The organism is Chryseobacterium sp. FG46, assembly GCF_057809135.1.
In genome coordinates this window covers 115343-172810 of the sequence record NZ_JBMDJJ010000003.1, presented here as the reverse complement: position 1 = coordinate 172810, position 57468 = coordinate 115343, and the positions used below count along the sequence as shown (strand labels likewise).

The 57468-nt window shown below is 36.2% G+C and carries 61 protein-coding genes (2 of these 61 only partly in view); 25 read left to right on the top strand and 36 right to left on the bottom strand.

Features of this window, described 5'->3' with window-relative positions; genetic code table 11:
- From ACODR7_RS03680 to ACODR7_RS03635, 10 genes are all read left to right on the top strand, one after another.
- Positions 1 to 292, top strand: partial view of a DUF1801 domain-containing protein gene (locus tag ACODR7_RS03680; protein WP_488837366.1) — the 3' portion only. The gene continues 128 nt to the left of window position 1, outside the view; only the last 292 of its 420 coding nucleotides appear in the window; the start codon falls outside the window, past its left edge; its stop codon occupies positions 290 to 292.
- Between the two features lie 47 nt (positions 293 to 339).
- Positions 340 to 723, top strand: coding sequence for a tetratricopeptide repeat protein (locus ACODR7_RS03675; RefSeq protein ID WP_488837364.1), 384 nt, complete (start codon positions 340 to 342; stop codon positions 721 to 723).
- A 27-nt stretch (positions 724 to 750) separates the two neighbouring features.
- Complete coding sequence (locus ACODR7_RS03670) at positions 751 to 951, top strand: YqaE/Pmp3 family membrane protein (RefSeq protein WP_488837362.1); 201 nt, start codon at positions 751 to 753, stop codon at positions 949 to 951.
- 163 nt (positions 952 to 1114) lie between these two features.
- Positions 1115 to 1441, top strand: a complete 327-nt coding sequence (locus tag ACODR7_RS03665; protein ID WP_488837360.1) for an ArsR/SmtB family transcription factor — start codon at positions 1115 to 1117, stop codon at positions 1439 to 1441.
- 28 nt (positions 1442 to 1469) lie between these two features.
- Positions 1470 to 1973 carry an SRPBCC family protein gene (locus tag ACODR7_RS03660; protein WP_488837358.1) on the top strand — a complete coding sequence of 168 codons (504 nt, stop codon included), beginning with the start codon at positions 1470 to 1472 and terminating at the stop codon, positions 1971 to 1973.
- A 3-nt stretch (positions 1974 to 1976) separates the two neighbouring features.
- Positions 1977 to 2390, top strand: a complete 414-nt coding sequence (locus ACODR7_RS03655) for an SRPBCC family protein (protein WP_488837357.1) — start codon at positions 1977 to 1979, stop codon at positions 2388 to 2390.
- A 153-nt stretch (positions 2391 to 2543) separates the two neighbouring features.
- Positions 2544 to 3275: a class I SAM-dependent methyltransferase gene (locus tag ACODR7_RS03650; RefSeq protein WP_488837356.1), complete on the top strand. Its 732-nt coding sequence runs from the start codon at positions 2544 to 2546 to the stop codon at positions 3273 to 3275.
- A 101-nt stretch (positions 3276 to 3376) separates the two neighbouring features.
- On the top strand, positions 3377 to 4480 hold the full coding sequence (locus ACODR7_RS03645; RefSeq protein WP_488837354.1) for a serine hydrolase domain-containing protein: 1104 nt from the start codon (positions 3377 to 3379) through the stop codon (positions 4478 to 4480).
- A gap of 98 nt (positions 4481 to 4578) precedes the next feature.
- Positions 4579 to 5046 (top strand): VOC family protein, encoded by a 468-nt coding sequence (locus tag ACODR7_RS03640; RefSeq protein WP_488837352.1) that lies wholly within the window; start codon positions 4579 to 4581, stop codon positions 5044 to 5046.
- A 93-nt stretch (positions 5047 to 5139) separates the two neighbouring features.
- Positions 5140 to 5763, top strand: a complete 624-nt coding sequence (locus ACODR7_RS03635; RefSeq protein WP_488837351.1) for a hypothetical protein — start codon at positions 5140 to 5142, stop codon at positions 5761 to 5763.
- 11 nt (positions 5764 to 5774) lie between these two features.
- Here ACODR7_RS03635 and ACODR7_RS03630 read toward each other — a convergent pair whose 3' ends face one another.
- Both ACODR7_RS03630 and ACODR7_RS03625 read right to left on the bottom strand, forming a co-directional pair.
- Positions 5775 to 6794, bottom strand: coding sequence for an NAD-dependent epimerase/dehydratase family protein (locus ACODR7_RS03630; protein ID WP_488837350.1), 1020 nt, complete (start codon positions 6792 to 6794; stop codon positions 5775 to 5777).
- A gap of 59 nt (positions 6795 to 6853) precedes the next feature.
- Entirely contained in the window at positions 6854 to 7429 is a 576-nt protein-coding gene (locus tag ACODR7_RS03625; protein WP_488837348.1) for a Crp/Fnr family transcriptional regulator, read from the bottom strand.
- Between the two features lie 482 nt (positions 7430 to 7911).
- Here ACODR7_RS03625 and ACODR7_RS03620 point away from each other — a divergent pair, with 482 nt between their 5' ends.
- The 4 genes from ACODR7_RS03620 (at position 7912) to ACODR7_RS03605 (ending at position 12002) form a co-directional block, all read left to right on the top strand.
- Positions 7912 to 8730 carry a helix-turn-helix domain-containing protein gene (locus ACODR7_RS03620; RefSeq protein ID WP_488837347.1) on the top strand — a complete coding sequence of 273 codons (819 nt, stop codon included), beginning with the start codon at positions 7912 to 7914 and terminating at the stop codon, positions 8728 to 8730.
- 75 nt (positions 8731 to 8805) lie between these two features.
- Positions 8806 to 9396 carry an NAD(P)H-dependent oxidoreductase gene (locus tag ACODR7_RS03615; RefSeq protein WP_488837345.1) on the top strand — a complete coding sequence of 197 codons (591 nt, stop codon included), beginning with the start codon at positions 8806 to 8808 and terminating at the stop codon, positions 9394 to 9396.
- Positions 9397 to 9872: 476 nt separating this feature from the next.
- Positions 9873 to 11072: a tyrosine--tRNA ligase gene (gene tyrS / locus ACODR7_RS03610; protein ID WP_488837343.1), complete on the top strand. Its 1200-nt coding sequence runs from the start codon at positions 9873 to 9875 to the stop codon at positions 11070 to 11072.
- Between the two features lie 489 nt (positions 11073 to 11561).
- A complete protein-coding gene (locus ACODR7_RS03605) occupies positions 11562 to 12002 on the top strand; it encodes a GNAT family N-acetyltransferase (protein WP_488837341.1) in 441 nt (146 codons plus the stop codon).
- A gap of 211 nt (positions 12003 to 12213) precedes the next feature.
- On the opposite strand, the gene ACODR7_RS03600 is transcribed toward ACODR7_RS03605, so the two are convergent.
- The 8 genes from ACODR7_RS03600 to panD all read right to left on the bottom strand — a co-directional run bounded on the left by ACODR7_RS03600 (position 12214) and on the right by panD (position 19687).
- Positions 12214 to 13725 (bottom strand): helix-hairpin-helix domain-containing protein, encoded by a 1512-nt coding sequence (locus ACODR7_RS03600; protein WP_488837339.1) that lies wholly within the window; start codon positions 13723 to 13725, stop codon positions 12214 to 12216.
- 4 nt (positions 13726 to 13729) lie between these two features.
- The gene (locus tag ACODR7_RS03595; protein WP_488837338.1) at positions 13730 to 14956 is read right to left on the bottom strand and encodes a PP2C family serine/threonine-protein phosphatase; all 1227 of its coding nucleotides are present in this window, start codon (positions 14954 to 14956) and stop codon (positions 13730 to 13732) included.
- A 50-nt stretch (positions 14957 to 15006) separates the two neighbouring features.
- On the bottom strand, positions 15007 to 16050 hold the full coding sequence (locus ACODR7_RS03590; RefSeq protein WP_488837336.1) for a TerY-C metal binding domain-containing protein: 1044 nt from the start codon (positions 16048 to 16050) through the stop codon (positions 15007 to 15009).
- A 17-nt stretch (positions 16051 to 16067) separates the two neighbouring features.
- Entirely contained in the window at positions 16068 to 16706 is a 639-nt protein-coding gene (locus ACODR7_RS03585) for a vWA domain-containing protein (RefSeq protein ID WP_488837334.1), read from the bottom strand.
- A gap of 85 nt (positions 16707 to 16791) precedes the next feature.
- A complete protein-coding gene (locus tag ACODR7_RS03580) occupies positions 16792 to 17469 on the bottom strand; it encodes a TerD family protein (protein ID WP_488837332.1) in 678 nt (225 codons plus the stop codon).
- Positions 17470 to 17496: 27 nt separating this feature from the next.
- Positions 17497 to 18072, bottom strand: a complete 576-nt coding sequence (locus tag ACODR7_RS03575; RefSeq protein WP_488837330.1) for a TerD family protein — start codon at positions 18070 to 18072, stop codon at positions 17497 to 17499.
- A 178-nt stretch (positions 18073 to 18250) separates the two neighbouring features.
- Positions 18251 to 19333: a lysylphosphatidylglycerol synthase transmembrane domain-containing protein gene (locus ACODR7_RS03570; RefSeq protein ID WP_488837328.1), complete on the bottom strand. Its 1083-nt coding sequence runs from the start codon at positions 19331 to 19333 to the stop codon at positions 18251 to 18253.
- 3 nt (positions 19334 to 19336) lie between these two features.
- Positions 19337 to 19687 carry an aspartate 1-decarboxylase gene (gene panD, locus ACODR7_RS03565; RefSeq protein ID WP_002976902.1) on the bottom strand — a complete coding sequence of 117 codons (351 nt, stop codon included), beginning with the start codon at positions 19685 to 19687 and terminating at the stop codon, positions 19337 to 19339.
- Between the two features lie 399 nt (positions 19688 to 20086).
- On the opposite strand from panD, the gene ACODR7_RS03560 reads away from it, so the two are divergent.
- The gene (locus ACODR7_RS03560) at positions 20087 to 20377 is read left to right on the top strand and encodes an HU family DNA-binding protein (RefSeq protein ID WP_002976900.1); all 291 of its coding nucleotides are present in this window, start codon (positions 20087 to 20089) and stop codon (positions 20375 to 20377) included.
- Positions 20378 to 20620: 243 nt separating this feature from the next.
- Here ACODR7_RS03560 and pdxH read toward each other — a convergent pair whose 3' ends face one another.
- Positions 20621 to 21262 carry a pyridoxamine 5'-phosphate oxidase gene (gene pdxH, locus ACODR7_RS03555; protein ID WP_488837326.1) on the bottom strand — a complete coding sequence of 214 codons (642 nt, stop codon included), beginning with the start codon at positions 21260 to 21262 and terminating at the stop codon, positions 20621 to 20623.
- Positions 21263 to 21286: 24 nt separating this feature from the next.
- Here pdxH and ACODR7_RS03550 point away from each other — a divergent pair, with 24 nt between their 5' ends.
- Together ACODR7_RS03550 and ACODR7_RS03545 are read left to right on the top strand one after the other, a co-directional pair.
- A complete protein-coding gene (locus ACODR7_RS03550) occupies positions 21287 to 21835 on the top strand; it encodes a YqgE/AlgH family protein (RefSeq protein ID WP_488837325.1) in 549 nt (182 codons plus the stop codon).
- A gap of 103 nt (positions 21836 to 21938) precedes the next feature.
- Positions 21939 to 22520, top strand: a complete 582-nt coding sequence (locus ACODR7_RS03545; protein WP_488837323.1) for an N-acetylmuramoyl-L-alanine amidase family protein — start codon at positions 21939 to 21941, stop codon at positions 22518 to 22520.
- Positions 22521 to 22604: 84 nt separating this feature from the next.
- Here ACODR7_RS03545 and ACODR7_RS03540 read toward each other — a convergent pair whose 3' ends face one another.
- The 9 genes from ACODR7_RS03540 to ACODR7_RS03500 all read right to left on the bottom strand — a co-directional run bounded on the left by ACODR7_RS03540 (position 22605) and on the right by ACODR7_RS03500 (position 33504).
- Positions 22605 to 23420, bottom strand: coding sequence for an aminotransferase class IV (locus ACODR7_RS03540; protein ID WP_488837321.1), 816 nt, complete (start codon positions 23418 to 23420; stop codon positions 22605 to 22607).
- Positions 23421 to 23498: 78 nt separating this feature from the next.
- Complete coding sequence (locus ACODR7_RS03535) at positions 23499 to 23885, bottom strand: START-like domain-containing protein (protein WP_034696870.1); 387 nt, start codon at positions 23883 to 23885, stop codon at positions 23499 to 23501.
- Positions 23886 to 24072: 187 nt separating this feature from the next.
- Complete coding sequence (locus ACODR7_RS03530; RefSeq protein ID WP_488837537.1) at positions 24073 to 25248, bottom strand: aspartate aminotransferase family protein; 1176 nt, start codon at positions 25246 to 25248, stop codon at positions 24073 to 24075.
- 97 nt (positions 25249 to 25345) lie between these two features.
- Entirely contained in the window at positions 25346 to 27085 is a 1740-nt protein-coding gene (locus tag ACODR7_RS03525; RefSeq protein WP_488837319.1) for an OstA-like protein, read from the bottom strand.
- A gap of 3 nt (positions 27086 to 27088) precedes the next feature.
- Positions 27089 to 27562: a Fur family transcriptional regulator gene (locus ACODR7_RS03520; protein WP_027374694.1), complete on the bottom strand. Its 474-nt coding sequence runs from the start codon at positions 27560 to 27562 to the stop codon at positions 27089 to 27091.
- A gap of 65 nt (positions 27563 to 27627) precedes the next feature.
- Positions 27628 to 29622, bottom strand: coding sequence for a KUP/HAK/KT family potassium transporter (locus tag ACODR7_RS03515; RefSeq protein ID WP_488837316.1), 1995 nt, complete (start codon positions 29620 to 29622; stop codon positions 27628 to 27630).
- Between the two features lie 114 nt (positions 29623 to 29736).
- Entirely contained in the window at positions 29737 to 30717 is a 981-nt protein-coding gene (locus ACODR7_RS03510; protein ID WP_306595047.1) for a pyruvate dehydrogenase complex E1 component subunit beta, read from the bottom strand.
- Between the two features lie 244 nt (positions 30718 to 30961).
- Entirely contained in the window at positions 30962 to 31378 is a 417-nt protein-coding gene (locus ACODR7_RS03505; RefSeq protein WP_488837313.1) for a DUF2147 domain-containing protein, read from the bottom strand.
- Between the two features lie 197 nt (positions 31379 to 31575).
- Entirely contained in the window at positions 31576 to 33504 is a 1929-nt protein-coding gene (locus ACODR7_RS03500) for an LTA synthase family protein (RefSeq protein ID WP_488837311.1), read from the bottom strand.
- 89 nt (positions 33505 to 33593) lie between these two features.
- Here ACODR7_RS03500 and ACODR7_RS03495 point away from each other — a divergent pair, with 89 nt between their 5' ends.
- The 5 genes from ACODR7_RS03495 to ACODR7_RS03475 all read left to right on the top strand — a co-directional run bounded on the left by ACODR7_RS03495 (position 33594) and on the right by ACODR7_RS03475 (position 36711).
- Positions 33594 to 34307 (top strand): CDP-alcohol phosphatidyltransferase family protein, encoded by a 714-nt coding sequence (locus tag ACODR7_RS03495; RefSeq protein WP_488837309.1) that lies wholly within the window; start codon positions 33594 to 33596, stop codon positions 34305 to 34307.
- A 42-nt stretch (positions 34308 to 34349) separates the two neighbouring features.
- Positions 34350 to 35114: an exonuclease domain-containing protein gene (locus ACODR7_RS03490; RefSeq protein ID WP_488837307.1), complete on the top strand. Its 765-nt coding sequence runs from the start codon at positions 34350 to 34352 to the stop codon at positions 35112 to 35114.
- A 2-nt stretch (positions 35115 to 35116) separates the two neighbouring features.
- The gene (locus ACODR7_RS03485; RefSeq protein WP_488837305.1) at positions 35117 to 35515 is read left to right on the top strand and encodes a putative signal transducing protein; all 399 of its coding nucleotides are present in this window, start codon (positions 35117 to 35119) and stop codon (positions 35513 to 35515) included.
- 93 nt (positions 35516 to 35608) lie between these two features.
- A complete protein-coding gene (locus ACODR7_RS03480) occupies positions 35609 to 36214 on the top strand; it encodes a fumarylacetoacetate hydrolase family protein (RefSeq protein WP_488837303.1) in 606 nt (201 codons plus the stop codon).
- Between the two features lie 59 nt (positions 36215 to 36273).
- A complete protein-coding gene (locus ACODR7_RS03475; protein ID WP_488837301.1) occupies positions 36274 to 36711 on the top strand; it encodes a universal stress protein in 438 nt (145 codons plus the stop codon).
- Between the two features lie 82 nt (positions 36712 to 36793).
- Here the strand turns inward: ACODR7_RS03475 and ACODR7_RS03470 are convergent, their stop codons facing one another.
- Positions 36794 to 37027 (bottom strand): DUF6341 family protein, encoded by a 234-nt coding sequence (locus ACODR7_RS03470; RefSeq protein ID WP_047434770.1) that lies wholly within the window; start codon positions 37025 to 37027, stop codon positions 36794 to 36796.
- Between the two features lie 42 nt (positions 37028 to 37069).
- Here ACODR7_RS03470 and ACODR7_RS03465 point away from each other — a divergent pair, with 42 nt between their 5' ends.
- Positions 37070 to 37975 carry a DUF6427 family protein gene (locus tag ACODR7_RS03465; protein WP_076596365.1) on the top strand — a complete coding sequence of 302 codons (906 nt, stop codon included), beginning with the start codon at positions 37070 to 37072 and terminating at the stop codon, positions 37973 to 37975.
- A 6-nt stretch (positions 37976 to 37981) separates the two neighbouring features.
- A complete protein-coding gene (locus ACODR7_RS03460) occupies positions 37982 to 38566 on the top strand; it encodes a DUF3109 family protein (RefSeq protein ID WP_136522083.1) in 585 nt (194 codons plus the stop codon).
- 90 nt (positions 38567 to 38656) lie between these two features.
- On the opposite strand, the gene ACODR7_RS03455 is transcribed toward ACODR7_RS03460, so the two are convergent.
- The 13 genes from ACODR7_RS03455 to ACODR7_RS03395 all read right to left on the bottom strand — a co-directional run bounded on the left by ACODR7_RS03455 (position 38657) and on the right by ACODR7_RS03395 (position 55197).
- The gene (locus ACODR7_RS03455) at positions 38657 to 41491 is read right to left on the bottom strand and encodes a M16 family metallopeptidase (RefSeq protein ID WP_488837298.1); all 2835 of its coding nucleotides are present in this window, start codon (positions 41489 to 41491) and stop codon (positions 38657 to 38659) included.
- 425 nt (positions 41492 to 41916) lie between these two features.
- Positions 41917 to 42603 (bottom strand): hypothetical protein, encoded by a 687-nt coding sequence (locus ACODR7_RS03450; RefSeq protein ID WP_076596368.1) that lies wholly within the window; start codon positions 42601 to 42603, stop codon positions 41917 to 41919.
- A 198-nt stretch (positions 42604 to 42801) separates the two neighbouring features.
- Complete coding sequence (locus tag ACODR7_RS03445) at positions 42802 to 44136, bottom strand: trigger factor (RefSeq protein WP_488837296.1); 1335 nt, start codon at positions 44134 to 44136, stop codon at positions 42802 to 42804.
- A gap of 138 nt (positions 44137 to 44274) precedes the next feature.
- Complete coding sequence (locus ACODR7_RS03440; RefSeq protein WP_488837294.1) at positions 44275 to 44862, bottom strand: hypothetical protein; 588 nt, start codon at positions 44860 to 44862, stop codon at positions 44275 to 44277.
- An 18-nt stretch (positions 44863 to 44880) separates the two neighbouring features.
- On the bottom strand, positions 44881 to 47274 hold the full coding sequence (locus tag ACODR7_RS03435; RefSeq protein ID WP_488837292.1) for a TonB-dependent receptor: 2394 nt from the start codon (positions 47272 to 47274) through the stop codon (positions 44881 to 44883).
- A 262-nt stretch (positions 47275 to 47536) separates the two neighbouring features.
- Entirely contained in the window at positions 47537 to 47893 is a 357-nt protein-coding gene (locus ACODR7_RS03430; protein WP_076596372.1) for a hypothetical protein, read from the bottom strand.
- Positions 47894 to 48041: 148 nt separating this feature from the next.
- Positions 48042 to 49970 (bottom strand): ABC-F family ATP-binding cassette domain-containing protein, encoded by a 1929-nt coding sequence (locus ACODR7_RS03425; RefSeq protein WP_488837290.1) that lies wholly within the window; start codon positions 49968 to 49970, stop codon positions 48042 to 48044.
- Positions 49971 to 50162: 192 nt separating this feature from the next.
- A complete protein-coding gene (locus ACODR7_RS03420; protein ID WP_488837289.1) occupies positions 50163 to 51518 on the bottom strand; it encodes a T6SS phospholipase effector Tle1-like catalytic domain-containing protein in 1356 nt (451 codons plus the stop codon).
- A gap of 149 nt (positions 51519 to 51667) precedes the next feature.
- Positions 51668 to 52345 (bottom strand): response regulator transcription factor, encoded by a 678-nt coding sequence (locus ACODR7_RS03415; RefSeq protein ID WP_488837287.1) that lies wholly within the window; start codon positions 52343 to 52345, stop codon positions 51668 to 51670.
- The gene (locus ACODR7_RS03410) at positions 52314 to 53030 is read right to left on the bottom strand and encodes a sensor histidine kinase (protein WP_488837286.1); all 717 of its coding nucleotides are present in this window, start codon (positions 53028 to 53030) and stop codon (positions 52314 to 52316) included. Before ACODR7_RS03410 ends, ACODR7_RS03415 begins: the two co-directional genes overlap by 32 nt.
- Before the next feature lie 65 nt (positions 53031 to 53095).
- On the bottom strand, positions 53096 to 53719 hold the full coding sequence (locus ACODR7_RS03405) for a hypothetical protein (protein ID WP_488837284.1): 624 nt from the start codon (positions 53717 to 53719) through the stop codon (positions 53096 to 53098).
- Positions 53720 to 53734: 15 nt separating this feature from the next.
- Complete coding sequence (locus tag ACODR7_RS03400; protein WP_488837283.1) at positions 53735 to 54514, bottom strand: hypothetical protein; 780 nt, start codon at positions 54512 to 54514, stop codon at positions 53735 to 53737.
- Positions 54515 to 54576: 62 nt separating this feature from the next.
- The gene (locus ACODR7_RS03395; RefSeq protein WP_488837281.1) at positions 54577 to 55197 is read right to left on the bottom strand and encodes a DUF5715 family protein; all 621 of its coding nucleotides are present in this window, start codon (positions 55195 to 55197) and stop codon (positions 54577 to 54579) included.
- 217 nt (positions 55198 to 55414) lie between these two features.
- On the opposite strand from ACODR7_RS03395, the gene aqpZ reads away from it, so the two are divergent.
- On the top strand, positions 55415 to 56131 hold the full coding sequence (aqpZ, locus tag ACODR7_RS03390; RefSeq protein WP_488837535.1) for an aquaporin Z: 717 nt from the start codon (positions 55415 to 55417) through the stop codon (positions 56129 to 56131).
- A gap of 49 nt (positions 56132 to 56180) precedes the next feature.
- On the opposite strand, the gene ACODR7_RS03385 is transcribed toward aqpZ, so the two are convergent.
- Together ACODR7_RS03385 and ACODR7_RS03380 are read right to left on the bottom strand one after the other, a co-directional pair.
- Positions 56181 to 56726, bottom strand: coding sequence for a hypothetical protein (locus ACODR7_RS03385; protein ID WP_488837279.1), 546 nt, complete (start codon positions 56724 to 56726; stop codon positions 56181 to 56183).
- 232 nt (positions 56727 to 56958) lie between these two features.
- Positions 56959 to 57468 carry the 3' portion of a LuxE/PaaK family acyltransferase gene (locus ACODR7_RS03380; protein ID WP_488837278.1) on the bottom strand. Its footprint extends 480 nt past the window's final position, so only the last 510 of its 990 coding nucleotides appear in the window; its start codon lies beyond the right edge, outside the window; it ends in the stop codon at positions 56959 to 56961.

Sequence of the window (57468 nt, the reverse complement as noted above, 5' to 3'; positions counted from 1 at the left end):
TAAAAACAGTGAAAATAAAACCGTTTCCAATCCCAATATTGGATATGGATCATATACCATGCTGTATGCAGGTGGAAAAACCAGGGACTTTTATCAGATTGGAATGAGCGCCAATACAACAGGTATTTCCCTTTATATTATGAATATCAGTGATAAAACCTATTTATCTAAAACCTATGGAGAAAAAATAGGTAAAGCCAGCGTCACTGGATATTGTATTAAGTTCAAAGCATTGAAAGATATCAATATTGAAATCCTGAAAGCTGCCATACTGGATGGACTTAAAGAGTAAAAAGCTAAATTTGCATCTTATAAGCATTCATTCTGTAATTTTAAATAATGAGCACAATAACAACAAGATTAGAAAACGTAAAAAAACTTCAGGCTAAAAGGAGGGAAAATGAAGACCATTGGGATACTTTAAACGATCTGTTAGTGAAAGAATTAGATGAAATTTTATTGATTGAACCTGAAAATACTGCGGCTTTAATCAATATTGGTGCAGTTTACTCTGATATGGGAGAAAACGAAATGGCTCTGGAGTATTTAAAAAAGGCATTACATTTGGGTTCTAAGGACAAAAATCTTTTTGTAAATCTTGCCATTGTGCTTGTTTATATGGAGAAACATCAGGAAGAGTATTTGGAATATCTTGAAGAAGCGGAGCATAAAACGGAAGACCCTCTCACTTTTAAAGCCTATTTCGATCCACAGTCCCGTTAAAAATCAATTCATTAAAAACGAAAAATCATGTTACTAGCCATATTACTCCCATTCTTATCTTTCATGGTCCGTGGAAAAGTTCTCACCGGAATCGTATGTCTGATTTTACAGATCACTCTGATCGGATGGCTTCCTGCTGCTATCTGGGCCGTACTTTCTTTAAACAACGAAAGAGCTGACAAAAGAAATGACAGATTGATCAAAGCTATGCGGGAAAACAAAAGGTAAAGCCTACTCAAAAACAACACAAACAACTGATTTAAAATCAATTAACAAACACCATCTATTATTTTCTAGTTTTTGATTTATAATTTTTATCATAAAAACTTGCGAAACCGAAAAGTTGCATATATATTTGCAACCATATGGTTTCGTTTAAAAATCATCATCTATGAGAAGAGATATTTTCCAGGCAATAGCAGATCCCACACGCAGGGCTATTATTGCGCTGATCGCAGTACAGGCTATGACACCCAATGCCATTGCAGAGCATTTTGATACCACAAGACAGGCTATTTCAAAACACCTTAAAATATTGACGGAATGTGAATTGGTGACTCAAAATCACCAGGGAAGGGAAATTTATTACTTGTTAGAAATTGATAAGATGAAAGAAATAGATCATTGGCTGGAACAATTCAGAAAAATCTGGGAAAGCCGTTTCGGGCAGCTTGATACTTTACTGGCCACATTAAAAAGCCAGCAGAATAAAATTTAATACAACTACCAAACTATAAAATAGTATTATGAAACATCATCTTCAGTTCGATTTTCTTGCAGACAAAGAAAAGAACACCTTAACGATCAGACGTGAGTTTATGGCCAACCGACAATTGGTATGGGACTGTTACACAAAAAGTGAACTTCTGGACCGCTGGTTTGCCCCGAAACCACTGACCACAAAAACAAAATCAATGGAATTCCGTGAAGGCGGACACTGGCATTATGCAATGGTAGAACCTAGCGGAACCGAATACTGGGGCTGGGTAGGCTACCACAGAATCAACCCGATTGATTCTTATACTTCCAGCGATGCATTCTGTAATGAAAAAGGAGAAATCAACACAGACCTTCCTCAGGCAGAATGGGTAGTCACTTTCACGGATAAAAATGAAAACACCCTTGTAGAAACTATTGTCACCTATCAATCCTTAACTGATCTGGAAACCATTATCGAAATGGGTATGGAACAGGGAATGATAGCTACATTGGAAAAACTTGACGAATTATTACTCACATTAAACCCATAAAAAATGAGCCAAAAAATCACAGTTTCTGCTACCATTAATGCAGATGCAAAAAAAGTATGGAATTATTACACAAATCCCGAGCACATCACCCAATGGAACTTTGCTGATCCTTCATGGCAGTGTCCTTCTGCTTCCAATGATATGAAAGTAGGTGGGAAATATGCGGCAAGAATGGAAGCTAAAGATGGAAGCTTCGGTTTCGACTTTGAGGCTGTATATGACGAAATAAAAGATGGGGAAAGCTTTAAGTACACTATGACGGACGGAAGACAGGTTCAAGTTGATTTTAAAGAAAAAGAGGGTCAGACTCATGTAGATGTAGCTTTCGATCCGGAAAACCAGAATCCTGAAGAAATGCAGAAAGGAGGCTGGCAGGCCATTCTCGATAATTTCAAAATATACACAGAATCGAATTAAAAAATTCTCCCATGAGGATTGATATAAAGCTGAATCTTTTAGATTCAGCTTTTACTTTTTCAGTGATTAGAAAACCCTGAATTTCAATAATGTTGTACATTTACTTTTCAAAGTCTGAATGGCTGAGTTTAGAGAACCTCAATTTTTGAAGCTATGAAAGAAAATAAATACGATAATCCATCTTTTTTTGACCAATACGAAAAAATGCTCCGTTCTCAAATAGGACTGGAAGGAGCCGGAGAATGGCACACACTGAAAAATATGCTGCCGGATTTTGAAGCAAAAACTGTTCTTGACCTCGGCTGTGGCTTCGGATGGCACTGCCGCTATGCTATGGAAAATGGAGCAAAATCTGTGATCGGAATTGATCTTTCAGAAAAAATGTTATCAAAAGCTAAGGAAATCAACAATTTTGAAGGAATTCATTATGAAAGAAACGCTCTGGAAGATGTTGATTATCCTGCGGAAAAATTTGATGTAATACTCAGCTCACTCACATTACATTATGTAGAATCATTCGATGCTATTGCTCAGCACATCTACACATGGCTTACTCCCGGCGGAAGTTTTGTATTTTCAGTGGAACATCCTGTATTTACTGCGGAAGGCGGTCAGGACTGGACATATGATACAAATGGTGAAAAAATCAGCTGGCCCGTAGACCGATATTTTATAGAAGGAAAAAGAAACACTACTTTTTTGGGTGAAAATGTGATCAAATACCACCGTACTCTAACTTCTTATCTAAATACATTATTAAAGTATGGTTTCAAAATAAAAGAAGTCATCGAGCCAAAGCCAAGCCCGGACATGTTGAAAGAAATTCCTGAGATGAAAGAAGAACTCCGCAGACCCATGATGTTACTCATTTCTGTTTCCAAATAATTTTATAGAATATCAACATTTTGAATTAAAAAACAAATAGCTATATTGTATAACATAGTAATAAAAATATTTTATATCTTTGTATAACAAATTACATCAATATGATTATTAAAAAACTGATAACCACTTTTGTTTTGCTTCCATTTTTAAACAATACGATGGATGCTCAGCTACAGTCAAAAGGATATGAAAAGAAAATTGACAGTATTATTCAAACTGAATTCGGAAATAAAAATGAACCTGGCGGTGTATTTCTGATCACTCAAAATGGAAAAAATCTATACCGGAAAGCATTTGGGAAAGCCAATCTTGAACTCAATGTGAATATGACTCCGGACAATGTTTTCCAGATCGGTTCTATGACCAAACAGTTTACTGCCATAGCCATTCTGATGCTGGAGCAGCAAGGAAAACTCAATGTCAATAATCCTGTTTCCCAATACATCAAAGATTATCCTAACGGAGATAAGATCACTATTCATCATCTTCTGACTCATACTTCCGGAATAAAAGATTTTACGAAAATAAAATCACTCTCTTCCATCGCTCAAAAAGAGATGAAACCTGAAGAGATGGTCAATTTTTTCAAAAACGAACCTGTAGATTTCGCTCCGGGAGAAAAATTTGATTACAACAATTCCGGCTACGTTGTTTTGGGATATATTATCGAACTTGTTTCGGGGATCACTTATGAAGATTTTATTAAGAAAAATATTTTTGATAAGGCAGGAATGAATCATTCCTATTACGCTTCCGACAGAAAAGTTATTCCTCAAAGAGCATATGGCTACCACAAAAAAGAACAGGGATTTGTAAATAAAACCGTTATCAGTTTCAGCATTCCGTTTTCTTCCGGTTCATTGATGTCTACGGCAGATGATATGCTGAAATGGCAGCAGGCTTTACAGCAAAATCTATTGCTGAATTCAACAGAAACTCAAAAAGCTTTTCAGAAATATAAACTGAATAATGGTGAAGATTTTACTTACGGATACGGATGGCATTTGAAAGAGATCAATGGAATTCCTGACCGCGAGCATGGGGGAAGTGTCTTTGGATTTAAAAGCATGGGTATTTACATTCCCGGTGAAAATATCTATGTAATTGGCCTCAGCAACTGCGATTGCCACTCTCCTACTGAAATAACCAGAAATATAGCAAAAGCAACTTTAAATGAAATCAAAACCTTATCAAAAAAGCAATAAAAGCAGTATTTATTTTTTATGCCTCGAACATGTTTAGGAATTTTCAAAACTTTATTTTAGAGTCAGGAAATAATATCCGTTATTTAAAATTCTATACCATGAAGCCACTTTCTTATTTTTTCATATTCTTACTGCTAATAGGCATATCCTGTAGTCAATCACAGAAACCAAAGGCTGAAAAAAATATGAGACCTACCAATCCTGTTGTCTATTTTGAAATTCCTGTAAAAGACATGGAGCGTGCTGAAAAATTTTATACAGCTGTTTTCAACTTTAGTTTTGACAAAGAAATCATAGACGGCTATGAGATGTCTTTGTTTCCTTTTGAAGAAAAAAACAATGGCATCACCGGAGCATTAGCCAAAGGAGAGGTCTACAAACCTTCAAAAGAGGGTGTCATTATTTATTTTAAAACTGGAAATATTGACCAATCGCTGGAAAAAGCTGTTCAATATGGAGGCTCTGTTCTTTATCCGAAAAGAACAGACGAAAAATACGGTTTTGCAGTAGCAGAATTTGAAGACTCAGAAGGAAACAGAATTGCGCTTCATAAAACGGTAAAATAGCCATACCATTCACAGCATATTATTTTTTTAATACAGTTGACGCATATTTCGTATATTTAAACAACCATTTGAAATCTAATTTGGTAAATAACTATGGCGGAAGAACTTTATTTCATCAAGACCAATCCTACTATTGCCAAAATTAATTTGTACAATAAGCTCTGCCGTGAAGAAGAAAATATTCTGAAATTCCTTCAGCCTGAAGCGCAAAATACCCTTGAAACCATTAAAGAAAAAGTAAAAGACTCCGTTGAAGAACTTACTCAGGAAGAGCTTTTGCTTATTTTCCAGTGGTTTCATCAAGTGTATTCTTCAGATCACGAGGAAACCAAAACACAGCTTTTCATCAATGGTATTGATCTTTTTTATGAAATTCCAACAACTGCTCATGCCGAAAATTTCGTGCAGATTCTTTCAGATTATGAAAAGCTTCTGAAGCAGGACATGAATTATATGGTTGATGCTAAAAATTTTAATCAATTTCTGATCTACGGAATATTCCTTACAGAAATTCTCAACAGAGAACAGCATCAGGATAATATACTTTGTGAATATCTGAAACCGGACAACAAATCTTTATATCTCCTGGCAGAAAACCAATGTGGCCTGAAAGAGCCTGATCATAAACTGATCCCGGATCTTCAGCATTACTTTACAGATCTGTATGATCTGACCAAATTTTACAAAGGATCTATCATCAAGCTCGAGAATCAATAAAAATGAGGCTTTTAAGTCTCTACAAGCATTCCGGGGTTTTTCATGAGATAATCTAATGCTTCTTTTACAGCTTCCTCGGGACTTTTGGGATTGAATCCCAATTCAGTCCTGGCTTTAGAAATATCAAAATCCTGCTGTAACCCTGAAAACATGGCAATATCTTTCCGGGTGAGTACGGGTGGCTTTCCGCTTAGTCTTGCAGTCAATTCCATGATAGCCGCAATTGTAAACAAGATGCCTTTGGGAACGGAACGCGGAATATTCAGTTTCAGCTCCGGATAAAGGGTATTGGCCAGAATGGTTGTATCGGTGATGGTCATGCACTTTTCATTGGCAAGGATATAACGTTCACCGGAACGTCCTTTTTCCGCTGCCAGAAAGCATCCTTCTGCAACATCTTTCACATCAATCCAGTTCATGGTAATTTTTGTATCTACAGGGATTTTTCTATTCAAAATTAATTTGAGGACTCCATACGAAACATTTAACGGTAAAAATGCATTACTGCCAATCATAGCAGAAGGCATGACGGAAACAAGTTTTATACCGTGTTTTGCAGCCAGATCAAAAGCCAGTTTCTCTCCATCATTCTTAGAATTATAATACATATCTCTACGATCCGGATTATAACCGTTACTTTCTCTGGCAGGTAACTTTGTATAATCGAGTGCAGCAATAGAACTTACATACACTATTTTCTTTACACCTGCTTCTGCAGCGGCTTCGATGGTATTCCGGGTACCATTGATATTCACGTCATAGATTTCTTTTTTGGGATCTTTAGCCCATAATTTAAAAGAAGCTCCTACCGCGTAAAATGTTTCCACACCCTGAAGGGCTTTTACAAAAGAGGCTTTGTCAGTAATATCCGCCTGTACCAGCTCACAATCCAATCCTTCAAAAGGTTTTCTGTTCTTTGTATTTCTTACGGCCGCCCGTACCGGAAGCCCTTGGTTCAGTAAAAATCTCACTAAATTATTTCCCAGATGTCCATTGGCTCCTGAAACAAGGCTTAGATTATTTTTTGTCATTACATTAATTTTAATGCTGCAAAGTTCATCTTCCCGGAACCGGAACCACTTGACTTTTGTTAGTTAATTATTTTTCTCCGGATTCTGCTCAGGCTTTCGGGTTTCATTCCTAAAAATGAAGCGATGTACCGGATAGGGACATTTTGAATAATTTCAGGATAATCATTCATCAGTTGCAGGTAGCGTTGTTCAGCATTCAAAACAGATAATTCTCTGGAACGTTTTTCATTATAGGCAATCGACTGCTGAAAAACGGAAATACTAAAATCTTTCATGGTCTGGCTTTGGCTGATTAAATGATCGAGATTTTCTTTAGAAATTCTCAAAAGTTCAGAATAGGTGACAGATTCTATCGTATTTTCAGAAACAGTATTGTTGATAAAATCTGAATAAGAAGTAAAAAATCCCGGCGGACAATTGATATGTGTTGTCACTTCATTACCCTTTTCATCTGTATAAAAAAGTCTAAGATAGCCTGAAACAATATAGTAAAGGTATTGAGGTACTCTTCCGGCCTCTTCTATGATGATATTTTTAGAAAATGTTACAGGCTCAAAATATTTTTTAACCGCTTCAGTTTCTTCCTGAGTGAAATCATGACCGGAATGCAGATATTGTAAAAGCTTGTCGTACATTGAAATAAATCTGTTTTAATCTTACACAAAAATACCAAAAGAAAATTTCAATAGTGATGAGTTCAAAAAAATATTGCCCTCCAATGTAACATTCTGCATTCGATAATTGTCTTGTAAATATAACCGAAAGAAAACTGTCACTTAAAATGCGGCAAGAATAATTTTTGAATCAGGATAAAAACTATAACACAGCCGGCAGTCTCCTATTATGATATGAAACTGCTTGCTTTTTTTTGAAATTTTCTGACCTCAGGTTGTAGAACAGCAAAAGCTCAATGAATAAGATTACATCAGATCATCATCAGATTGAAAAAGAGGCTTTATTGAATCATCAAAATAAGATTACTGCTGATGTAAGCAAACGCTCAGACTATTTTTGAGAAAGCAGGCTTTCAAACTGTTCAGGAAAACAGTCCATGTAAAATGAGTTATAATGACTAATTTTAAATGATAAAACACTTCATAGGTTAATCTTCAAGCGTATGGAATTACATTCTGAATATAACGAATACAGAGTTTCAGTTCCTCAGGAATTTGAAAGTGTATTTACTCATTTTTATTTTGCTGAAAATACTTCTGAAACATCAGTTACCAAAACACTTTTACCCACTTATCAGACGATTCTGTTATTTTGTTTTGGGGAAAGTGCTACCATGTCTACTCGTGAAAAAACCATCATAAGTATAGATAAATGCATGGTATTCGGACCTGTGAGACAGGCTTTTGAGTATACGCTTCCCACTGGCTGTTCTATTATGGTTGCTAATTTCAAGGATGATGCATTTTTCAGATTTTTCGGTAAGATATCTATTGAACATTCGGTAAGACATCCGGATGAACTGTTGGAAGAAAATTGTTTTACGGATCTTTGGCATCAGCTTACTCAATTGAATTCAACCACAGAACAGGTAAATCATATTCTTGAATTCTGCAGACCCTATCTTCAGCATCAGGATTCTACCAGCCAGCTTTTGAGCAGTTTTGATAATCATCTTTTAAATCCTGTCAAAGTAATTGCCGAGCAGACTCAACAGACGGAAAGAAATATTCAGCGAAAGCAGAAAGAACAGTTTGGATATTCTTTAAAAGAGCTTAACCGTTACAATCGTTTTTTAAAAGCGATAAAAATCATTGAAGAGGAAACCGAAAAGCAAAAACAGGTCAAATGGTTTACCATCATTGATGAATGCGGTTACTATGATCAGAGCCAGCTTATTCATGATTTCAAGCATTTTATCAACATTTCACCGGCTCAGTATTTAAAATTCCAGCAGGAAATCTGTAATCCTAAATCCCAATAGACCATTTCGTTTTCTTACAATTTTTGAAAAGTACGCCGCAGTACTTTTGTCTCATTAATCTTAACAATCCAAACAATGAGACATTTAATCATCTACGCGCATCCTAATGAAAACAGCTTAAATCATCATCTTTTAAACACTGTTGTTGAAACACTACAATCCCGTAACGAGGAAATTATTGTAAGGGATCTTTATACAATCGGTTTCGATCCGGTACTTTCTCTCGCAGATATGCAGGGACAGCGTATGGGAGAAATATCGGATGATGTAAAGACTGAACAGGAGCATATTTCATGGGCAGAACAGATCACCTTTATTTATCCGATCTGGTGGACGGGGCTTCCGGCTATGATGAAAGGATATATAGACCGTGTATTCAGTTATGGTTTTGCTTACCGTTATGATCAGGGTATACAGAAAGGTCTTCTGAAAGGTAAAAAAACCGTAATTATCAATACCCATGGAAAATCTCATGAAGAATATGAAAAAACAGGAATGGATAAAGCGCTTACACTGACCTCTGACAATGGCATTTTCATCTATTCCGGACTGGAGATCATCAGCCATTTATTTTTTGATAAAGCAGATAAAGCGTCTGCAGAAAATCTGGACATCTGGAAAGATCAGATTAAAAATTTATACTCTGAACATATCCTTAAAGATTAATTTTTTCTATAATAACGTCTATTGAAAAGTGGAAGATCACCCCTGTTATAAAGGCTTCTTACCAAGTGATTAAAAAAATAATAAAACACGGTTTTTATATCTTTCTCCTGTATTTTGCTTTTAAGGGATTTGTGGCATGAAATTGGCTTCAAAAATCGCAAGTAAAATTGTTTTGAACCATTATTTTAAGCCATTAAGATTGATGGATGGTTAGGTTTTTTCTTAAAAACAAATCTTGTTATAACCCTGCAATACGTCTTAATGGTTTAAATACTGGCTCCTCAGGAAATCCCTGTATATTGTCACAATGAAACATCTGAACAGCATATTACGTCTTCCATTCTTCAGTGAATATTACACTCCGGGCTATCGTTCGGGAAGACTTTCTATATCTGTAATCCAATAAAATAATCTAACGTATATATAAAGCCCGGACAGTACCTGTCCGGGCTTTTTTCATTTTAAAACTATTCAACATGATTGATTCATTACAAGAAAATGTGGCTATCATCCTGCCGGAAAATGGTTTGGAAGAAAAACTGGCTCAAGCCGAAAAGGAAAACAGAAAACTCATCATCAAACTGGGATTTGATCCCACGGCTCCGGATCTTCATCTGGGACATGCTGTGGTCTTAAAAAAACTAAAACAGTTTCAGGATCTGGGGCATCAGATCGTTATTGTGGTAGGAAGTTTTACGGCAAGAATTGGTGATCCCACCGGAAAAAACAAAGCAAGAAAATCTTTAAGTGCTGAAGATGTAGAGCATAATGCCCAGACGTATATCAATCAGCTTTCAAAGATAATTGATGTACAGAAGACGAAGATTGTTTTCAATTCTGAATGGCTGGATGCTTTAAACTTTTCTGAGGTAATTCAGCTACTTTCAAAAGTTACCGTTGCTCAATTGATGCACCGCAATGATTTTAATAAAAGGTTTACAGAAAATACTCCTATCGCTATGCATGAACTGGTATACCCCATTCTTCAGGGTTTTGATTCTGTAAAAATAAAATGTGATATTGAAATGGGCGGTACGGATCAGCTTTTCAACTGTACAATGGGAAGGCAGCTTCAGGAAGTACACCAAATGCCAGCTCAGATTGTGATGTGCATGCCCTTGTTGAGAGGTCTTGACGGAAAGGAAAAAATGAGTAAATCCCTGAACAATATTATCGGGCTAACGGACGAACCCAATGAAATGTTTGGAAAAACCATGTCTATTCCGGATGCTTTGATTGAGGAGTTTATCAATCTTACCACCGATTTTTCTGTAGAGGAAAAAACGGCGCTTCTTTCGAGAATAAAAGAAGGTGAAAACCCTATGAATATTAAAAAGCTGATTGCTAAAAATATCATCAGCCAATACCATAATTTGGCTTCAGCGGAAAATGCAGAACAGTTTTTCATCAATCAGTTTCAGAATAAAAATTTTGAGGATAAAGTCTATGAACCTGTAGCCATTGGTTTATTGAAAGGTATGGAAAACAGAATTTCTATTATTGAACTTTGTCATCAGCTTAAAAATGACCTCAGTAAATCGTCCATCCGGAGATTAATTGAGAGTGGAGGTATTCAGATCAATACCATTAAAATAACGGACGTAAATAAAGAAATGGAACTGATCCCTCAAACTAAAATAAAAATTGGGAGAAGGGGCTTTTTTAAGTTAATATAAGGCTGGAAGATGGAAGCTGGAGGCAGGAAGTTTTGTCAGACAATGAACTTCTGAAGTTTTTTGATAGGAATATTTTTTTTCATTACTGTCCGATAAAAAGTATAAAAACATTGAAAATATCAATATTTATAGTATGAATTAACAGGTCGCTCCCCCGGAGCTATAATTTTAAAACAAAGACGTCCTATTAACAGTCAGCTCCCATAGGAGCTGGATTTGATCCCATCGGGATCTGCTGCTAGTAGAAAAAAATGAAGTCCCTGTAAAAAATAAAGCTCCGGGGGAGCGACCTGTTAATCATGCTTTAATTTAATCGGACAGGAATGATTTTTTTTTAAACAAAAGTTAAAATTAAAAAACGCAGAAGTTCTCTACAGCACAATAGCAACATCCAGCTTCCTTCTTCCAGCTTCCAACCTTTAACATAGGCAAGAAAAAAATGGGACTGAAAGTTGTATTAAAATAAGCTTTAATTTTTTATTTTTGAATATGGATCTTAACCTTCGCTATAAACAAGCTGATGAAACTGATATTGATTTTCTTCTCAATCTCAGAATGAAAACCATGAATCCTCATTATGAAGCTTCCGGACTTTCCACGGATAAGGAAACGACTATGCAAAGAGTTCTGTATCAGTTTGAAAAAGCCAATATTATCTATTTAAACAATCAACCCATCGGGCTGTTAAAACTAGACAGAACATTTACCAACATTGATGTTCTGCAGCTTCAGATTGATCCCAGTGAGCAAGGTAAAGGTCTTGGAAAAAAGATTTTGTCTGATATTCTGGAGGAAGCCTCATTAGCAGGAAAAACGGTGTCATTAAGTGTATTAAAAACCAATAAGGCTCAGCATCTTTATAAAAGTCTTGGTTTCAGAATCGTGGATGAAGATCAGTATTCTTATTTTATGGAAACGGAAAGGGAGTAAAGTAAATTTACTTAGATTTCGGCTAATGCCGTTGGTTTTCTTTGATTAAAATGGGGTTTCTCAAATATCAAATTATTTGATTTTTGTCATTGACTACGTCGAATCTTCGATTTCTGACAAAGGAAGAATCTCATACATAAACATCCATATGAGATTCTTCATTACATTCAGAATGACATTTCGGAAACAAGCCTTGATTATGCGTTGGTTTTTACTGATTTGCCATAGTCACATAAATCAGTCTTCCGCCTTCTTCTGCTGACAACAATATTTTTTTACCATCGGTGAGTTCAACCATAGAACCTGGTGGAATTTCTTTCTGTTCTGTGATATCTTTCATTCCGGATAACCCTTGATTCACCAATATCCATTTTCCCTGATGGAATGTGAAATATCCTACAGGCATTTTATCCTGCATCGTCAGATTTTCATTGCGTATTACTTTTCTGGAAACATGCCATTTAAAAAGATACTGGTTATGATAGACCATCAGCCTGTGATTTTCGGGCTTCCATACCTCATCATCAAATCTGAAATAAAGATCTAATACAGGAAGTGTTCCGCGATGAGGTGTTCCGCAGAACGGACATTTTGGATTGCTGGTATTATCAAAGACATACCATTTTTCAGTACAATTGGAATTCTGACAAGGCTGGATAAGATCTACTGTTTTAAGCAAAGCGGTTTCCCATTCATTGGCAGTAGGACGTCTGATGGGATCATGTAATCCGTCTATGAATGTTTTTCTGAACAATTCTGAAAGATAAGGGCCTGTAACCGTATAAGGAATCTTCTGAGGATCTCCCCAGAATGCATCCCATTTTCTGAGATGATCTTCTTTTACCTGATTGGAAGGGTTTTCGGGATGTTCTACAAACAACGCTTTTTCTCCCATGGATAAAATTTCATCTTTTTCGGAATCCAGATCCCAGATTTTACCTCCACGCAGCGGATGCCTCCTCAGCAGATACATATAAATTAAAACAGCAAGAGCATGCAGATCTGTTTTTTGATTGGGTAAATGTCTGTCCGGATCCTGAAGTTTCAGATGCTGGGTTTTTAAAACTTCTGGCGCAATAAAATCAGCGGTTCCTATGACTTCCGGTGGAAAGAGTTTGGGTACAACAAGGCCATCAATATCAATGATACATGCGGATTTTGTAACAGGGTCTACCAAAATATTATTGTATGATAAATCGGAATGTGCCAGCCCCATCTGATGCAGCTTTTTAACTCCTCTGCTGATATTGACTGCAATCTGGAAATAGCTCAGCCAATCTCCCAGTTCTGACTGATCCAGTCTCAGCGGATACTGCTGATTCCTGAACATGGGGGCAGTAAACCACTTCCCCACTTTATCCTGTCCCTTAATATTATCTGAACCAATATAGCCTTTGGTAAAATAAAATTTATGGTGATAAACAGGAACTACAATTCCTGTGAGCTTATTTCTTTCAACAATATCATAAGGCCACCTGAAAATTTCGTTCAGAAAGTAGTCTGAAGTATTTCCATTCTGTATACTTTGCAGATAGGTGGAGACAATTCTCATAATCCTTTCTTTCTGTCCTTCATCCAGCGGATTCCGGTAGAAAGCGACTACATATTCTTTATCAGGCGAAAAATAAACATCTTTCACACCGCCCCGGATAGGGTTTTCATCTACATATTCATAGGATTTGGCTGTGTCCAGAACAGAAACAACCTTAATGGTCTTTTTCATGGTATTAATAGATTATTGCCAATGTACGGTCATCGTGGTTTCCTCTGCTCCAGAAATCACTCCAGATTAAAAGTTCTTCATCAATTTTTTCATCGTTGATAAAATCTGCTTTTGTTCTGTCATCATTATTTCCTGCAAGGTCTTCAAAAAGGGCTTTCCAGCTTTCTGTATTTTCCAGTTTACTTTCTGTGGTAAATTTAGGATCATAAATACCATCCGTCATCAGTACCAGATAGGAAAAGTCTTTCACACAGGTCATTCTAAAACGGGAAGCCATTGTATCATTAAAGATTTCTTTCATAGTGATAAATCTTGTGCCACCGCCAAACTCGCCCACATCCATCAGGTTTAAAAGCTTGACTTCAGAAAAGTCAGTATTAATCAGATTGATCGGGCAGTCTCCTACTCCAAAGCTAAGAATGACATATCCGAAACTGAACTTTTTAAGCAAAGTAAAAATAAGCGTTGTATGCAGATCATTTACTGAAAGGGCATTTTCTGATGCTATTTTTTCCAATGTATGATAAACATGTAAAACACCTTCCGATAAGATATTGATAATTTTCTGTTGAGCTTCCAACTCTTCTTCGTCGGAAGATTGACGGTTGTACAGCATGTTGATACTATCTTCAATCCGGCTTAAAACCTCCTGTGAATTGAAAAACTGATTGATGGTTGTTGTTGCCAGTCTTGAACCTTCTCTTGCGGCCTTTGCTGAGCCTGCTCCATCTGAAACAGAAACAATATTCCAGTTTAAGGGAAGCGAATTTACGGCAAAATCATCTTCGCGAAATTTCCCTTCATGGGCATGGGAACGCCCTCTTTTGGAAGCCACCACAATTTTTTTATCTGAAAAAGAACCTTTGAATGAATCTTCTTCCGGCTTATAAAAAGCTGCATTTTTATCGCCTGGAATATTTTTCCACAGGTCTTTCGGATCTGCATTCACAAAGAGCTGTATTTTCTTTGTTTCAATCTGATTCTGATCCTGAATGTGATAAAACTGAACATCCAGATGATACATATTATTAGTAACCGGAGTTCCTGAAATTTTTCCGTTTTCAAAACTAAGTCCTGTTTCTTCCAGGTTTCCGATTTTCTGAATCTTGATGTTAGGAAACTCTTCCATATCGAAACTGAATTCATAGAACTGTTTGGCACTGGCATTTTTCAATACCCAATGAGCATCTTTAAATTCTTCTTTTTCTTTATAAATAAGTGTTTGCTCCATAGTTTTCGGTTTGGATCCATCAACAGACTTTCTGAAAAATTTGCCCATCATTAGCCCAGAGTTCTGTTAATATCAAATCCGCCGCCTGAAAATCCATAATAATCCGAAGTTCCGCACCATGGGCATTTACTGTATCCCTCTCCTCTAAGGCAGTGAATTCCACCACATGAGCAGGTAGCCAGGGCAATTGGATTCGCACAGTGAGGACATGAAGTTCCTCCGTCCAATTCTTCTATATTGATTTTAAGCTGTGTTTTCTGATTGGAGGAAAGCCTGTAGTAGGCTTTTTCATCAATTTTATACGCTCCGTCAAGCCTGTAGTATCTTGTAGCCATTCCCGGAATACTTGATTCTGCAAATGCTTTTTTAAACTTCATCAGATAAAGTTTTTCCGTTTCCTGGCATTTTCCGTTCAATACTACAAAATTATTATCCGGGAATCTCTGTTCCATTTCAGGATCTACTTTCTCAAGGATAAGAGAATCAATTTTAGACAAATTAATTCCTTCTTTTTTTGCTTCTGTGACGCTCTGGCTGGTGGTTTTAATAGAATCCGTTACCCATTTGAAAAACTCTTTGTAAGAATTCTCATCGGAATTATTGAATAATAAAACATTGTCTGCCAGAGAACCGAGAAGTTTGTAATTGGTATTTTCTCCAATAGATACGGCAATGGTATTAGATTTCCCGTTGTATTTTTTATTCCATCTTTCAATGGCTTTGTTGGCATCATCAGTGGGCACTCCGTCTGTAAACAGGAAGACGATAGGTTTCCAGTCGCCTTTTCTTTCATACGTTGTTTTCACAATATCCCTGTCGATACAATCCATCACTTTGATCAAGCCCTGAGAAAGTGATGTACCACTTCCAATTGGAATTTTAGGGGGATAAAAACTGATGATATCCTGCATCGGGGTAATCACTTCAGCTTCTCCAGCAAAACCAATCACAGAAATATAAACCGTTTCAAGTGAATAGGGGTCTTTTTTTAATTCCCTGATAATATTGGCGATACCTTCCTGTACCTGCTCAATAGGCTCTCCTACCATAGATTCGGAGATGTCTACTAAAAAATAAATAGGCAGTCTTCTCATTGTGTAAAGACAGTTTTTTAAATAATAATATTAAGTTCCGATGGTGGTGGAGGTAATATGATATTTTCTCCGGTATTCTGTGATTGCCCTCCCTGTGTAATGGAAGAACTCACCCATTTGAAAAAAGAAGAAAGAGTAATAGCATCCGTAGTATCCAGCTTTACGACATGATCTGTCAGTTCTTTGAGAAACTGTTCATCTGCTTTCGGGCCTGCAGCACATCCTACGATGGCACCAAATTCCAGTCCCCTGATCACCGGAATCATCTGTCTGTATTTCTGAATATCTGAAGGTTTTCCATCTGTAAATATAAATAACAGTGGCTGCCAGTCTCCCTTTGTATCGGCAGATTCTTTGATTATTTCCTTCTGCACCAATTCTGAAACCATTTCCAGCGCTGCTCCAGTATGCGTTGGACCGCTATCCGGACAGGTTATTTCCATGGGATAAAAACTTACCAGATCTGTTAATGGGATAATATTTTTAACTTCTCTGTCGAAGGTAATGACACTCAAATGCAGGCTGTCCATCGCCTGCGGATCTGCACGAAGCATACTGATAAGGCCGTTAAAACCATTGTTCAGTGCCTGAATAGGTTCTCCGTTCATAGACCCCGAAGTATCTAATAAAAAATAAGCTAATAATCTCCTGCTCATTATAGACAAATATTAATTCTGAAGCCGGCTTGGAAGTCTCCGACTTCCTCCACCGGCTTTTGTGTGAGTTGAAAAAATTGAAAATCTAGTTGGAATACGCGTATTGCTGTCTCAGAATATCAATAAAGTTATCTGTATGATGCGGTTCTCCAACAGCACGGAATTTCCAGTCTCCGTTGTGACGATATGCTTCTGCAAAAACCATTGCACACATTCCGTTCATACTTGAATCACCGGAAAGGCTGTACTTCGTAATTTCTTTTCCTGTAGCATCTACCGCACGGATAAATGCATTTTCAATCATTCCGAAGTGCTGGTTATTGGCTCTTCCCTGATAAATGGTAACCAGAAATACAATTTTCTGGTAACTCTGATCCAGCTGATCCAGTTTTACAATGATTTGTTCATCATCTCCATCTCCTGCTCCCGTTCTGTTGTCTCCGGTAAGCCATATATTCCCGCTTGGGTGCTGCATGGAATTGAAGAATACCACATCTCCCTGATAAAGCCCCATCTGTCTTCCGTCATTGGTTTGCACCGTTCTTCCAAGATTAGCTACTTTTCCGTTGCCATCTAAAAGAAATGCTACTGCATCAAGGTCATATTCTGCTTCCTTACTGAAGAGTTTCCCAAAAAATCCGCTGCTTTGCTTTCTTACGTCCCATCCCAAACCGATGGTTACTTTTGAAAGATCATAAACGCTTTCGCCACGGTCGTTTTTTCTCAAATCTATCGTTTGTCCTTTCTGTAAATTGATTGCCATAGTTATAGTTTTTGTGTATTTGATGATTTATTTGATGATTTGCCCTTTGTAGTATTTTTCAAGGAAGAAGCCAAGATCTGCTCTGTATCCTATTCCTGAGGCTTCAAATTTCCAGCTTCCGTTTCTTTTATACAGTCTTCCGAACTCTACACCGGTTTCAATAGAAAAATCTTCATCCAGTTCATATTTTGCAATTTCCTGGCTGGAGTTATTATCTACCACTCTGATATAAGAATTTCTTACCTGTCCGAAATTCTGTCTTCTTCTTTCAAAATCTTCAATGGTTACCACGAAAAGAATCTCTTCCACTCTTGAATCTACTTTATCAAGGTCTATAATAATCGCTTCATCATCATCACCATCGCTGTTTTTACCACTCGGATCATCCCCTGTATGGGTAAGAGCTCCGTCCGGAGAATTCAGGTTATTGTAAAAAACAAAGTATTCTTCGCTTACTAATTTTCTGTCAGAATCAATCATGATTGCAGAAGCATCCAGGTCAAAGTCGTAGCCGGTTCCTTCATTCGGATCCCAGCCCAATCCAATCGTCATTTTAGTTAATCCTATCTCGATCTTTTGTCCCTTCTGGAGATTAATTGCCATAGTGTTTTATATTATGATTATTTTTTGCATTAAGATAGAAGTGATTTATGAACTGACCAAATTTATTGATGAAAAAATGTTCCCTACCGCTTAATTTTAAACTCTTTAAGTCACAAAATGGCCATAAAAAAAGGTTCAATTAAAAAATTGAACCTTCTATATTTAAAAATGTGTTGAATTAATTTTCAAATTCTTTATCCGAAACAGCGGCATTTCTTGCTTTTGTCAGCATAGGAATGGAAATAAGTCCCATGACCAGCATAATCACAATCTGCAGCGGTAAAGAAATAAAGGAATAGGTAAGCCCCATTTCACCACCGAAATCTGCACTTTTTCCTACTGAAATGAAAAGAGCCATAAAACCATATTTCATGGCCAGGTTATACGCTCCGATTCCTCCACTGGCAGGGATAATCATCCCTAATGTTCCTACAACAATAATGAAGAAACCGTCTGCAAAGGTAAATGCGGATGTTTCAGGAAGAGCAAAACACACCAGATAAGCGGCCAGATAATAGCAAATCCAGATTCCTAATGTATAAAGAATGAATTTTCCTTTTTCTTTTAATTTAAAAATGGAAGTTATCCCTTGAAGAATTCCTTTTCCAAAATTGATAAGTTTCTCTTTTTTATATTTATAAAGAAGGGCTAACCCAATTAAAACCAATATCACAACACCAATTTTAACACATAAATAAAAAGAATCAAAATCACTTATTCCCAATTTCATCATTTGTCTTTCAAAAAAGTTAGGAACAAACTCATCTTTCTCATCCTTCTTATCCATTACAAAATGATAGAAAGCAAGAATTGCTTTAAATTTAAAAATTCCTGTCAGAATTAAAAATCCTCCCATACAAATAAGATCCACTACTCTTTCCAAAATAATAGTCCCAATAGATTTATCCACAGGTACTTTTTCCACTCCATATAAAGCGGTTGCTCTTGCCACTTCTCCACTTCTGGGGATGGTAAGATTCATAAGATATCCAAATGATATGGACCAAAGTGCATTGGAATTTGAAATTCTGTGCCCCATTGGCTCCAGCATCAGATTCCATCGGATCGCTCTGAACCAGTACGCCAGAAGACCAAATACGGAAGCAAACAATACCCAAAGATAATTTGCTTTCGCCAGTGACTTCTGAATGACTTTAAAATCCAGCCCTCTTAAGGCAAGCCATAAAAAAAAGCCTGCAAAAGCAAGCGATATTACTATTGTAAGTATTGATTTTACAGGACTTTTTGATGTTTTCTCCATGTACTATGTAAGAAGATTTGTTTTTTCATCCGGGAAAACGATTTTCGGCTGGAAGTCTTTTGCTTCCTCCGGAGTCATCTGAGCATAGGCAATAATAATGATGATATCATCTTTCTGTACTTTTCTTGCTGCAGGTCCGTTCAGGCATACTTCTCCTGATTTTCTTTTCCCTTTGATCACGTAGGTATCAAAACGTTCTCCGTTGTTCACATTCACGATATAGACTCTTTCTCCCACTACCAGGCCGGCAGCTTCTATAAGATCTTCATCGATCGTTATACTCCCTATATAATTAAGGTCAGAGGCAGTTACTCTTACCCTATGAATCTTAGACTTGAAAACTTCTATTAACATGCTGCAAATTTATTAATAAAAATTAATAAAACAGGCCTTTATTAACATTTTAAAACTCCCACAAACACAGGGGTTTAATTTAACAAAATACAAGAAATATAAAAATTATTTATAAATTTAATAATCATATGGTCAAAAAAATTAATTGTTTATATATAATTTAGGATTTAATAAATACGAAAAATAATATCAGCTTTTTGCTAAAGTCAATACACATAAGCATTTGGCATGATTTTAGTGACCTGTAACGTAGATTTTCTGTGAAAAGTGGAATTATCATATTTTAACTGATTTCAGTGAAAAGTAAAAAATTTTCACAAGTTTTAATAAAAAAATTGCACAATTAGAAAATAGTACTATATTTGCTATAATTACGAACTAACTTTAATATTAAAAATTATGAACAAGTCTGAATTAATCGACGCAATCGCAAAAGATGCAGGTATCACTAAAGTTGCAGCAAAAGCTGCTTTAGAGTCTTTTATTGGTAACGTTACAACTACTTTAAAGAAAAAAGATGGAAAAGTTTCTTTAGTAGGTTTCGGTACTTTCTCAGTAGCTGAGAGAGCAGCTAGACAAGGTATTAACCCTGCAACTAAAAAACCGATCAAAATTGCTGCTAAAAAAGTTGCTAAATTCAAAGCTGGAGCTGATTTATCAAATGCAGTTTCAGGTGCTAAGAAAAAATAATCATTCAGATTAAAAAATTCAAGGGCTGTTTCTAAGAAATAGCCTTTTTTGTTTTTTCAATAACAGGAAATCAAACCATTAAGAAGTTTTTAAGCCCCTAAAGATGATTATGTTTTGGCTATATACTTAATAAAATAAGCGGGCTAAAGCCCGCTCCATTGATATTACAAAGCTTATATTTTCAGGATGACGAAATGCTGCTTTACAAACATCATCAATAGCTTCTAACCCCAGATTCTCCCATTACGGAGCCAGTCTCGAAATTTTCCAGTCAAGGTCCTCAAGTTCATAAATTATCCTGTCATGAAGACGGTTTGGCCTTCCCTGCCAGAATTCTATTTCATAAGGTCTTGCAATATATCCGCCCCAATTGGAGGGTCTTGGTACTTCCGTATTTTCATACTCCTTTTCCAGTTCTTTTAATTTCTCTTCCAGAAACTCTTTGTTTGGGATCACCTGACTTTGCGGGGAGACCACAGCTCCAAGCTGACTTCCTTTCGGCCTGGAATGAAAATAACCGTCACTAAGGTTTTCTGCCACTTTCTCAAGATCAGCCTTGATGATAATCTGTCTTTCAAGATTAGGCCAGAAAAAATGCAGACAGGCTTTATGGTTGTTTTCTATTGCTTTTCCTTTTCTGCTGTTATAATTGGTATAAAAAATAAATCCTTCATGGGTATATGCTTTAAGAAGCACCATTCTTGTTCTTGGACACCCGTCTTCTTCTACTGTAGAAACCGCCATAGCATTAGCTTCTGAGATCATTGGGTTCTCATTTGCTTCCAAAAACCAGTCTCTAAACTGTTCAATTGGATTTTGTTTTATCTCACTTTCAATAAGTTGGGATTTCTCGTACACTTTTCTTCTGTCGTGCAGGTTTTCCATAAATATTTTTTATTAAATTTGAGTATGAATCACTCATACAAAGGTAAAATATTAATCTCGACACCCGACATTTCCGGCGATATTTTTTCAAGATCGGTAGTATTGGTTATTGAACATAATGAAAGTGGTGCATTTGGTTTGATATTGAATAAAAAGAACAGCCAGATGAGTAGCAAATTCAAAGATTTTTTTGACTTTAAAATTGAGGTATATGATGGAGGACCTGTAGAAAACGACAAGGTATTCTTCATTGTAAAAGGCAAAAGAGTTACAGAGATCTATACAGACATTACAGATGAATACTATCTTACAGAAGATATTGAAAGGATCATTAATGCGGTTTTAAGCAGCGAACTGGATATTGAGCATATTAAAATATTTTCAGGATATTCCGGATGGTCTTCTAATCAGCTTGATACTGAGGTTCAAAGGAAAATGTGGACGGTTGTGGATGTCTATAATCTTGATTATACCCTTCCCAATGATCAGACACTCTGGAAGTCTATTATGCAGAATCTTGGAGGGGAATTTCTTCTCTGGGCCAATTCACCTGAAGACATATCACTAAACTAAATGTATATTTTTCTTATCATTCTGACAATTAACAAACTTTAAGATTCTCTTAACCAATTTTAAAGAAAGTTTTACCGTTCTTTGGAAAACCAAAATCACTGATATGAAAGGTATTACATTACTTGCTTTATCAATAGTTTCTACAGCGTTTTTATCATTTACTCCTATCAATAAAAAATATATTGTCATTGATGCCGGACATGGCGGAAATGATTTCGGGGCTGTTTATGGTGAAATTCTGGAAAAAAATATTTCATTAAGCATTGCTAAGGAAATCCGGAAAATCAATGAAAGCCAGGATAAATATGAAATTATTCTAACAAGGGATTCAGACAGCTCTCCTACTCTTACTGAAAGAACAGATCTGATCAATAGGCTGAACCCTGAAATGGTCCTTTCCCTTCACGTTAACAGTTCTCCGCAAAAAGAAAGATCTGACTACGGATTTGAAGTTTACGTTCAGAATTCGGACGTTTCAAAGGAACTGGCCGGAAAAATCTACAAGAAATTCAATGCCCGTAAAATTGAGGAGCGTAATCTTCACATGCTAAGAGAGACCAAAGCACCTGCTGTGTTGGTAGAGCTTGGCTTCATTAATAATTCTGACAACAGGAATTATATTACCAGTGAAAAGGGGCAGAAAGAAATCGCACAGAAATTTGTTGAGATTATCAACGAATATTAAATAAAGAAACAATTTCTGATTTACTCAGAATAAAACCCGGTAAAGGACTTCTGGAACTTTGTTGTTTACCGGGTTTGTCAATTTCTATTGATTAAAACTTTGTTTCCAGCTTTGTACCAGTTCGGAGAAACGGGAGGTTTCAAAAGTTTTGTTTCTTATCTTACCTACAGAAAATATACCTTTCTCATCAGAAATCATTAAAATTTCTTCAGCCTTCTGGGATTCAAAAGCGATAATCTCGTGTTCCTGAATATCAGCAAGGTTATTTTTGTGTAAAAAAGTAACAAAGTTTTCCATCAGAGGAGAAATGTAAGCTCCTTCTGTCTGCTTGGGTACTTTGATAACGCCGCCCTCTAAAAAGAGAAGATTTCCGGCTGTGGTACGCGCTATTCTTTTGTTTGGATTCAGAAGAATCACATCGTCAAGGTCATTTTCCTGGGCATAAATCACCCCATAGATATTTTCCGGACAGTGAACTCTGATATTGCTTAAAAGGTTGTTATTAACGTTGATTTCTTTAATCAAATCCAATTCAAGAGGTCTCTGATGAACAGCAAGTACATCCGCTATTTCCGTCACTTCGTAAAAATAGGAAACAGAAGATTTCGCTAGTGTTACTCCATCATCATTTCTGAATACCTGAAAATTGATAATTCCATTTTCTACTCCTTTACTTTCAATAATTTCTTTTTGAAAAAGAGTCTGGAAAAACTCCAGGGTGTACGTCAAAGGAATATTAAGTCTCATCTTTCTCATGGAAGCCATCAGAAAAAAATAGCATTCTTCGTCCATGATCAATCCACCATTTCTTACAAAGAAAGAAACTTTTACTGAGTCTCCCCAAAGAAAAGCTCTGTTCTTTACATTTAACTCGTCTGATGTAAAATATTGATTTTCCAATTTTTGATGTAATTTATTTACAAAAAAATAATGAACGATAAATCGTTCATCAGTTTTATCATTTCCTATAGCCCGGTATTATGCCGCACCTAGTTTTATTCTAAGGTTTTCGATAAGATTTTCCCAATACATTGCATTTTCCTCTTCATCACCTTCTTCACAGAAATCTGTAATATTTAAAGCAAGGTCTTCTGTAATATCATCAATTGTGATAGTCATTTCAAAGAAATTTTTTGTTCCTTCATCTTCTTCCCATCTGAAACGCACGAAACCTTCAGGCTTATATCTGATCAAAGTGGCCTTCTCAGCAGGACCTCCACCCCAGCTAAAAAAGAAATCATCGCCTTTCTCTGTTACCTCATCCGCAAACCATTCAGACAATCCCTCTGCAGTTGCCAGATATTCATATAAAATCTCTGATAAACAGTGCATTGGAAATTCGTAATGGACTTTATGTTTCGCCATATAATCTTTGTTTTATCGTCCCGCAATATATAAATTAATTTTTTTATTACGCAAAAAAACAATTACTTTTTTATAGAATCTGCATGATATTTATCACGGGATTTAAATTGCTGTGGTGTTATGTTTTAAAGCTAAAAGTTACCATGCAAAACATAAAAAATCTCCCCTTTCCGGAGAGATTTTATTTTTAATTTTCATTCAGTATATCAAGAATAATCTGGCATCCTTCTCTGATTTCGTCCAGAGATAATGTAAGAGGCGGAGAGATTCTAAGGTATTCATTTCTGTACAGCTGCCAGAAAACAATAAGCCCTCTTTCCATACATTTTCTAGCTACTTCCAGCGTATATTCAGGAGTTCCTAAGTTCACGGCAAGCATTAATCCTTTACCGTTAATATTTTTGATTTTAGGGTGAACCAAAAGTTCCCTGAACAACTTCTCTTTTTCCTCTACTTCGTTCATTAAACCGCTTTCCAGAACTTCTTTTAATGTGGCATAACTTGCCGCTGCTATTAATGGATTTCCTCCGAAAGTAGTAATGTGGCCCAATTTAGGCGAATGTGAAAGGGTTTCCATGATTTCTCTGGAGCTCATAAAAGCTCCCACAGGAACGCCGCCTCCCATTCCTTTTCCCATGACAAGAATATCCGGCACAATTCCGAAGTGTTCAAAAGAGAATAGCTTCCCTGTTCTTCCAAATCCCGGCTGTATTTCATCCAAAATTAAAAGCGCTCCTACTTCTTCACATCTTTTCTTGAGCTTGATCAGATAGTCATTATCCGGAACCAGAAACCCTGCTGCTCCCTGAATGGTTTCAAGGATAACACAAGCAGTCTTCTCCGTGATTTTACCGAAGTCTTCTTCATTATTAAATTCAATAAAAGAAACCATAGGTAACAAAGGACGGAATTCTCTCTTGTGCGTTTCATTTCCGGAAACACTTAAAGCGCCATGAGTATTTCCGTGGTAAGAATTTTTAAAGGAAACAATTTCTTCTCTTCCGGTATATCTTTTGGCCAGTTTTAAGCTTCCGTCAATGGCTTCTGCACCGCTATTCACAAGGTAAGTAACTTCCAGAGGATCCGGAGTAGCTTCTGCAAGCAGTCTGCATAATGCAACAGGTTTTTCCTGCGCATATTCTCCGTAAACCATTACGTGAAGATATTTATCGGTCTGTTCTTTAATAGCATCCACTATTTTAGGATGTGAATGTCCCAGCGTATTGGCAGAAACTCCTGCTACAAAGTCAAGATATTTCTTTCCGTCTGTACCGTAAATATAGCTTCCTACTGCTTTTTCCACTTCAAAACCAGCAGCAAACTTGGTGGTTTGAGCCTGATATGTAAAAAAATCTTTATGCATTTCCATTGTCTCCAAAAATTTCAGCAAAGCTATAAAAGATTCATTAAACGCTGAAATTAATCCACAAAAAAGACCAGTGAGTTACTGGTCTTTTCTGTTATTTTCTGGTACGTTTAGGTTTTTTAGCTTCTTCTTTGGCCTTTTCATCATCTATTGCTTTCTGTGCTTTATCGAAGAGCTCATTATCTGCTGTATATTGTATTTCTTCGTTATTCGGAGTATCTACAAGGATGTCCTGCCATTTCCGGATCCTGTCTTTGGTATTCCAGTTAAAATCCGGGAATTTTCTTTTCGAAGGTTCTATCATACTCATAGGATAAGTATCTGATACAGCCCCAATACTACATGAAATAATTTGTAAAGCTCTTTCTTCAAACAATGCTCCAATAATTCCACATGTCGAAAGGGTTATTCCTATTCTTTCCTGTTTTTTTGTTTCCTGATCGGTATCATCAACATATACAATAGCCTGGGCATTTCCCACTACTCTTGCTTCTTTAATAGCATTTTTTTCATAATAAACCGTCATGAATTTTCCTTTCACCTGATTGAACTCATCTTTCAGCGTAAGTGAGTCTACTTTACTGATGGCAAAGGCATTTCCGATTACTTTTAAGGAATCAATATCTTCTGTCTTCGTATTGAAATAAGCTTCCACTTTATCTCCGGTAACCTGCTTTTCACCGCTCCAGAGAATCGGGTTGGTATACATATGCATAATTCCGTCCGTTTCATTGAAAGCAATGGAATCTGCTCTTCCCTGTGCATTGGATTTATAAACACGGGCTTTCTTATAAGCTCTTATAAAGCTTTTCTTGACTTTGATATCCAATGTATCAGGTCTTTGATAAGAGATAATTTTTTCTGCGGCAAAATAGATAGAGTCTTTTTCCATTGCTTTTACAGCATAAGGATTTTTCGTCATCATTGCGGAGTCTTTTTTCTCAAAAATTTCTCCGTAACCTCCTTTTATATATCTTCTTTCTTTAGGATCATCAAGCGTTACATTGCCCGTTGCTTTACCAAACCCTGAGATCTGATTGTAATACATATCATCACCGGTAAGGATTTTCTCATTATAAAAGATCCTGGAGTTTTTGGTTAGAAAAGCTTCCTTGGAATCCATTTTATATGTTCCTTTTTCGGTATAGATTCTGTTTCTTGGATTGGTTTTGCTCGTAATGGTTGTAGGACCTAGAAAATCAGCAATTTTTGTATTCTGATTCTGCTTGATATTAGGGCCTTCTATTGTATATTGAGGTGTTTCAATTTTTACATTTCCAGTAAGATCCACCACTCTTGTATTGAGAAAATAGGTTCCTACTTTGGCATAGGTAACATTCTGACCATCAGAAATCGTGCCCCCTGTATTAAAATAAGCCTGATTGGCCAGCCTGTCATAATACAGAATATCTGTTTTTATGGTTTGTTTAGGATCCGTTAGGACTACATTTTTCCTGGCAACACCTTTCTGGGTATTGGCATCATATTCCATCTCACCTGCCGTGATTACAGACCCGTCTGTATTTTGAAGCCTTGTATTGCCTATTGCTTTTACAAAGTTCTCATCATTATACAGGATTACTTCATCCGCAGTTAGAATAGATCCCTGATGTTCAATCTTAACATTTCCTGTAAAATATTGATTTCCGTCATATTTGTCAGGGCTTTTCTTGATCTCGTCCGCATGGATGATCTTTACTTTATCTTCAGGTATCGCCTGTTTAGGCTGAGCTGGTAAAGGAGCCTGCAAATAAGGATCTCTCTTCACAGGCGTTTTATCCTGCGCAAAATTGAGCGTAGAAATAAAGAGTAACAGAAAAAGGGCTATTCTCATTAATTAATCATTCTTAGTGCCATAGAAATACAGCGAATGAGAATCAATTTTTACGCCAAATGCTTCTTCAATGGCTTCTTTGATTCCTTGGATTCTTGGGTCACAGAATTCAATAATTTCTTCAATTTCTTTATCAGAGTCTTTTTTGTAGATCACCAGGTGGTCATGCTGTTTGTCAAAATAAGACTTTTCATAAGACGAAGAAGTCAATGTCTTTTCTCCGAACTGATGCTTACGGATTAAGCCTGCATCAAGGAAAATTTCAATCGTGTTGTAAATGGTTGCTTTGGAAACATGATATTTTTTCTGCATCATCAGAAGATACAGATCATCAACATTAAAGTGATGATCCATATTATAAATCTCTTCCAATATCGTATATCTTTCAGGTGTGTTTCTGAACCCCTTTTCTAATAAGTAGTTTCTCAAAACATCCTTGATCAAAGCTATATTTTTTTCTTTTTGTACTGTATCCATTAAAAAAATTATCTACAAATTTATTGAATTTTATTTAAATAGATAGTATGGTTAAATACGAGTGACTACGAGTTGTGACGGAAATAGCCGGACTGCTCGATCTTATTGTCATAAACTGTTAATTCTGTGATGGGTGCAGATTCTACTTCAACGTTATGCGAAGATACTCCCCAGGCCTTAAAGTCATCACTTCCGATATACTTCACAAAGTTGTAAATGTTAAGTGTAATCTTCTGTTTAACAGTTAAAAGGATATCGTTGATATAGGTGTTATCTATGATCACATATTTAAGATCCGGTGGTATATCATGAGCTCTTAAAGATGGATGGCTGCTTCTTGATGGAATAGTTCCGTCTGCCATTAAGTCTTTAAGAACCATATTGAAATAATCGTTGATTCTTCGGTCTACTTTAAATCCTAAAAGGAAGTTGATTTTATATACTGTTCCGGGAAGAATTTCATCTACGGTATATCTGAAAGTGTATGGATCTTCCTGGTTTACGATGCTCAGGATAAAGTAATGATCTGCTCTTTTCGGCTGTTTTTTGATGATGGAATAGATAATTTTTGATTCCACTTCATCATTTCTTTTTGCTCTGCTCAGATAGGCCAGATTGGTAGCATATTTCGGAATGGTTTCGTCCAGTTTCATGTCTTTAAGAATAGACACATATTTTTCTATTTTCACAAACTGGATAAATCTTGTTTTGATCAATCTTCCGTTATACCATGCATACATAGAAATTCCGATAGAACCAGCCAATACAACGGTGATCCATCCACCTTCCATGAATTTGATGATATTCGCACTGAAGAAACCTAATTCTATTGCCATATAAACCATTGCGAAAACCAGAATCAAGACTTTGCTTACTCTGTGTTTCAGCAGCCAGAAGACCAGCAGAACGGTTGTCATCAGCATGGTCACCGTAATGGAAAGTCCATAAGCAGCTTCCATTTTTCCTGACTCTCTGAAGTGAAGAACAACAATGATACACAGGATAAGAAGTCCCCAGTTGATTCTTGGAATATACATCTGTCCTTTTACTCCGGAAGGATAATCAATTTTCTGATTCGGCCACAGGTTAAGAGACATTGCTTCTGAGAATATAGTGAAAGAACCTGTAATCAATGCCTGGCTGGCAATAATTGCAGCGGCTGTGGCTAAAATTACTCCCGGGATGATCATCCATTCTTGCATAATTCCAAAGAAAGGGTTTACTACAGAAAATCCTGGTTTATCATGATTGGTCAAAAGCCACGCTCCCTGCCCAAGATAGTTTAGGATAAGCATAATCTTAACGAATGCCCAGCTTATTCTGATGTTTTTAGCGCCACAGTGTCCTAAATCGGAATACAATGCTTCCGCTCCGGTTGTACAAAGGAAAACAGCTCCTAAAATAACAATAGCACTCGGAGAGTTGGCAATGAGCTTATAAGCATAGTAAGGGTTGAAAGATCTTAAAATCTCAAAATTTTCACTTAGGTGCATTACTCCCAGGCCTCCCAATACCAAAAACCAAACCACCATTATAGGGCCAAAAAACTTTCCGATAAAGCTGGTCCCGAATTGCTGCACCACAAAAATGGCAATCAGAATTCCGATGGTAATAGGCACAACAGGGGTGTGCGGGTTATAGATTTCAAGACCTTCAATAGCTGACATTACTGTCAGTGAAGGGGTGATTACTCCGTCTGCAATAAGCGCCGCAGCACCAATGATTGCTATGAGGTACAACCATCCTTTCTTAAGGTTTCTTACTAATGAAAACAATGCAAGAATACCCCCTTCACCTTTGTTATCTGCTCTCAAAGCAATGATCACATATTTGATTGTGGTCTGCAGGGTAAGAGTCCAGATAATACAGGAAAGAGCTCCTTCTATATACTCATTGAAAGGCATATTGCTCCCCTCGGACCTTGCATTCACAATTGCTTTCATCACGTAAAGCGGAGAGGTACCAATATCTCCAAAAACAATTCCTAGAGACACTAAAACTCCCATGAAGGAAAGTTTCTTTATGTCGAAGTGGTAACCATCTTCTGTAACTTCTGCCATATCAGCTTAATTTATTTTAAAGGCGCAAATTTATACTAATTTTATGACGTCAAGAATTTTTCTTCATGAATATAATAAATGAAAAAACTTCCTTTCGGAAGTTTTTCTCTATAACTATTTTACGTACATCGCTTTTTTAATTTCCTCTTTCACTTTTTCAAGTTTAGGAAACCATTCTGCAAATAATGCAGCAGAATAAGGTGCAGGTGCATCAGGAGTAGTAATTCTCTTGATAGGAGCATCTAAATAATCAAATGCTTTTTGCTGTACCATATAAGTAATTTCTGAAGAGATGGAACCAAATGGCCAGGCTTCTTCTAAAATAACAAGTCTGTTTGTTTTCTTTACAGATTCTAAAATTGTATCAAAATCAAGAGGACGAACTGTTCTAAGGTCAATAACTTCTACAGAGATTCCTTCTTTAGCCATATCTTCTGCAGCCTGTAAAGCCAGCTTCATGATCTTTCCGAAAGAAACCAAAGTAACGTCTGTACCTTGTCTCTTGATATCTGCTTTTCCTATTGGTAAGTAATATTCTTCTTCAGGAATTTCCATTTTATCTCCATACATCTGCTCAGATTCCATGAAAATAACAGGGTCATTATCCTGGATTGCTGTTTTCAATAATCCTTTTGCATCGTATGGGTTAGAAGGTACTACCACTTTAAGTCCCGGACAGTTGGCAAACCAACCTTCGAAAGCCTGAGAGTGAGTTGCTCCTAATTGTCCTGCAGAAGCAGTAGGTCCACGGAAAACGATTGGGCAATTCCACTGTCCTCCACTCATCTGACGGATTTTCGCCGCATTATTGATAATCTGATCAATTCCTACCAATGAGAAATTGAATGTCATAAATTCTACAATGGGTCTGTTACCATTCATTGCTGCTCCCACAGAGATTCCAGTAAATCCAAGTTCTGCAATCGGTGTATCAATTACTCTTTTTGGACCAAATTCATCCAGCATTCCTTTTGAAGCTTTATATGCACCATTATATTCTGCAACTTCCTCACCCATCAGATAGATGGATTCGTCTTTACGCATTTCCTCGCTCATTGCCTGTGCAATTACCTCACGAAAAGTATATTCTGCCATATTTTCTTGAAAAATTTAGACTACAAAAGTAGTGTTTTTTTATTACACACATCATAAAAAGGCATCTCATTTGAATGGAAAATTTTAATATTTAATTTTATTTAAAACGGTTTTTCTTCGTGATAGCTCTCTTATCTGCAGTTTTCCCAAAGCCTCCAAAAAAAATCCAACATTTCTGTTATATAAAAAAATGACACCTCAATTCCGAGGTGTCATCTAAAATTCTATTTAAACTTATATTAAGTTACACTTTTTCCCAAGTTTGAGTTTTTCCGATAAGAGATATCCCGATATATCCTTTAACAGTAAGTTTATCTCCTTTTCTTATGATAAAACATTTATAAGTTTTACCATTCTTAGGATTGGTAATAGTTCCCCCATTGAACTCATTCCCATCTTTTGAAAGCCCTCTGATCACTTCCATCCCTAAAATTGGCTTATTTTTTCTGTCATCTTTACATTCTATACAATTTGGATTTTCAGGTGTGATTAATAACTGAACAACTTTCCCATAGTATTTCCCATCAGATTTTTTAAAGATTTCAACAATAGATTTCGGTTTTCCCGTTTCATCATCTATCGTTCTCCACTTACCTTCTATCTGTGCAAACGTAAGCACACTGAACAGAGAAAGCACGAATGTTAACAATAATTTTTTCATATTTCTTATAGTTTTAATTTTAATACAATATTCTTATCTACGTATTGATAAAAATATAAATTAATTTTCAACAAACAAAAACTTTTATTATACAAAGCATAAAGTGGTGAAGAAAAGTAAAATCAGGAAATGCCAAAACAATTAATTTCCCCATCAACTTATTTACTATTTCGCAACTCTATTTTTTGTTTTTTGTTCTAATAAAGCTTCCTGTTAATCACCCTATCCATATAATCCTGATACCAGGCCTTTGCCGTTTTCTTCCCCTGCTCTACTTCAGGATTTTTAACTTCATTCATGAGATTTTTTTCAAGGCTCAGATCAGATTGAGCATATACTCCGATAATTTCTTTTCCGTCAAAGCGGTAAATATAATTTCCGATCATGAACTGATCCGTACTTCCATCTGAATTGACTACGATGAAAGGATATTTTTTATCACTCACCAAACTTCTACCCCAGCTTCTGATAGGTTTGTTATACCCGATAAGATCAGCCAGTGTAGGATAAATATCCGCCTGCTGTGCTATTTCCTGGCTGACTCCTTTTAACTGATAGGCAGGATTCGGAGAATAGAAGACCAATGGAACTGCATAGCGGTTCATCGCTCTCTCATATTCAGGATAATAGACCTGATTGGTATGATCTCCCGTGAAAACAAAGATTGTATTATTGTACCAGGGTTGTTTTTTAGCGGTCTCAAAATATTTTTTGATCGCATAATCCGTATACTGCATCGGCTCATGGATTTCAATTTTCCCTTTTTTAAATTTCCCGTTATATTTTTCAGGTATTTTAAAAGGGTGATGAGATGATGCTGTAAATACAGTAGTCATAAAAGGTTGCTTCTTTCCTACATTCTTAGCAAAATACTGAAGGAAAGGCTCATCCCAGATCGCCCACATTCCATCAAAATCCTCATCATGATTGTATTCTGTTTTTCCGAAATAATGTTTAAATCCTAAGATATTCCCGAATCCAAGGAATCCCATAGAACCATTTGGGGCACCATGATAAAAAGAAGTATCATAGCCAAGGTCATTACACACAGAAACAATAGACTGAATTTTCTGATTGGAGTACGGAGATCCTGTAAATGCGTCGGTAAGACTCGGAATTCCGGCCAATACGCTGCTCATCCCATGAATAGATTGTCTTCCGTTTGCAAAAGTATTTGGGAAAATAAGACTTTGAGTAGCTAAACTATCCATAAATGGAGTATAAGAAACGTAGTCTTTAATATTTTTGTCTTTATTGAATGCTCCCGAATACTCTCTTCCGAAAGATTCTACAATGAAAATAACAATATTGGGACGGTTCTCCACTTTCCTGTCGTATACTTTATAGGGCTGAACATTTTCTTCGATAAACTTTTCATCTACAAAATGAACTTCCTTGAAATTATTGGTATTTAAAGTCCTGAAAAAGGAAAATGTACTATTGAGCACCATATTTCCCTGCAGCGGATTGGTCACAAAACGGGTTGCATCCACCATATTGATTGGTCTTGTACTGTGTTTAAAATCTCCTCTGATTCCTCCCACAACCAGCACCGCTGTAATACACAGCGTAAGAATGGAAGTGATAAAGTAAGGAAGTAGTTTCAAAGGTTTCACATCATCCACTTTCACCCTTTTGTAAAGGAAAACCCATAAAATCATCAGCACGACGTACCAAATCAGCACAAAAGGATGTTCACCAATAGAGATCATCAGTGTTTTGGAAACATTAGACTCATGTTCTGCTACCTGAAATACCGCCGAAGTAAGCCTTGCCTGAGAAAATTTATAGTAAATAAAATCTCCGAAGTTCATCGCATAGGCAATCCCGTTGGTAATGAAATACAACCAGAAAAGAATCTTCTGAAAAACTTTTTGGGTGTTGATAACCAATGGTAATAAACTAAGAAGTATAAATAAGGCATTGACATATAATATAGCTGTGGTATCGAAGGCTGTACCATGGAAAGCCAGCTTTATATATTCTGAAATGGAATCAACTTTAATCAGATCTTTATTAAAATACCAGAATAAAAGTCTGGCAATCTGATAAAAAACATAGGCTAAAAAAATTCTGTAAACCAGTGCCAGAACTTCCTGTTTTCTAAATCCTTTTAAAAATTTCATGGGGCAAATTTACATCAAAATCACTGTAATGCATTTTTTAGTTCATATTATTTTGAGTTAGAATTTTTAAAAACTGTAATTTTGTGCTTATGGATTTTATAAAGAATAATCTGGCCAATGCCTTAACCCTGGCAAATTTATTTGCAGGCTGCATAGGGGCAATACATCTAATATTAGGAGATTATCAGACAACAGCAATCTGTCTTGTTCTCTCCTCGGTTTTCGATTTTTTTGACGGCTTTGTAGCCAGAGCTTTAAAATCAAACTCCAATCTTGGGCTTCAGCTGGACTCGCTTGCAGATATGGTAAGCTTTGGAGTAATCCCCGGACTTACGATGTATAAAGCACTTGAACCTTTTGGTGCAGAACTGCTTGGCATGCATTTTCCGTTTGAGATCAAGTATCTGGGACTCATTGTCACTGTATTTTCCTGCCTGAGGCTTGCTATTTTTAATCTTGATGAAGAGCAGCGTTATTATTTCAAAGGATTGAATACACCAACCAATACCGTTTTGCTGTTCGGTCTTTATTATGCCTTTAAAGAAACCGGATCTTTCAGCTTTTTATTTAATAATGAATTGCTACTGGTTCTGCTTACTCTTCTTACTTCATGGCTTCTGATCAGCCCGATCAAGATGATGGCAATGAAATTCAAATCCAAACAGTTAAAAGATAACTATCCTAAAGTCGTACTATTAGTAGGAGGAATTACTATTCTTGCCCTGTTCCAGATTGTTGGAATTCCAATGCTTGTTATTTATTATATATTAGTGTCACTCATTTTTCAGGCACAGTTAAAATAGACTCACCTATATAAAACACATTTCAAATTATTAATCATCGACATGAATTTAAAACTCCATAAACCACTTTGTATTTTTGACCTGGAAACCACAGGAACCAATATCGGAAAAGACAGAATTGTTGAAATCTGTATTTTAAAAGTAAACCCGGATGCTTCCAGAGAAAGCAAAACATGGCGTGTAAACCCGGAAATGCTTATCCCTAAAGAAAGCAGCGAAATCCACGGCATTTATGATGAAGATGTAAAAGATGCTCCTACTTTCAGAGATATTGCTTCTAAAATTATGGAAATGATTACCGGAAGTGATTTGGGAGGATTTAACTCCAACAGATTTGATGTTCCGCTTTTGGCAGAAGAACTTTTAAGAGTAGGAATGGATTTTGATCTGAGTAAATTCAGACTGGTAGATGCACAAACTATTTTTCATAAAAAAGAACCCAGGAATTTAGGAGCTGCTTACCAGTTCTACTGTGGAAAAACACTGGAAAATGCTCATTCTGCAGAAGCTGATGTAATGGCCACATTTGAAGTTCTGGATGCTCAGGTTGGAAAATATGACGATATTCCAAATGAAATAGCACCTTTAAGTGAGTTTACATTCCATAATAAGAATGCAGATCTTGCCGGATTTATCGGATATAATGAAAAAATGGAAGAAGTTTTCAACTTTGGAAAATATAAAGGTCAGAGTGTTAAAGCTGTATTCCAAAAAGACTTAGGATATTTCGGATGGCTTCAGAATGCTGATTTTCCGTTGTATACGAAGAAGATTTTTACAAAAATTCAACTCTCAAGCAGATTTTAAATATGTCTGAACTGGTTCGTTTTAAATTTTATGAAACTGCCCTTGAAGCTAACAGGGACAAGCAGATACTGGCTGAAAACAGCATCAACAGTTTCATTGCGAATGAGCAGCTTATCCAGTCGGACTGGCTTTTGTCACAGGCGGTAGGCGGTATACAGCTTCAGGTTTTTGAAGAAGATCTGGAAAAAGCCAAGCAGGTATTACAGGATTATAAGGACAATGAACAGTATTCGCTGGAAGTAGAACACACCATTGAAAATCCTGAATTTGATTTTGTATGTCCGAAATGTGGTTCCAATCATATTTACAGGGACGACAGTGCTACCAGCTTCTTTGGAATTTCAATTCTGACGAGCCATAAATTCAAATGTTATTATTGCGGGAATGAGTTTACGCATTAATCTATTAGGAATTAGGAATCAATAATCATTAAACGATCTAAAAGATTGCTTCGTTCCTCGCAATGACGAGGTTAAAAATATAATAAAAGAGTTATGAAAATAATCTGCATAGGAAGAAACTACAGTGAGCATGCAAAAGAATTAGGAAATGAAATTCCTGAAAATCCTGTTATCTTTATGAAACCGGATACGGCAGTTCTGAAGGGAAATGATTTCTATATCCCTGAATTCTCCAATGATATTCATTACGAGCTTGAAGTGGTAATAAAAATTTCAAAGGGAGGAAAATATATTCAGAAAGAGACGGCACATAAGCATTATGAAGAAATCGGCCTGGGAATAGACTTCACAGCGAGAGATCTTCAGAGTGAACTGAAATCAAAAGGCCTTCCATGGGAACTTGCCAAAGGTTTCGATGGCTCTGCTGTGGTAAGCAGTTTCTTTAAAAAAGAGAACTTCAGTCTTGAGAACCTTCAGTTTTCATTGTTAAAAAATAAAGAAAAAGTACAGCATGGTAATACGAAAGATATGATGTTCAGTTTTGATGATATTGTAGCTTTTGCTTCTCAGTATTTTACGTTAAGAGTTGGTGACCTTATTTTCACGGGAACTCCAAAAGGGGTTGGAAAAGTAGAAGAAAATGATATTCTGGAAGCTTACCTTGAAGAGGAAAAAATCCTTGATATCCGAATATTATAAGTATTTAATATTAAAGTCTGACAAATTTTTCCTATCTTTAGGTAACAAAACCAGAGGTTATGATAAATATTATATTACCCGTAGATTTTGGGGACAAGACAGACCAATTGGTAGAAGGTGCCATAAAATTTGCAAAACAGCTTAATGGCAGAATTTACCTGATCCACGTAGCACCATCAGATATCGGCTTTGCCATTGGTGATATGGGATTTCAATATTTTCCGGAAGTGGAAGCCAACGAAATCAGAGAAGAGCTGGTGCAGCTTAATAAAATTGAGCAAAGAATCATCAGCCATGATATCGATTGTGAGCATCTTTTAAAACAAGGACTTGCGAAAGATATTATTCTGGAACATGCAAAGGAAAAAAATGCAGATTATATTGTGATGGGATCACACGGCAGAAGCGGAATTTATGATGTATTCGTGGGAAGCTTAACCAAAGGAATTACTAAAAGTTCAACTATTCCTGTTCTGGTACTTCCGATTCACGACTAAAAAATAAAATTTTAATCGTTAGTAATAAAAAAACCGATCAAATCACAATGTTTGATCGGTTTTTTACTATATAACCAATTAATTAACCTTCTTTTTTGTAGATATTCGGATCGTAGTAAGGATGCTTACCTTCCGTTGGGGAATAATAGTCTTTATCTTTGTCACCACCTAGCGTAACCACAAGTACGTAGCACCAATAAGTAAATAGTACACAGCAAACTATAAATAGAATCCAGTTTAAAACATTTCCAAACGCATCAAAGAAACCGAAAGTCCATTTGAAAACTTTGCTTAAGAATAGAAAGAAAGACGTCATTATTTTCCTTTTTTAAATTAACTTTGTACAAATTTATAAAAAATGTTTAAATTACTTTCAAAAGAAAGCAATATTTTTTCAATTCCTGTTTATATTGGTTTTCTTCTTTTAGTAGTAATAATATTTAACATACTGAATTTCAATACATATGAAGCCATAGTTGCCGGAATAACTTTTCTGGGAATTGCTTTGGGATATTTTGGTTTTCACAGTATTGCCCTTAATTATCAGACCCATCTGCCATTATTTTTATACACCTTTTTTATTTTCGGGCTGTATCCCGGAAACCTGGATATAGGAATTGCCGTTTCTCTGCTTACCAATTCCTTTCTTATACTTCTTTTGACAAGTACAGATGAAGATATCAGAAAGAAGTCCTATGTATTGGTAGGATCTATTGTTGCCCTGAACTTTATATTTCTTCCTACCACGTGGCCTATGGCTGTTTTTGTAATCATACACGTGGTTGCAACCTCTGCCAAAATCGGGTTGAATCTTTTCAGGTTTCTTTTGGGAATTGGTCTGATTGCGTTCAGTTATTTCTCTGTAATGTATTTCGTTCAGTTCACTTCATGGAATATTGATTATTTTCCGTTTGGAAAAATGAAACCGGTAACAGATTATACGGAACTTCTGCCGTTGATCCCTGTATTGCTGATGCTTATTTATGCAGTGTATGACCATTTTAAAAATTATAACAAGAAAAGTCCGATAAGCAGGTATAAATATACTTTCCTGCTGGTCTTTTCTGTAGCACAGCTTATTTCCATCATTCTATATATGAATAAAAGCTATGAATATCTGCTTCTTCTGGCCTTTCCTTCAAGTATTATTCTGAGCAGAATGATGAGATTTTTACCTAAATACTGGATGCGTGAAGCCAGTGTATGGCTTATTATTATTAGTTTACTGACCTTCAAAGCGGGTACAGTTTTTGATTTATTTTAAAAAATTATGATTCAGATAGACGATAAATTGATTTCCGAGGAAATTTTTTCCGAAGAATTTGTTTGCAACCTTACGAAATGTAAAGGTGCATGTTGTGTGGAAGGAGATGTGGGAGCTCCGTTGGATAAAGACGAGCTTGAAATATTGGACAGTATTTTTGATAAAATAAAGCCTTACCTTACCCAGGAAGGAATTAAAGCCCTTGAAGAACAGGGAACATGGACTACTGATCCACACGACGGAATGTATGTTACTCCCATGGTGGAGGACCGCGAGTGTGCCTATGTAACCTTTGATGAAAAAGGAATTACCAAATGTGGTATTGAGAAAGCATATGAAGATGGTGCTGTAGACTGGCAGAAGCCTATTTCATGCCATCTTTACCCGATCCGTGTTACGGAATATTCTTCCTTTACCGCATTGAATTATCATGAGTGGAATGTATGCAGCGATGCCTGTACGCTTGGAAAAGAGCTTCAGGTTCCTGTTTATAAGTTTTTAAAAACTCCACTGACGAGAAAATATGGTGAAGAATTTTATACTGTTCTCAGCGAAGCCGCTGAAGAATGGAAAAAAGAATATGGTTCTTAACTGATACGTATTTGAATGAAATAATAAAAACCGCAGAGAGATCTGCGGTTTTCTTATTGCTTACGGTAAAGAAAAAAATGAATTAGTTCACTATTCCTGCTTTTTGGGTTCATCTTTTTTAGCTTTTTCCCATCTGGCTTCCGGCATTAGTGTCGCTATATTTTTTTCCTTTGTGAGGTATTTTTTGGCAACATCCTGGAGGTCTTTTACAGTAAGTGCTTTTACTTTATCCGGGTAATTCAGAATAGTATATTGATCACTTCCGTCTAATTGATTTCGGGCAATGCCCTGCAGCCAGAATCCATTGTCTTTAAGGCTGGTTTGATATTCATTGTATTCTCCTTCTTTATATTTATCAAGGTCCTTTTGCTCCGGTCCTTTATCTATTAATTTCTGTAATTCGGTCATTACACTTCGGGTAAGCTTATCTGCATTTTCAGGACCACAAGGGAAATTGATACTAAAATCATAGGCACTATATGGGATTTTACTGAAACTTCCGCTTGCACCTCCGTTATAAATACCGCTTTCGTCTTCTCTCAGTTTTTCAAGAACTTTAATCGTAGCTACTTCTCCAAGAGCTGAAAGCGCCAAAGCTTCCTTCTCATTATAAGGCGCTTCACCACTGTAAGAAATTGTTACAAGACTCTTCGGCTCTTTTCCTTTTTTATAAACTTTTGTGTATCCTCCTTTCAGTGGCCTGTAACCTGTATCTTTAAATGTAGATGATTTTCCTGTTGCAGGAAGTGAAGCAATATACTGCAGGACTTCATTTTTAAGCTGCCCTTCATCTATATTCCCTACAAAATAGAAGTGGAAATTACCTGCATTGGCAAATTTCTGTTTGTAGATATCATAGGCTTTTTTATAATCTGTATTTGCCCAATCTTTTTCGGTAGGCTCAAGGCTTGTAAATCTTGGGTTTTTCTGATTGATAAATTTGGAATATTCATTAGAGAAATAATATTGCGGATCTGAATCTACATTCGCCAGCATGGCAGATTTCTTTGTTTTGTAGGCGTTGAATGATTCGGGATTGTAATTCAAGTCTGTAAAACAGGCATAAATCAACTCCATAGCTGCTTTCAGATCTTTTTTCGAACTTGTTCCGGAGACCCCGTCTGTAAGACCACCTACATAAGAGCTTACACTTACCTGCTTTCCTGCGAGATAATGGGTAAGATCTGTTTTGGAAAGACCGGCTAATCCAGCTTCCAGCAAAGCATCGAATGCAAATTTTGTTGTATTGTAATCGGCATCCGGAATGACAGAGACACCTCCCAGGCTTATTCCTGCAAAAACAATTTCATCGTCTTTAAAATCTGTTTTTTTGAAGGTTACTTTAGCTCCGTTGCTTAATGTCCAGGTGGTTGTTCCTAATTTGGCATCCGTTTCCGTTTTTGTTATTTTTCCATCAGATTTGAAAAGTTTTATCAGACTTTCAATTTTAGTTTTTTCTTCATAAGGTTTAAGATCAGCCATTTTAACAGTATCAAATGTATTCAGCACCATAGCCTCTGTCGGCATTTTAATATTATCTTTTTTGGGCCCTGTAATGACGATTACCCTGCTGTCATCTTTTACAAACTTTTTGATAATTCCGTTGGTTTGCTCCAGTGCTATGGTTGGAAGGATTTCTTTAATATGCTCATACCCCCAGGTAATTCCAGGTATTGGCTCCTGTCTCAAGAAATTGTTCACATAACCATCTATCAGATCACCGCTTTGGTTTTTGTCTTTGTTGTTGTAGGCCCATTCATAAGATGAAAGCATCTGATCTTTTGCTCTGTCCAATTCAGATTGGGTAAATCCGAATCTTTTTGCTCTTTCCACTTCTTCCAAAAGGACTCTCAGTGCATTCAGCTGATCACCGTCTTTTGTAGCTGCTGCTCCCTGAAATGCTTCTTTACTTCTTGCATAAGTTCCTCCGTGGTAAACAGATCCATAAGTAAAGGGTGGATTCGTAGAGTTAACCAGTTCTGCCAATCTGCTGTTCAGCATCATATTCACAAGACTTTCTACAATACTCTGATCATACTGCTGAACCGTTATATCCGGTTTGTACGCTTCAGAATCTTTAATAATGAATTGTACTCCTGAACCTGTTGCATCAGGATCAGTTTCAATAGCTACCAGTGCTTCTTTGTGATTCGGAAGATCAAAAGATTTTCTTTCTCTAGGTTTTGAAGGATTTTTATATTTGCTGAAATTATCCTTAATTTTTCTCTCGATTTCATCTACATTAATATCTCCAACTACAACAATTGCCATCAGATCGGGCCTGTACCAATCCTGATGGAATTTTCGGATAAGATCAGGTTTGAAGTTTTCAATTACTTCTTTTTTACCAATAGGAAGTCTTTCTGCATATTGAGATTGGTATAAAAGCTTTGGTAGGTATTTATCCATCATTCTCTTATCGGGTCCAAGACCTAATCTTAGTTCTTCCAGTACCACTCCTCTTTCTTTATTGATCTGTTCGTCAGAAAGTGTCGCATTAAATGCCCAGTCTTCCATCACTTTCAGTCCGGCATCGAGATTACCGGGTTTATCCAACGGAACAGGAAGCATGTAAACTGTTTCATCGAAACCTGTAGAAGCATTAAGGTGCTGACCGAACTTTACCCCAATCGACTGTAAAAAATCTACTAATTTATTATCCGGAAAATTCCTGGTTCCATTGAAATTCATGTGCTCCATAAAGTGAGCCAGTCCTCTTTGATTTTCGTCTTCAAGAATAGATCCGGCATTGATCGCCAGACGGAATTCTACTTTTTTCTCAGGTAAAGCATTTTTTTTGATGTAGTACTTCATTCCGTTGGAAAGAGTACCAATTCTTAAGGACGGATCCACAGGGATGTTTTGTCCATACATATTGACAGCCATCAGGAAGATGACTGAAAACGAAGATAACATTCTTTTCATCTACATTATTTTTTGACCTTTCAAAAATATCGATTCTTACGGCGATGAGTCTTTGTCAGAGGGTTAAATTCAAGTTAAAAAATGTAATTATAACAAAATGAAAACAAATTATTGTTTTTATGTTGCTTAAATTGATTTTTAATTAAAAACATTCATCATTTAGTTAAAATAGACTAATTAAAAATAATGTCGTTTTCTTATTTTACTCTAAAATTATGATAAATCCACTATAATATTACCTTTATAAAACAAAAAAAATATTATATCGTACTAAGGTTTCATTATTTTAATTAAAAAAATTCAGTTATCAAACTATTTCTAAAACAACGCAATAGCACTTTCAGCGAGCTTATGTACTTTTCGGGTACATCTTCTATACAAAAAAACCGGGAAATTCCCGGTTTTTATCTCTTAAAAAGCAATTCTTATTTAAAATCAGCATCCGAAACTCCGGAATTGATGACCACTTTGCTCGTTTTAATTGTCATTTTCTGACCTCCTCCCTCAGCTTCTACTTCAGCTGGAAACTGTATTCCATCTACAGCCATATAGCTTTTAATGGTTGCTTTACCTTCCCCTGCATCCGTCTTATATAAAAGTCCTGTTCCGGCATCGAAATAAAATTTTCCTTTGTCTGAAGACAATACATTATAGTCTTTTCCATCAAGTTTTTCTGTAGATACAGTCTGGAAATTAGAAGCATCAAATGCTAAAGCATCCATTGGTTTCCCTTTTTTAAGGTCTGCAATTTTGTCAGCAGGAATATCTGTTTTAGTTCCCATCTGATCAAAATATCCTTTCTCCCCATCAAAAAGCTGCACCATTTCTTTCCCCATGAAAGATTGTACAGATTTGAATTTATTCCCTAATTTCTTAGTGGTCATTTGGATTTCCATTCCCTGCACAGCAACTGTGTTATCAGTAATAGTAGATTTTACAGCGTCCAGTTTATCTTTTCCACCTAATGCTTTGAAATAATTATCAACAACTTCTTTAGGTGTAAGTTTTGATTTCACAGCTTCTGTTTTAGCAGATGCAGCCGCTTTTTTCTGAGCTGCTGCAGGTACTGAGAAAAGTACTGCGCAGAAAAACGGAATGATGATCTTTTTCATATTATAATAAAGTTTAAAGGGTAAATATAGGAATATTGGCGGACATACAAAGAAGTAATGAGTAATGAGCAATTAGTAATGAATGATAATTGATGGATGGTACATATGATCTTTTAATCAATCATTTTCAAAAGGAGACCTATAATAAAAAAACCGCCAAAGAATTGACGGTTTTCAAATATTTATATCTGACTATAATTATTTCTTAAGTTCTTCTAAAAATTCGTCGTGAGAAATTTTAGTTTCTTTTTTGCTCGCTTTTTCAAGAATTACATCTTTCAGTTTAGCCATCGCTACTTCAGAGGAAATTTGTCTTACCTGCTCCTGGTCTTTCAACATTTCAACAGCATATTTCTGGATTTCTTCATCTCCTAAGTGGTGGATTCCGTAGATAGCCAATTGGTTTTTCACTAACTGTTCAGCCTGAGCCAATACATCAGCATAATCAAGGTTGATTTCGTTTTCAGTCATCAATTTACCTTCGATGATCTGATATTTCAACTGGTTTTTCTCAGCTTCAAGAATTTCTTTAGCCTGATCTTCAGACTGAATATTCTGGTTAGAGAATAATAACCACTTCACAAGGAAAGATTCAGGAAGTTTTACTTCTTCTTTCTCAGTTACTTGTTCTAATACTTTATTCACGAAGTGAACATCAGCATTCTGTTGGAAATACTCGTCTAATTCAGTCTTAACTTTATCTTTAAGTTCTTCTTCAGACTTAATGTTTCCTTCTCCGTATACTTTGTCGAAAAGATCCTGATTAAGTTCAGCCAAGTTTAATGAATAGAAATCTTTCACTTTAACTTCTAATTCATTGTGGTGCAGATGCTCAACTTCTTCTTTGCTGAATCCTAATTCTTTAGCTAATTCTTCGTCACCTGCAAGAGTTTCTTTCGTTACTTTTACAGATCCTTCCATTTTCAAACCTTTTACCAATTTGAAAGCTTCTTTGTTTTCAGCTGTAATGGTAAGGTTTTTTGGGTGGTGGTGGTGCTCTCCTTCAGCATCTTCTTCCACAACCTGAGAAACTTCTAAAGCAATGTAAGAATCTTTAGTGATTTTATCCTGAGGAACCTGCTCTGCGAAACGCTTCTGCATGTTTTCAATACTCTTGCTGATTTCTTTATCGGAAGCTTCTACTTTGTAATGAGGTGCTTCATATTTAGCTAAATCTATAGTGAATTCAGGCTCATATCCTACTTCGAAAGCAACTTCTAATTGATCAGCATTGTAATCTAATTCGTTTACTGGCTGAGGAACAGGCTGACCAACTAATCTTAATTTGTTTTCATTAACATAGTTGTTTAAAGCATCAGAAACCTGTCTGTTGATTTCTTCAAATGCAATACCTGCTTCATATTGTTTTTTAACCATACTCAAAGGCACTTTCCCTTTTCTGAATCCAGGAACTTGCGCATTTTTAGCATAATTAATCAACTGCTTCTCTACTTTTTCTTTGTAGTCAGATTTTTCCAATGTTACTGTAAGCAATGCACTTACGTCATCATGGTTTTGTGCGGTAACCTTCATTATTGATTAAAATTTTAGGTTGCAAAAATAGGAATTTTTTATGAAAAAAACTCATTTAAAATCAACTTATAACGCCAAATATTGTTAAATAAAAAACCACCGGAGAATTCCGGTGGCCCAAACAAGATTAAAGGTATATTAATTAATAATATTATAGTTGGCCTGTGCGTCTGTTTCTCCTCCTGTGTGAGTTCCGTAAATCACTCCGTTTCCACTAACAGCAGAAGCTTCAGAAACTGTTACCGGCTCATGGAATAATGTAAGAACCAGCTGACTAGGTGCAGAAGCATTTTTTACAGCAGTATTGACCACCCATTTTGTTTTCAACCCAACACGGTTTCCATCATCTCTTTTGGAAGATTCATCATCTGTACGGGTTAAGGTGATATCTGAGTTTGGAAAGTTGTATACCAGGAAATGTTCATTTTTTGCTTCTTTAATTTCCTGAGTAGCGTCTTCGTCACCATTTTTGAAAAGAACTTCTACATTATAAGTGTGGCCATTGATCAGTTTAACATTAGGGTTCGTGGTACTGTTCACCTGATAATCATAAACTACAGGAACTCCTGTAGCTTCATCCGTTACTTTTAAAAGAACATCTGACAGTTCTTCCTGAGGAAGATCATCTGCTTCATCATCACTTCTGTTACAAGATGTTAAGCTTAAAGAAACGGCTAAGAATAAAAGTCCTAAGATAAGCGTTGTATTTTTAAAAATATTTTTCATGTTTTTGATTTTAAGTAATTAAAATTGATATTTAAGAGTTAAAATAAAGTTTCTTCCCATTTCATTGGAAAAGAAACGAAGTCTGTTCAGATAATCTCTGTAAGACGTATTGAATACATTTCGGACTGAAAAATCAATTCCGAAATTTTTAGACAGATTCACCCCTGTCTGAAGGTTCCAAAGGGAATATCCGTTTGGAGGTGTGGAGATATCCACTTCTTCATTGTAAGGATTTCCGTCCGAATCGAATAATCTGATCGGAACGTTATAAACAGGAAATCTTGTCTGTTTCAGATAAGTATTGTTACTCACTGTGAAATAGAAGTTTTTCCATTCTTTTTTACTGAATTCCAAGGAATTGTTAAAATTCGGCGGCATCATTAAAATAAGCGGTACATCATGAGTAGTGTCCTGTCCATACACATAGGAACCGCTTCCTTTATACGTCAGATTATCTGTAATTTTAAGCTGAGCATCGATATCCAATCCATACATTTTTGCATTGATCTGCTGATAACTATACTCTACAAAAGCTCCACCCCATTGTGTATTCAGATAACCTGTAGGAATCTGATTGATGAAATTCTGAGTATAAAAGAAATATGGGTTTACAGAAATGTTCAATCCTTTTAGGACATTTGCTTTTACGTCTGCCACTAAATTAAACTGATTTCCGGTTTCACTCTTCATTCTCATATTTCCTCTCTCAATGATCGCTGCAGAATGGTGAAGCCCGTCTGCAAAAAGCTCTGCGATATTTGGAGATCTTGAAACTCTGGCGTAATTGAATTTCAGGTTAAAATATTCGGATGGGTGATAGACAATTCCACCGTTTACTGAAACATTATTATACGTTAATGATGGTTTTGTGAGAATTCTATTTTGATCTATTCTCACTACAAAATTTGAATAATCTGCAGCATATTTTTTATTCCAGTCGCTCAGACCAAACCATTTTGTTACATCATAATGATCGTAATCATATCTCCCTCCCAGTTCAAGATCCAGTTCCGGCACAATTTTATATTTTAGTACAGAATAAATTCCTGCATAATATCTGTCATAGTTAGGAACAAGACGTCTTGCCTCGGTCTGCGTATTGGAATAGTTGTTCTGATACCCTGCGTTAATCCCTGTCTCAAGATTCCAGTTTCCTCTTTCTATCAGGTGATTTACATTAAGATCATTGGTGATCAGCTCAAGATTCAATGCCGGTTTTTTGCTCAAAGCTTCTGTACGTCTGATATCATACTCTTTTCTATGATTGTACTGAAAGCTGTAAGTAGCCGTTATTTTTCCAAAATTTTCAAACCTTTTGTAAGCCGAAACTTTAGCAATATGATGTTCAATCTCCTGTCTGGGATTATCAATATCATAACTAAAATCTCTCTGATAGATTGGCTCCGGAGATGTAAGAGCATTACGCAGGTCTTCAGAGTTTCCTACGTGAGAACTTCTAAGAATTCCGACAGTACTTTTGGTCAGATAATAATCAAAAGAAAAGCCTTTTTCAAATGTCATTTTCTGTACACCAAAATTAAATCCTGAGCTCTCAAGACCAGTATTCATCAAACCATACTCAGGAGCTTCAAGATCACCTAGTTTTTTATAGCTTCCATTGGTTTTTACAGCCCATCCATTCTCCCATGTTTTTGCGAGTTTTACATTAAGATCAGCGCCTCTTCCGTTTGAAATCCCGGAAAGAGAAACATTTCCCATAATAGTATCTTTCTTTGGCAAAACCTGAGGCTGTAAAACAACAACCCCACCTACAGCACCTGCCCCATATTTCAAAGCTGATGCCCCTTTGATGACATCAATATGTTCAAAATTATTGACATCCACGTTAGGAGCGTGTTCTACTCCCCATTCCTGTTCAGCAAGCTTCACCCCATCATTAAGGATGGAAACCCTGCTTCCATAAAGACCGTGGATAATAGGCTTAGCTATGTTATTTCCTGTTTTCAGAACATTTACACCAGAAATATTGGTTAATAAATTACCTAAGTTCTCGGTAACATTTCGTGAAAGCGTTGATTTATCAAGTGTTTTCACCACCATACTTCCATTATTCTTATGACTTCCGTGAATGGTAACCGTTTCGATATCTTTAATGTGGTGTTCCAGTGTAATCATCAGCTGAACATCCTTATCAACTCCTATATTTTCAGTATAATCATTGCAATCAGGATGTTGAGCAATGAGTGTATACTTTCCTGCAGGAATTTTGTCAAAAGAAAATTGACCTTTCTTATTGGTTTTGGCTGTAAAGTTCCCGATTTTAATCACAGCATTTTCCAGCAATGTTTTATCATGGAAATCCTGAACGGTTCCCTCTACAGTATAATTTTTTTGTGCACTTGTAAATACTGATCCACAAAAGATCAGCAGCAGGCAATATATCAATTTCATTGTAAATAGATTGATTGCGCACCCTTTTCAACAGGGTACATTTTTCGTTAAAATTTGTGGGAAGGGTTCGATTGATTGTACAATGTATTTCTGGTAAGAAGTTAGAGGTTAGAAATTAGTAATTGAACATTATTTAAATATCAATTACAGATAATCAGGTGTTTTCCCAACAACTTTAAACCTTAAACTTTAAACATTGAATTTAAAGCAGTAAACATTGAACTTTAAAATACAAAACTTTAAACCCTATAGAATCTATGAATTATGCAATTGCGGGCGGTCCCCGAAGCTGGAAGGTGAATTTGGTCTGTGACCAGATTTTCTCCTGAACGGCGATAATTTGTTTTACTTCATGGCTGTAATGCTCAAAAGTAAAGTTGAATTCTTCAGGAGCTAATGTATGTCCGGTAACCAAAAAGTGGCAGGCCAGACAGTCGCCAGCTTTCTCTTTAGTAACGGCTTTCGTCATCGTATTCTCAACTTTTTTAAGATGAAAAGCCTTAAAATAGTCTACCGAATCGTGATGGTGAAAGCTTTGAGAAAGCAGCGCAAGGAAATATACTCCAAACAACAGCTTGGAGATAAAACTCTTTAGGTTTCTGCTTTCTTTAAAAATCATGGTTCAAAATTATGAAAATAATTTAATTGTTTCCTTAAACTTTTATTAAATTACTTAACAACTATTGATAATATGTAGAAATGAGTATGTTTTTGTTACAAAAAAAATGCTTCATAATTTTTGGTTTATGAAGCATTTCTATTTTTTATTAATCCAGTTGGGTTCCAAGATATTCCCACTCCTGTAAAGCGTTATCCAGCTCTTCCTTAGTTTTATTGTATTGTTCTAAAGTTTCGTCTGAAGGATTTTCTTTGGCAAAAGAAGCTTCCATTTGCTCTACTTTTGTTTCAAGCTCGGAAATTTTCTCTTCCACTTTTTTGATTTTATTCTGAATATTTTTTTGCTCTTTACTTACAATATTTGAAGATTGACTGCTCGTTACTACAGGTTTTTCTTCTACTTTCTTAGGTTCTACCTTTACTTCGCTGTGAAGTTTTGCCTTTTCTGCAGAAATTTCTCTGATGGTTTCCTTTTGTCTGTACTCAAGGTATTCGTTGATATCTCCAAGGAATTCTTTCATTTTCCCGTCACGGAATTCGTAGATCTTATCACACAGCCCCTGAAGGAATTCCCTGTCGTGCGAGATTACAATTAAAGTTCCTTCAAAATTCTGCAGTGCCAGCTTGATAATTTCCTTAGACTGGATATCCAGGTGGTTGGTAGGTTCGTCCATGATCAGCGTGTTGAAAGGACGAAGTAACAGTTTACAAAGTGCCAGACGGTTTCTTTCTCCTCCGGAAAGTACTTTTGTCTTTTTAGTAACAGCATCTCCCTGGAAAAGGAAAGATCCTAATAAATCTCTTACTCTTGGTCTTGTCTCTTCTGTTGCTGCATCTTCTGCTTCTTCCAGAACTGTTTTATTAGGTGTTAAAACCTCTTCCTGATTCTGAGCGAAATATCCGATGTTAACATTATGCCCAAGATTCCATGTTCCGGAATAGTCTTTAATATCTCCGGCTAAAATTTTAGCCAAAGTTGTTTTTCCTTGTCCGTTCTGTCCTAAAAGAGCAATTCTGTCTCCTCTCTGAACGATAAAATCCACATCATCAAAAATCTGCTTCTGCCCGTACGCTTTTCCAAGATTGATGGCTTCGAAGATTACTTTCCCCGGAACCATAGACTGTACGAAACGGATATTGAACTTTGAAACGTCTTCGTTATCCACTTCGATACGTTCAATCTTATCTAATTTTTTAATAAGTGACTGCGCAAAAGAAGCTTTGGTAGCACTTGCACGGAACTTATTAATGTTATCTTCCATCTGCTTGATCTCCGCATCCTGATTCTTTTTAGCCTGAATCAGTTTTTCACGGCGGTCTTCTCTCATGACAAGATATTTGGAATAGTTCGCTTTATAGTCGTCAACTTTTTTGTTGTTGATATCAAAAGTACGGTTACATACCGCTGTCATAAACTGTTTATCGTGACTTACCAGAACAATAGCTCCCGGATAATCTTTCAGGAAGTTCTCCAGCCAGATGATGGATTCCATATCCAGGTGGTTGGTAGGCTCATCGAGAAGCATAATATCGTTCTTCTGAAGAAGTAATTTTGCCAATTCGATTCTCATTCTCCATCCTCCGGAAAATTCATCGGTGATTTTCTGGAAATCATCTGCTTTAAATCCTAAACCAAATAATACCTTTTCCATATCGCCTTCAAGACTGTAGGCATCATGATTCATCAAAAGGTCATTCAGTTCGGTCATTTTATTAATCAGATCCGTATAGGAATCACTCTCATAGTCAGTTCTCACTGTCATCTGGTGATTCACCTCTTCCAGCTCATCTTTCCAGGCATTGATCTGCTCAAAAGCCTGCATGGTTTCAGCCCATACCGTTCTTCCTTTTACAAAATCAAGATCCTGTTTAAGAAAACCAATGGTAACACTACCTTCCGTCACAACCTCTCCTTCGTAGAAATTAATTTCTCCGGAAAGCATTTTCAATAAAGTGGATTTTCCGGCTCCGTTTTTACCAACGAGACCCACTTTATCATCCTTTTTAATGGTGAAATTGACATTTTGAAATAAATAATTTCCTGAATGGTGTAACCCTAAACTTTGAACCGAAAGCATCTTAATTAATAATTAGTAATGAATAATGAATTTTCGGGTGCAAAAATACGGAAAAAGAAATGAATAGACGAGAAATAAAAAAAGCAGCCAGTTTCGAAGCTTTTTCCTTCTATGAAGGTAGATGTTACCCTTTAAAAAGGAGACACCATAAGATGTCCCCTAACCTAAATTTAAAACTGAGAAGTCTTTTCACTAATTCTTCCATTCATTTAATCTAACAGCTGCCGGCGTTTTTATAATAGAACGAACCCAGATATCATTGTTGGGCACGTTTGTTCCATAAAGAAAGTCAGCAACAAAGCTGTCTTCCGGCAGATGGAGTTCTAAGGAAAGCCTTTTTGTCCGGCTTGTTTCATCAACGGAGGTACTGCTTGATACATTTAATCCGTTATTGATCAGCTCAATATTAATTTCACGTTGGGTTCTATCCCGGAAACTATTACTGTACAATCCGAAGTTTGACGAAATATGAGTATAATCTGCAAATATTCCGAAATCATATATTGGCTTTTTGTTTCCGGAAAGGTCCCTCAGATATTCTTTCATTTTGATATAATACCTATTGAGAAAAGCATGTTTATTATAATCTGTTCCGAAGTAGGCTTCATTTTCTGTACTAAATACTGACAATATGGTATTGGTCTCGTCCATCATCAGTTTTCCATATACTTTTGACAGGTCATTGTATACTTTATCACGGCAAACATACGCCTGTGAAATGCCATCCACTGTTTCCACTTTATATCCTGAGAGTAAAGCATCCCAGATTTTATTTCCCTCAGCATTGGTTTTTGTATTTCTGATATCTGAAACATAATTATGCAGATCATCAACATTTATGAAATCTGTAGAGATATAAACAGATTGCGATCCTTCCAGATAGCCTCCTCCAATATCAGCATGATCTCCTGGGACAAATATTTCTTTCCAAACTGATGACTTATTTTCTGATTTCTGATCCTGCATTGTTTTCGAATTCTCAAAAATACCGGTAAGCGGAAAGAAAAACCTGCTCTCATTGACTGCACAGAAATGTAAAACATTTTCTACCTGTGAAGATATCTTCATATTATAAGTATTGAAAGGTTTGGACTCTACCGTATCAAAAAGTCCTAAAAATTTTATTCTACAATTTCCTACCGCATAAAAGGTCAAAAGCTGATTACCGAAAGTTCTTGCCAGCATACCTCCTCTCCCGAATCCATAGATGTAGAAATGATATTCCTTAGTCTCATCACAGGCTGTTTTTTGTACAAAATCTCCGGCTTTCCGAAGTTTATCATCAGATGAATATCCGCTTCCATACGGCGGGTTTGCACATGTTGCCATGGCAAAATTATTATCTTCATTCCCTGTTACAGTACCAATTCCTTCAATATATATCTTTTGATCTCCAAGGAACAGACTGTATAATTTATAGATATTGCTGAAAGTACCATAGTAGCTTTCATTATTGTTCAGCGGTTTATCCGGTGAAAGAATATTGACCCCATTGTTTCCTGTACCGTCAAAGAAAATCCCGACGGAAATCACTCTGTTACCATTCATGTTTCTACTTTAATTTTTTACTAAAGATCCTGTTGTGTTTTTTTCAACTGACATCCCTAAAAGAGACATTCCAAAATAACAGAAGAAAAACAAGGTTAGCTAGAGTGAAAAGTACCAAATAAAAAATTCCGTATTTCTACGGAATCAATTTAAATTTTTTCAAGAGAGTAAATATTGTTGACAATAGCATAAATCACTATTCCCACTGTATTTTTGGCTCCTATTTTTTCAAGAATACGTTGCCTGTGGCTTTCTACAGTTCTTGGGCTGATAAAGAGTTTTTCTCCAATTTCGTTGTTAGTCAATTCCTGGCAGATCAGTTTTACCACATCTTTTTCTCTTTCTGATAATTCATCTTCAGTTTCAAACAGAGAATTTTTTTTGGCAGAGCTGTTCATATAAGTAAACAGCATCTGATGATCTTCAGCCGTGAAAAATACCCCATTTTTATCCACCATTGTGATGGCATCAATAAAGGTTTTCTTATTTGAATTTTTGGGAAGAAATGCTGATACTCCCAATTTGACCATGTATCCCAGAATAGAGGTCTTATAATGGGATGACAGAATAATAATTTTAAGATCCGGATATTTTTCTTTGAGGATTTCTACCAATTCAAAGCCGTTCATAGGTTTCATCTGAACATCTACGAGAGCAATATCAGGAAATTCATCTTTTGAAAGTTTTCCGAGGTCTTCTATAAAATCAGGACCGTTATCTTCGGTAAGGCAAACCGATATATTTTTTTCATTGGACAGCAGCATTTTTACCCCTTCGAGGATCAGCTGTTCATCATCAATCAGTGCTAGTTTGATTTGGGAACTCATGATATTTTGGAATTTTTATGATTAAACGACTTCCTTTATTCGAAAAAGTTTTTTTCCATTTGTGTATTGCGTTCATAGATTTGATACGGGATTCTATATTTTTGATTCCCATTCCTTTTTTCACTTTTTCATATTCAAAACCCTGTCCGTTATCAGAAATTACCACTGCCATATTATCAGGATAATCTTTAATGTAAATCCAGATATCCGTTGCATCCGAATGCTTGATCACATTGGTGGTAAATTCCTGAATAATCCTGTACAGCTGTACTTCCACGAAAAGATCTTTCTTTTCATATCCCTGCATTACCTGCAAAGAGATATTAATTTTATGGGAAAGATTGGCTATTAATTCTTCAACATATAAAACCAGCCCTACCGACTCCAGATTTACAGGGTATAATGAATGGGAAATACTTCTGGCTGCGTCAATCAGCGAAGACATCTGGCCGTAGATATTTTTTTTGATCTGTTCATCACCCTGTGTATCAAGGTTATTCAACCATAAGGACAGAATATTAAGGCGGTTTCCGATGTCATCATGAATCATCACTGCAATTCTTTTTCTTTCTTCCTCCTGAGCTTTAATGTTTTCCAGAACTAATTTTTTCTGATGGAGTACTTCTGCTTCATGCTGTACGTTTTTTTCCTTTATAATTCTGGTAATAAAAGCTCTGTAGGCCAACAGAATAAAGGATACTATAATTGCTATGGTAACAATTATAAGGATCAGCAGATTGATATTTAAAGTTACTTCTTTAATCTGAAAAAAGTGTATAAAAATGAACAGTACAAAATACTCGATAGAATATTATTGGCACTGAGAATGGTATAGTAATCGTTTTCCGACAGATTGGCAATCTGATGCTGAATAATAAAAATAAATACTGAAACTGAGTAATAGAAAAAAATACTGGCATCTACAAGAAGAAAACGGTTCTGAGCAGAGGTATTTTTAATCTCGCGAATCAGGGCAAATCCGGAAAGGCAAATAATTAGAATATTGGAAACCACTTTCGCAATATCAGCATTTGCAGGACAGTCAAATCCGTATTTCGAGATCATAAAGCCCGCAGCCAATACACCTACAGTTAACAGAACATATCTTGACCAGTCCAGTTTCCTGATAAATAAACCGGTTAGTAAAAAAAACTCTCCTGCGATGTATAAAGGATAAAGGAATGATGTGTCATTCAATCTGAAGATATAAGGCAAAGCCAGATTCAGCAGTTCAATAAAAAAAAGAAAAGCAATACAATGAAAATACTGCTTTTCTTTATGATTTAATATGCGGTATTTTGCTGCTCCCAGCAGTATAACAGATAGGAGCAGTGCATAGTTCAGGAATAAAATTGCCTTATAAAGTTCAGCCATTCCTCAGTGTATCATTTAAAATTCGCATCCTACACCTTCATCCGGTATACGGCAGATAGGAGGACATGGTTTTGCCCAATCGTATGTATTTGAAATAGCTTCGGCTCCAAGTTCTGCATTCCTAAGGTTTTCACGGAAAGAGATAAAAATAAGAGTTACCAGCATTTTCCCATAAATATCATTGTATCTGATACCAAAAGAACAGGTAATACCTGCCAAACCATCATCAGAAAGGCAAAGGTCTGCAGTAGGAACATAGAATTTTCTGAAGATTCCACTTCCCTGATTTTCTCTGCTCTCTTTGTAAAACCAATCCATACCTTGATTTCTCCAGCGTTCAATAGCATCTACGGCTTTGTCCTGCTCAAGAATTGGTGTATTGGAAACAGGTAATCCCATATTGGCATTCTTCTCCATGCTTTCAAGATCTTTAGATAGAACAGCATTTTTAATAAGAGTATATTCCTGGATCTCCTGGAGTCTCAAATCTTTTTCCAGCTCGGTAAGGAAGCTGTATGGATATTCTTTTGCATCTATTTTTACCCCATCGTTATTGATAGGATAAAAAATAAGAATCAATCTGTCTCTGTAAACTCCTACTGCAGCACAAAAGTCTTTATATTCCCTGAACCCTTTCATCCACTCAAGGTGTTCTCTGGAAATATTAAAAACATAGTTAGTAGGGATAAGTTTTTGAATTTTGGAAAAGTCAGAAAGGGATGCTTTCCACTGGTTTAACGCTGCTTTACATTCTTCTCCAGGCAGCATATAGTCTACAATGTTTAATGTTGACATAAGTATAGTTTTTAGTCGTATAAAAATATACAAACTAAACATGCTACGCAAGAAGATTTTCATTAATAATTTTTCACAGTAATATGATAACAGCTCTGTTGCTTCTCTTTGATATAATATATTCTACCAATCTTCTCATAATACTTTAAAACTTTCTCCAGAGCTATTTCCATTTTCGGATTGTATTTTAGAACATTGTTAAATCTTACATAAGAAATATCAAAAGAATTACCATAATTATGAGAACTAATCCCTAATGAGGCATTAGAATTTACTCTTCTTAGCCTGCACTGATCTTCAAGCGTTCTTGTAATGGATGAAACAGTAAATGTACCACCTTTTGTATCCTTGCTGAACTTAGAAGCTATTTTCTCCAGCGTGGTTTTTGCCTTTGATACCATATAAGCCCTGCTGTAATCAAGCCTTTGAACATGATATCCCTTCCCGGATTTTTTTACTTTGTGGAATTTACCACTATTGATGTATTTCTGTACGGTCCTGGAATCTTTCAGCAGCTGTACCCCAAAACTTTTTGAGGCATCAAGATGAGATTTATAAAGCGGCGTTGGTTCAACCTTCAGTACAGTGGCAAGATCATAGCAGGGAAAAGCTTTTTTAGCTGCCTGTGAATAATGTAAACTATAAATAAAAGGTACAAAGACCACGCAAAAAAACTTTCTCATTCACCATCCTTTTAAATTACAAATGAAAGATAAAACATTTATGTTATATCTTTCAAAACTGACTATTATACTCTCTCAATAAATCCCAAACAAACTTTACACCAAATTACAGATTTTACAATTTTTGCTCTCTCTTTTTTGAAATATTTTTAAGATTTATCTTTTTACTTTAAGATTTAAATTTTACATTTGAGATACTTTAATAATAAACAACATGATAAAAAAACTTTTCGCTGAATTTTTCGGCACATTTTGGCTTGTTTTCGGAGGATGTGGAAGCGCTGTTTTCGCAGCCGGTGTTCCAGATATTGGCATCGGACTTTTAGGAGTTGCTTTAGCCTTCGGTCTTACTGTTCTTACTATGGCTTATGCTGTAGGACATATCTCAGGAGGGCATTTTAATCCGGCAGTTTCGTTTGGACTTTTAGCAGGAGGAAGATTTTCTGCAAAAGACCTTATTCCTTACATTGTAGCACAATGTCTGGGCGCAATTGTAGCAGCAGGATGCCTGTACACAATTCTTAACGGAGCCGGAGCGGTAGAATTCTCAAAACCCGGAGATTTCGCCACCAACTTCTACGGTGAAGCCGTTTATAACGGAAAAGCTTTCAGTATGGGAGCAGCATTTCTTGCTGAGTTTTTATTAACCGCATTTTTCCTTATAGTAATCATGGGAGCTACGGATAAGTGGGCGAATGGTAAATTTGCAGGTCTTGCTATTGGTCTTGCCCTTACTTTGATCCACCTGATCTCTATCCCGATTACGAATACTTCTGTAAACCCTGCCAGATCACTTTCTCAGGCAGTCTTTGTGGGAGGAACTGCAATGTCACAGCTTTGGCTGTTCTGGGTAGCTCCTATTTTGGGAGGAGTTGTAGGAGGTTTAATCTACAAGTTCTTACTTCAGAGAGATACTGCTGAAATTGCAGATTAATTTTAAAATAACATTCAATGATAAAATCCTGTCAGGCGGCAGGATTTTTTTATTTTAATTTTTTGATTTCAAAAGGATTTTTAAAGATCAGCTCTTCATGCTTTCCTTTGATTTCCATTTTACGCTGGAGAAGATTCAGAGCCATTTTTCTGATAAAAAGATCCTTGTCATTCAGTTTCCAGTAAGAATCCTTATGAAGATTTTTAGGCTGGCGAATCAGATAAAATTCAGTTTCCCAGGTATCAACATTATGATAGAACTCTATGATTCCGCAGTGTTCAGGGATAAGGGCTGCATCTACCATTCCCATTGGAAGCAAAAAGCTAAAGGAATTGCATACATAATCGCCACAGGAAATTTTATCATGTTTCAGAAATTTTTCTCCGGTATCTTTATTCAGGTATGATTTTTTGAAATCATTCTTAAAATCACTTTTTGAAAGTTTAATTTCAATTTCATGACTTTCACCTTCTGAATTGATGATTAAGATATCTGCTTCCCAATCTGCCTGAAAATAATTCGTCAGTACGATTTCTTTTTCAAAATCGCAATGGGAATGAATGTAGGCGTGTATGAGTTCTTCTATTTTGATCATTGATATAATTGTAAAATGTACAATGTAAAAAGTATTAATGATGATGCGCTCTCCTAAAAGTCAATATTGTAAACGCTAAGTTCACAAAGTTTTTTTATTTACCTACTGTTTAAAATGTTCGCAGAGTTGTTTCACTCAGCAAAAGCCGCAAGGTATTTTTATTTATTATGATCATACAAAAATTGACAAGCGAAGCAAATTGACGATTCACAATTGCTTTTATATTTAACTTTTAGCTTACCAGCAGACTGCATCCTCTGATATCGGAATGATCTATTCTTCCTAAGACCTGAAATTTATCTCCTATTATTTTTCCCAAATCCTGTGTTGCAATAAATGAGCAGGAATGGGTGTTGGCAAGATCAATAATATTAATAGCTCCTGTTCGGCCTTCTTTTTCATAAGCTAAAGGATCTTCTGCGTTGCGAACCATAATTCTCATCCAGTTTGGACACTCATATTCATTATTTCCAAGGGAATAAGCCTGTGAAAGCAACTCTGTCATAGAGTATTCGGAATAGATTTTCTCTGTTTTAAGACCTTCCTGTAATATTTTCAGCAATTCATCCTTTGTCATTTCTTCCTTTCGCCCTTTCATACCGCCGGTTTCAATTACCACTAAATTTTCGGGGAAGTTCATGGATTCTTCGCTTTGTTCATGACAATAATCCAAAAAGTCCAGAAGAGCAAAGGAAACTCCGAAAAGAATCACTTTTTTATCCTTCAATGTGTTCAGGAGTTC

Excerpts from the sequence above, each read along its gene's own strand:
- ACODR7_RS03480 (WP_488837303.1), top strand. The coding sequence starts at position 35,609 with ATGAAAATAATCTGCATAGGAAGAAACTACAGTGAGCATGCAAAAGAA.
- ACODR7_RS03535 (WP_034696870.1), bottom strand. The coding sequence starts at position 23,885 with ATGGCGAAACATAAAGTCCATTACGAATTTCCAATGCACTGTTTATCA.
- ACODR7_RS03645 (WP_488837354.1), top strand. The coding sequence starts at position 3,377 with ATGATTATTAAAAAACTGATAACCACTTTTGTTTTGCTTCCATTTTTA.
- ACODR7_RS03575 (WP_488837330.1), bottom strand. The coding sequence starts at position 18,072 with ATGGCAATTAATCTCCAGAAGGGACAAAAGATCGAGATAGGATTAACT.
- ACODR7_RS03660 (WP_488837358.1), top strand. The coding sequence starts at position 1,470 with ATGAAACATCATCTTCAGTTCGATTTTCTTGCAGACAAAGAAAAGAAC.
- ACODR7_RS03470 (WP_047434770.1), bottom strand. The coding sequence starts at position 37,027 with ATGACGTCTTTCTTTCTATTCTTAAGCAAAGTTTTCAAATGGACTTTC.
- ACODR7_RS03460 (WP_136522083.1), top strand. The coding sequence starts at position 37,982 with ATGATTCAGATAGACGATAAATTGATTTCCGAGGAAATTTTTTCCGAA.
- ACODR7_RS03500 (WP_488837311.1), bottom strand. The coding sequence starts at position 33,504 with ATGAAATTTTTAAAAGGATTTAGAAAACAGGAAGTTCTGGCACTGGTT.
- ACODR7_RS03620 (WP_488837347.1), top strand. The coding sequence starts at position 7,912 with ATGGAATTACATTCTGAATATAACGAATACAGAGTTTCAGTTCCTCAG.
- ACODR7_RS03675 (WP_488837364.1), top strand. The coding sequence starts at position 340 with ATGAGCACAATAACAACAAGATTAGAAAACGTAAAAAAACTTCAGGCT.
- ACODR7_RS03510 (WP_306595047.1), bottom strand. The coding sequence starts at position 30,717 with ATGGCAGAATATACTTTTCGTGAGGTAATTGCACAGGCAATGAGCGAG.
- ACODR7_RS03665 (WP_488837360.1), top strand. The coding sequence starts at position 1,115 with ATGAGAAGAGATATTTTCCAGGCAATAGCAGATCCCACACGCAGGGCT.
- ACODR7_RS03580 (WP_488837332.1), bottom strand. The coding sequence starts at position 17,469 with ATGGCAATCAATTTACAGAAAGGACAAACGATAGATTTGAGAAAAAAC.
- ACODR7_RS03630 (WP_488837350.1), bottom strand. The coding sequence starts at position 6,794 with ATGACAAAAAATAATCTAAGCCTTGTTTCAGGAGCCAATGGACATCTG.
- ACODR7_RS03640 (WP_488837352.1), top strand. The coding sequence starts at position 4,579 with ATGAAGCCACTTTCTTATTTTTTCATATTCTTACTGCTAATAGGCATA.
- ACODR7_RS03605 (WP_488837341.1), top strand. The coding sequence starts at position 11,562 with ATGGATCTTAACCTTCGCTATAAACAAGCTGATGAAACTGATATTGAT.
- ACODR7_RS03615 (WP_488837345.1), top strand. The coding sequence starts at position 8,806 with ATGAGACATTTAATCATCTACGCGCATCCTAATGAAAACAGCTTAAAT.
- ACODR7_RS03440 (WP_488837294.1), bottom strand. The coding sequence starts at position 44,862 with ATGAAAAATATTTTTAAAAATACAACGCTTATCTTAGGACTTTTATTC.
- ACODR7_RS03490 (WP_488837307.1), top strand. The coding sequence starts at position 34,350 with ATGAATTTAAAACTCCATAAACCACTTTGTATTTTTGACCTGGAAACC.
- ACODR7_RS03560 (WP_002976900.1), top strand. The coding sequence starts at position 20,087 with ATGAACAAGTCTGAATTAATCGACGCAATCGCAAAAGATGCAGGTATC.
- ACODR7_RS03585 (WP_488837334.1), bottom strand. The coding sequence starts at position 16,706 with ATGAGCAGGAGATTATTAGCTTATTTTTTATTAGATACTTCGGGGTCT.
- ACODR7_RS03405 (WP_488837284.1), bottom strand. The coding sequence starts at position 53,719 with ATGGCTGAACTTTATAAGGCAATTTTATTCCTGAACTATGCACTGCTC.
- ACODR7_RS03525 (WP_488837319.1), bottom strand. The coding sequence starts at position 27,085 with ATGAGAATAGCCCTTTTTCTGTTACTCTTTATTTCTACGCTCAATTTT.
- ACODR7_RS03600 (WP_488837339.1), bottom strand. The coding sequence starts at position 13,725 with ATGAAAAAGACCATTAAGGTTGTTTCTGTTCTGGACACAGCCAAATCC.
- ACODR7_RS03495 (WP_488837309.1), top strand. The coding sequence starts at position 33,594 with ATGGATTTTATAAAGAATAATCTGGCCAATGCCTTAACCCTGGCAAAT.
- ACODR7_RS03420 (WP_488837289.1), bottom strand. The coding sequence starts at position 51,518 with ATGAATGGTAACAGAGTGATTTCCGTCGGGATTTTCTTTGACGGTACA.
- ACODR7_RS03435 (WP_488837292.1), bottom strand. The coding sequence starts at position 47,274 with ATGAAATTGATATATTGCCTGCTGCTGATCTTTTGTGGATCAGTATTT.
- ACODR7_RS03545 (WP_488837323.1), top strand. The coding sequence starts at position 21,939 with ATGAAAGGTATTACATTACTTGCTTTATCAATAGTTTCTACAGCGTTT.
- ACODR7_RS03590 (WP_488837336.1), bottom strand. The coding sequence starts at position 16,050 with ATGAGAAGACTGCCTATTTATTTTTTAGTAGACATCTCCGAATCTATG.
- ACODR7_RS03595 (WP_488837338.1), bottom strand. The coding sequence starts at position 14,956 with ATGGAGCAAACACTTATTTATAAAGAAAAAGAAGAATTTAAAGATGCT.
- ACODR7_RS03485 (WP_488837305.1), top strand. The coding sequence starts at position 35,117 with ATGTCTGAACTGGTTCGTTTTAAATTTTATGAAACTGCCCTTGAAGCT.
- ACODR7_RS03465 (WP_076596365.1), top strand. The coding sequence starts at position 37,070 with ATGTTTAAATTACTTTCAAAAGAAAGCAATATTTTTTCAATTCCTGTT.
- ACODR7_RS03430 (WP_076596372.1), bottom strand. The coding sequence starts at position 47,893 with ATGATTTTTAAAGAAAGCAGAAACCTAAAGAGTTTTATCTCCAAGCTG.
- ACODR7_RS03515 (WP_488837316.1), bottom strand. The coding sequence starts at position 29,622 with ATGGCAGAAGTTACAGAAGATGGTTACCACTTCGACATAAAGAAACTT.
- ACODR7_RS03655 (WP_488837357.1), top strand. The coding sequence starts at position 1,977 with ATGAGCCAAAAAATCACAGTTTCTGCTACCATTAATGCAGATGCAAAA.
- ACODR7_RS03635 (WP_488837351.1), top strand. The coding sequence starts at position 5,140 with ATGGCGGAAGAACTTTATTTCATCAAGACCAATCCTACTATTGCCAAA.
- tyrS (WP_488837343.1), top strand. The coding sequence starts at position 9,873 with ATGATTGATTCATTACAAGAAAATGTGGCTATCATCCTGCCGGAAAAT.
- ACODR7_RS03425 (WP_488837290.1), bottom strand. The coding sequence starts at position 49,970 with ATGCTTTCGGTTCAAAGTTTAGGGTTACACCATTCAGGAAATTATTTA.
- ACODR7_RS03550 (WP_488837325.1), top strand. The coding sequence starts at position 21,287 with ATGAATCACTCATACAAAGGTAAAATATTAATCTCGACACCCGACATT.
- ACODR7_RS03395 (WP_488837281.1), bottom strand. The coding sequence starts at position 55,197 with ATGAGAAAGTTTTTTTGCGTGGTCTTTGTACCTTTTATTTATAGTTTA.
- ACODR7_RS03445 (WP_488837296.1), bottom strand. The coding sequence starts at position 44,136 with ATGAAGGTTACCGCACAAAACCATGATGACGTAAGTGCATTGCTTACA.
- ACODR7_RS03520 (WP_027374694.1), bottom strand. The coding sequence starts at position 27,562 with ATGGATACAGTACAAAAAGAAAAAAATATAGCTTTGATCAAGGATGTT.
- ACODR7_RS03530 (WP_488837537.1), bottom strand. The coding sequence starts at position 25,248 with ATGCATAAAGATTTTTTTACATATCAGGCTCAAACCACCAAGTTTGCT.
- ACODR7_RS03385 (WP_488837279.1), bottom strand. The coding sequence starts at position 56,726 with ATGATCAAAATAGAAGAACTCATACACGCCTACATTCATTCCCATTGC.
- ACODR7_RS03400 (WP_488837283.1), bottom strand. The coding sequence starts at position 54,514 with ATGTCAACATTAAACATTGTAGACTATATGCTGCCTGGAGAAGAATGT.
- ACODR7_RS03670 (WP_488837362.1), top strand. The coding sequence starts at position 751 with ATGTTACTAGCCATATTACTCCCATTCTTATCTTTCATGGTCCGTGGA.
- ACODR7_RS03570 (WP_488837328.1), bottom strand. The coding sequence starts at position 19,333 with ATGGAGAAAACATCAAAAAGTCCTGTAAAATCAATACTTACAATAGTA.
- ACODR7_RS03505 (WP_488837313.1), bottom strand. The coding sequence starts at position 31,378 with ATGAAAAAATTATTGTTAACATTCGTGCTTTCTCTGTTCAGTGTGCTT.
- panD (WP_002976902.1), bottom strand. The coding sequence starts at position 19,687 with ATGTTAATAGAAGTTTTCAAGTCTAAGATTCATAGGGTAAGAGTAACT.
- ACODR7_RS03625 (WP_488837348.1), bottom strand. The coding sequence starts at position 7,429 with ATGTACGACAAGCTTTTACAATATCTGCATTCCGGTCATGATTTCACT.
- ACODR7_RS03650 (WP_488837356.1), top strand. The coding sequence starts at position 2,544 with ATGAAAGAAAATAAATACGATAATCCATCTTTTTTTGACCAATACGAA.
- ACODR7_RS03475 (WP_488837301.1), top strand. The coding sequence starts at position 36,274 with ATGATAAATATTATATTACCCGTAGATTTTGGGGACAAGACAGACCAA.
- ACODR7_RS03415 (WP_488837287.1), bottom strand. The coding sequence starts at position 52,345 with ATGAGTTCCCAAATCAAACTAGCACTGATTGATGATGAACAGCTGATC.
- ACODR7_RS03455 (WP_488837298.1), bottom strand. The coding sequence starts at position 41,491 with ATGAAAAGAATGTTATCTTCGTTTTCAGTCATCTTCCTGATGGCTGTC.
- ACODR7_RS03450 (WP_076596368.1), bottom strand. The coding sequence starts at position 42,603 with ATGAAAAAGATCATCATTCCGTTTTTCTGCGCAGTACTTTTCTCAGTA.
- pdxH (WP_488837326.1), bottom strand. The coding sequence starts at position 21,262 with ATGGAAAACCTGCACGACAGAAGAAAAGTGTACGAGAAATCCCAACTT.